Source organism: Clostridioides sp. GD02404, from assembly GCF_045898275.1.
Classification (GTDB): Bacteria; Bacillota; Clostridia; order Peptostreptococcales; family Peptostreptococcaceae; genus Clostridioides; species Clostridioides difficile_A.
Genome location: NZ_JBJOCA010000031.1, coordinates 1 through 48,379, shown reverse-complemented (window position 1 = coordinate 48,379; position 48,379 = coordinate 1). Strand labels below are relative to the sequence as shown.

Genomic DNA, 48,379 nt, shown 5'->3' with positions numbered 1-48,379 from the left:
TTTTTAATGTATTTATTCTAAGACCAGTAGTCTTATCTTCATCATAACTTTTTATAAAATCATCATATTCATCCTGTAGTATTTCTCTAATATCTTCTAAAAATTCTTCTGGTAAATTCGCCAAATTTATAATCCCCCTTCAATCTGCTTCGTTTGTTTGTCATTTATTTCTTTTAACTGTTTATGTCTTTTGCTTGAACTCTATTTTCTTTTCTTTTTCTTAAGATTACCGAAAAACACTTTTTTAGAGTGATTCATATATTTATCAAGTTTATCAAGATTTACCTTCCACAAAATTATCACATAAACTATAAGTAATATAATAGCCCATCTATATTCTATCATCAATATAAAATCAAAAACTCCATGTAATAAAATTGGAATCAATACAGCCATAAATAAGTACTCACGTCTCTTGTTTTTATTTCCTTCAAACTTATACTTAGAGATATAATATCCCATAGTAATAGCAAACATTACATGAGCTGGAATAGAGATAATCGCTCTATTAATACCAACTTGAAGGGCTAAATTACCACTTTCAGAAAAAATATAGACTATATTCTCAATTGTTGCAAATCCCAAAGATAAAAATACAGAGTAAATAATACCATCTAACTTTTCGGTAAAATGTTTTTCTTTAATTAGTGCAGGGATTAGTATTAGAGCTTTTACACCTTCTTCTACAAGCCCTGCAACTACAAATGATACATATATTAGTTCTGAATATCCTTCAAATACATTAAATTTCATCAGTAAATTTTCTAAAAGTATAATTATAATACTTAAAAAAGCACCTATTAAAAAAAATTTAATTAAATGAATTAAAGGCTCTCTACAATATTTATCTTTAGACCTTATCCAAAATAGCCCTATCAATATAGGAACTATTGCCAATAAAAATAAATCCAGCTTCATAGACTATTTTCCTTTCAAAATTTTTAATTCACTTCTGTTCAAAATTCTTAATTCATTTCTTCTTTATAGCATCTATTTATTTTTAGCTTATTTTGTTTTAAATACACTCTAAAATAGACATTAAATTATTCAAAGTCAAATATACTAAAATATTTTAAAAAATTTAAATTTATATCTATATTATTTAACAAATCTCAAGCTATATTCATATCTTGAAATATAAGGGAACTAAATTCATTTAAAGAAAGGGTGATTTGATGCAAGATGGTTTCTTAACAGTAAGTATAATCGATGCTACTAACAATAGACCTATTCAAAATGCAACAGTAAACATATATTCAATGTCTAATGGTAGCCAAAGCTCATCAACTTTATACCAAAACCTAACGAGTAATGAATCTGGTCAAGTGACTGGATTAGTATTACCAGCACCAGATGTAGATTACTCTCTACAACCATCTGATGTTAGACCTTACAGCCAGTATATAGTAGAAGCCATAGCAGATGGATATGAAACAGTTGTCATAGAAGGAACGCAATTATTAGCTACAATTGAAGCGAGACAGGGAGTTCCCATGTTTCCTAGAACAAGAAGTAAACGTTCTTTCTCAAGACAAAGTGAATTGATTTTTGATATAGGAGAACATACCCTATACGGTACTTATCCTCCTAAAATTCCAGAAAGTAACTCAAAGCCATTACCTCCTCCTACTGGTTTTGTTGTATTGGATAACCCTGTAGTACCTGAATTTATAGTAGTTCATGATGGTTTGCCAGAAGATTCATCAGCTCCAAACTATTGGATTCAATTTAAAGAGTACATTAAAAACATAGCCTCATCTGAAATATATTCAACTTGGCCTCAACAGACAATCTATGCAAATGTAATAGCTATAATATCATTTACTTTAAATAGGGTATTTACTGAGTGGTATCGAAATAAAGGATATAATTTTACAATAACTTCATCAACTGCATATGACCATAAATTTATAAACAACAGAAACTTATTTGAACCAATTAATGTAGTTGTAGATGCAATATTTAACACATTTATAAAAAGACCTCCTACTGCAAGGCAACCACTATTAGCACAATATTGCGATGGTCAAAAATCTCAATGTCCTAACCAAATGACTCAATGGGGAAGTAAAGATTTAGGTGACCAAGGATACGACTACGAAAGCATACTAAGATATTATTATGGAGATGAGATAGTATTTGAAAGAGCGCCTATAGTAAGTGGTGTCCCTGTATCATTCCCTGGGACTACATTACAAGTTGGTTCTACTGGACAATATGTTAGAACTATACAGAATCAGTTAAATGCCATATCCAACTCTTACCCAGCTATACCAAAGGTAATAGAAGATGGTATATATGGAACAGACACAGAAAATGCAGTTAGAATATTCCAAGGAATCTTTGGTTTACCTCAAAGTGGAGTGGTAGACTTTAAAACATGGTATGAAATATCTAGAGTTTACGTGGCTACAACTAGAATAGCTTCTTTAAACCCTTTAATTTAAAGTTTGATTTAGAATTTATTTTAGATTATCGATTCAAAATAAAAAATGGCTGTTATGAACTAATCTATACTATAAGTATTCTAACTTATAAGTATTATAGTCCTAACAGCCATTTTTGTAGTTATAACTTATTGTTTTAGAATCTTAAAACTTTAAATGGGGGATTTTAAGCTTCTTAAAAACAGTACTCGCAAATTTAGTTTTCTTTGAAATTGTATATTTATTTTTAATTTTAGTAAAATGTTGCTTCATAATGAAAATATTGCTTAGTTATTCTAAGTAATACTATTTTAAAGATTATTATTTTAAAAGATTATTCCTAGTTTAAATAATATTTTTGATTCATCAATAAACTTAATTTGTAACCTTAGATTTATTGGCTAAAGCTAATATTAGACCTAAAGCTATAGATGCAAATGCAGAGGCAATTACTCTATATTCAGCAGGGAATAAGAATACAATTGTATGGCATGGTATCCAGAAAAATGGTATAGTTTTTAAAACACTAAAACCAAGATAAGCATTCCAATCCACTACATTTACCACATCTTTAAGTGTTACCTTAATCCCTTTTTCAACTTCATATTTTTTGTCTATAAAACAATCCATAACCTTATGGAATAAAAACACAGTTGGTGACATTAGTATGTTCATAGTTGCACTCTTAAACAAAGCATTAGCAAAGGCTATTCCCTCAAAAGGAAGCATACCATCTACTTGTGCTTGACCTACACCTGCTGAGTAGATTGACATCGCATATGTTGTAACTATACCTATTATTCCCCAAACTATTGCTCTGTAAAAGACCCCTACTGGTATTTTCCAGTCTTTATGCAAGATTCTAGCACCAAGTAAATCTCCCATTGTAGCTAGTACAGCAAACTTGAAAAAACCTCCAATATATGGATGTGCACCTGTTGCTGCCATAAACACTTCTCTACTACTTGGTATCGCTAAGATAGCAATAATACAAATAAGAACTCCAATCCATATAAAATCGCCTTTTTTCATATTATAAATACTATTTAATATATAAATAGTTCTCCTTCCTGTCAAAGATTTATTTAATTTACAATTTATTTGTAATTATTTATTAACCATTGCTTATTAGATATTCATTTTCCATATTTAAATTTATAAAATCTTACTCTTAAATGATTGTATTTTAATCTTAATTTTTATTTATATTTTACCCTAACCCTTTATTTATCTACTTTACAACTAATCTTATTTACAATTACCCTATAATTTATTTTGTAATTGATTTCCACCCTAACCCTTTATCTAGTTTTCAACTAGTTTTATTTACAATCACCCTATAATCTATTTTACAATTGATTTCCACCCTAACCCTTTGTCTAGCTTTCAACTAGTTTTATTTACAATCACCATATAATTTGTTTTGTAATTGATTTCCACCCTAACCCTTTATCTAGTTTTCAACTAGTTTTATTTACATACTTATCATTTTATTTTTAGGCATTCATCCCTTCTTTTAAAGCTTTTATATTAATTTCTATAAACTTAGGTTTGACCTGTTGTGACACTACTTTTTCCCAATCTATATCATCCTCTATCTGTAGAGCCTTAATCAAAGCTCCTAAAAGGACCACATTCATAACTTTTTCATTTCCAAGACCTCTTGCAATATCAACTGCCTTTATCACTGTTACATCCACTTTTTCTTTAATATCATCTATTATATTTTCAGGATAATCCACTCTACCTGTTAAAATTGGTGCTGAAGGCATCTCATAATCATTCACTACTAATTTGCCATCAGGTTTTAGAAAATCAAGATATCTCAAAGCTTCCATAGTTTCAAATGAAACTAATACATCAACATCGCCCTTACCAAGTATAGGAGAGTGTACTTTTTCACCATATCTAACTTGAGTTGTTACACTTCCCCCTCTTTGAGCCATTCCATGAACTTCTGACATCTTAACATCATATCCAGCATCAATAAGACCAGCAGAAAGTATTTTACTTGCTAAAACAGTACCTTGACCTCCTACACCTGATAGCAATACATTTTTAACCTTTTTCATTATTCTTCACCAACCTTTTTTATAGCATTTACTGGACATACTTGTGCACACACTGTACAACCTACACATTGAGCTTGATTTATACTTGATTTCTTTTTAGATTTATCAAATCTCAAAGCAGGACATCCTGTTGTAAGACATTTCTTACATCCAATGCACTTTTCATCATCTACACTACAAACTGATGGTATAAGGTCAAATCTCTTTTTATCATCTTCAGTAAATTTTTTTAATGCACATGGCCATCTTGTAATTATTACTGATGGTTCCTCAATTGATAAAGCCCAATCCAATGCTCCTTTAGCTTCATCTAACTTATTAGGATTTACAACTTTTACATTCTTACATCCTAAAGCTTTTACTATAGTCTCAATATCCATCATTTCAGTAACATCACCTTGTAATGAAAATCCTGTCCCAGGATTCTCTTGATGCCCTGTCATACCAGTAATCCTGTTATCAAGAATACATGTTACAGTATTGCTTTTATTGTATATTATATCTATAAGTCCATTTATCCCTGTATGGAAGAATGTTGAATCTCCTATTGTACTTATAGTTCTCATATTAATATTATTTTTAGTAAATATTTTTTGTGCTCCATGAGCTACTCCTGGACCTCCTCCCATACATATACAAGTATCCTTAGCATTTAAAGGTTCTGCTCCTCCAAGTCCATAACATCCTATATCTCCACTTATAAGTACATTTTTAATTTTTCCTAACTCATAGAAAAATCCTCTGTGTGGACATCCTGCACATAATGTTGGTGGTCTACCTACTATCTTTTCTTTACTGTATTCTATTAGCTCCCTTTTTTCTCCCAAGATTGATTGTGCTATGATATCTGGGTTTAACTCCCCAATATTAGGTATCTTTTCCTTTCCAATACAAGGTATGTTATTCTCTTTTAAATGTTCTTCTATATAAGGTTCTAATTCTTCAATTACATAAACAGTCTCTACTTGTTCTGTGAACTCCCTAATTTTCTTAGTTGGAAGAGGATATGTAAATCCTAATTTTAAGTATGATACAGTATCTCCAAACACATCTTTAGCATACTCATAAGAAGCACCTGAAGTTATTACACCAATTTTTTTGTCATTCCATTCTATAAAGTTTAAATCTGTTTCATTAGAGAACTCCTCAAGTTTTTTTAATCTATCTTCAAGCTTAACTCTAAGTACTCTTGAAGTAGCTGGTATAGCATCAAATTTAGAAAGATTTCTTTCATATTTCTTTACAACTGTTTCTTCTTTTTCTCCTAACTCAACGAGACCTTTACTATGGCATACTCTTGTAACCATTCTAAATAAAACTGTAGTATCATATTTTTCACTTATTTCAACAGCTGCCTTTAACATATCTTTACATTCTTGGCTATTGCTCGGTTCTACCATAGCTATTTTTGCAAATTTAGCATAATGTCTATTATCTTGTTCATTTTGTGATGAATGCATTCCAGGGTCATCCCCTGACACAATAATCATTGCACCATTTACCCCCATATATGCATACGTAAATATTGGGTCTGCTGCGACATTTACTCCAACATGTTTCATAGCCGCAAGTGCTCTTCCTCCTGCAATAGATGCCCCTATTGCAGACTCTACTGCAACTTTTTCATTTGGTGCCCACTCTGCAATTATGTCATCTTTATACAGTGCTATATTTTCTAGTATTTCGGTACTTGGTGTTCCTGGATAAGCAGCTGCATAAGATATACCTGCTTCGTAAGCTCCACGTGCTACTGCCTCATTTCCTGTAAGCAATTGTTTCATGATTCTCCCCCCTTAGAAATAATACTCCTCTAATAGCTTAGTGTATTTGTTAGCGATACACTTTAAAAGCCATCAACATATACTTATTATCAATATGGTCTATATATTAATAAGTAAGTAATGATAAAATTAATCCACAAATTTATAATCATATTATTTAATTTATATATTAAGCAATTGCTATGCCAAGAAGTCTAAAAATTTTAAAACCCCTCTTAAAAATGCTAAATCGATTATTTTCTTTAACTTTTAATGAATCTAATAAATAACATTTAATTTTCGTTAGAATTTTCTAAATATTATAATTATTAATTTAGATAAAAAAAAATAATGTTAACATTTCTTAACATACATTAAAAAATGTTAACATTACAAATTGGGTTTAATACTTTTTACTTTGACTTGATTTACTTTTATTCTGTTTTTCCTCTAATTCTTACTTCTTTTTTCACTTAGACTTTAGCTCTTTTATTACTTATTTGAGTCTCATTTTACTCTCACTCAATATGTTCAATTGCACTTGTCTAAGTTTTTAATACTTTTTTACTTCACTTTAACAAACTTAAACTTCATTTGGGTAGTGTAGTTAATGAATATTTAAATAATCATCAACTACATGTTTATATCATCGCAGTAGCCTAATGTATTTAGTCATGCTTATTTAGGGTTTTAAGATATTCTTTGAGATTATATTTAACACTAATTAGTTGCTACATAATTTGAAGAAATAGCAAGTTGAGACCCATCTTCATTTTCTATAATGATAGGCTTCATAATTTTTAATCCTTCAGTTTTTATTTTCTCTAACTCTTGTTCCATTATCTTAATTGTTTTTTCAAGGTCTTCTTGACTTACATCTTTAACTTCATTAGGGTCTTTAGCATATGCTTTCATTTCTTCAATATGTTTAGCATATTCATCATAAGTATAATACTCTACTCCATACTTTTCTAACTCAGCAGGGTCAGTTATTCCTGATTTCATTAAAGATTCAAACTTAGGTAAAGTAATTTTAGATGAATCATTTCCATTTGCAAATACTGCTCCAGTTCCACCTAGTATCATAGCAGATACCATCATTGTGCTTATAATTGATTTTTTTATTTTCATAGCCAATCTTCCTTTCTTAGGGATTTATTTGGGTATTGTAGTTGACAGTGACTATTGCAATAGTTATTAACTACATCTTTAGACTATCATAATAGTCACTTTTGTGTCAAGTATTTTTATAAACTTTTTAATAAATGCTATTAACATTTCATTGTATGCATAAAAAATGTTAGCATTGTAAGCTTAGTACATTATCTACCACAGAAACTTATAAGCCCATTTCCATTGTCTATTCTGATAGGTTTCATAATCTTTAATCCTTCAGTTTTTATCTTCTCTAAATCTTGCTCCATTATTTTAATTGTTTTTTCAAGGTCTTCTTGACTTACATCTTTAACTTCATTAGGGTCTTTAGCATATGCTTTTAACTCTTCAATATTCTTAGCATACTCTTCATAAGTATAATACTCTACTCCATACTTTTCTAAGTCAGCAGGGTCAGTTATTCCTGCTTTTATTAGAGAATCAAACTTATCTAGTGTAATATTAGATACATCACTATTTTCATTTGCAAATATTGACCCTGTTCCTCCTAATACTATAGCAGCTGCCATCATTGTTCCTATAAGGGATTTTTTTATTTTCATAATCAATCTTCCTTTCTTAGAGATTTATTTAGGTATAATAGTTATCAGTGACTATTGCAATAGTTATTAACTATACCTTTAGACTATCACGATAGTCATCTTTGTGTCAAGTATCTTTATAATTTTTTTAATAAAAAATACTATCTCAAAATAATTAAACTTATTTCAAGATAGTATTTTAATTCTAAATCTCTTGTATTACTAGGATTTAAGGTTCCTTTACAGAAGTTCTATATTGAACTTTGCTGACTGACAACAAATTTCCTTGTCTTGATATAACTAAACCATTCTCATCATAACCATTTTTCTGAACTAAATAATTTGATGAATTAGTATAAGATATATCATTGTAATTACTTGATTTATTTACATACTTGTATTTACTACTATTAGATTTACTTTCTTTATTTACAGACTCATCTTCATTACTTTTAGATTTACTTTCTTTATTCATGGATTCATCTTCATTACTTTTAGGTTCATTTTCTTTATTCACAGATATTTTTGACACACTGACAGAAATATCAGAATCCTCATTTGAAGAATACAAATCAGTCGATTTATTGCTTAATGAAAATTCACTTCTATTACTTTGCTCACTTTTTGTTAAATCAAAAGATTCAACTTCATTAATTTCCTTATTTCCTGTTGCAAAAACAAGACTTGTCCCACAAACTAATACAGTAGAAACTAAAAAAGTAACATAAGTTGACTTTTTAAACTTCATAACATTAACTATTCTCTCTTCTATCTTTGTCTTTCCAAATCCATTGTAAATTGCCATCGAAAATGGATTATTCTCTTCTGCTAAACTTATCAGTGCAGTTGCATAATCAGCTCTATATTCTTCTCCAATCATATTCATTACTTTTTCATCGCAACTAAATTCTATGTCCTTATTTAGTAAAAAAAACATTATCCAAACTAAAGGATTAAACCAATGAATAACAAGAGCCAAAAGCATAAACAACTTCAACATATTGTCAAGTCTGTTAATATGGACCATCTCATGAGTCAAAACAAAGTTTAAAGTCTGATTATTACTATAATCCATTTGTTTTGGTAAAATAATACGTGGCTTTAAAATACCAGATGTAAGTGGTGTCTTAGTAAATTCAGATACACAAACCATAAATTTTCTAAAACACCTATTTTCATATATCCATTTTTTAATAAAATCATGATTTTTTATATGTATTGAAGTTTTAAAAAGATTAATTATTTTAATATACTTAGAGCATAAAAACATGCTCAGTATAATAGTAACCACAAAAGACAAAATACCTAACATCTCCAATATTGTAAGATTCTCAATATCAGATAGTACTTTATTGTTAGAAGTATTCTTACCTATAGAGTTACTAACTTCCTTAAGAGTGTAATCTTCAGCTGATGTAGCACCTAATTCAACATTAAAAGCGGATTCAATTATACTATAAATACTAAAACCAGAGTTTAAACTTACTGGTATAAGAAGTTTAAACAACACAATCAACCATAATAATACAAATACCTTCTTAGGTAATTTTTTAAATAAACATGCTCTTATGAAAATAACAATTAAAAGTAAAACTCCAGAAGTAAAACTCATTTCTAACAATTTAATGAACATAAATCTTACCTCACTTTAATTTTTCGACAATCTGCTTAAGTTTTGTAATATCATCACTTGAAAGATTTTCTTTATTAATAAAAGCTGAAAGAAATTTTTCTGAAGACCCTCCAAACATTTTATTAATTAGTGTTTCTGTTTCCTGTTTTTGCACTTCTTCTTTACTTATTAAAGCTTTACAAACAAAATTTGGCTCAATTCTCTCTATTGCACCTTTTGCTACTAATTTTTTTATAACTGTATACGTAGTATTTCTATTCCATCCTGTTTCTTCTTTTAGTATTTTTACTAGCTCCCCTGCCTTACTTTCTCCTATCTCCCATAGAACCTCCATTACTTTAAGTTCTGAATCAAATAATTTTATTTCCATATAAAATCGCTCCTCAAATATGGTTATCGCAATAGTCATTACTATAATTAAAAACTATCATAATAGTCTATACTGTGTCAACCATTTATTTTTTAATAACAAAAACTGCCTTTTAAGAAAAAAATTCTTATAAAAGACAGTTTTGTCATGCTATACTTTAATGTTCAAGTTAAAAATACATTTTATTTAACTGTAAAACTATCTTAATACATAGAATAAGATTTTTCTTTATCCAATAATATATCCTCTACATCTGGATTTTCTTTTAATAATTGTCTGTAAAAATTACAGTTAGTAACTCCTACATATGGAATCAACCATAATAAGCCTATTCCAAGAGTAACTATCGCCAGTATATACCATCCTATAAAGCTAAGGTTTAGTACAAATAATTTAAGTACATTTCCTTTCATCATATCTAAACTGGCACCCATCGCTTTAAATACACCTAAGTTATCTTTATCTTCACAAATTAAAAAAGCAGCTTGAGAAACATATAATAGCAATATATAAACTGGTAGCATAAGAACAAATATTATAAGAACTAAAGTTATTCCAGTAGAAATAATAGTTCCTATACCAACACTATCACTTGATAGGTATTCAATTGCTCCACTAGTAAGTAAAACACCGAATGATAAAAATGCGCCTATAATTGTGATTATAAAAGAATAAATATAAACAGCTATTGATTCTAATACATAAAGTCCAAAACTTCTTAAATAGATTCTTCCATTTACAAAAATATTTCCTATTCTTACTTTTTCATCTTTAGTAATCTTCAAGAACATGCATGTAAATCCTGCTGCAACGCAAAACCCTATTATAGCTACTACAATAGTAGTTAAAGGTTCAAAAGGCAATCCTACAATTGATATTAATACTATCACTGCAATATATACTGCCATAGCAATTGCACATGTACCCCAGTTTCCAGACAATTGAGCTTTTGACACTCTTTTTAATTCTTGCCTTGATACCATAAAAACACCCCTCTCATTTTATAAAAACTTTTTTGAAAATACATAAATAAACTTTTAACGTATAATATAATATTAATATATCATATTTTCGACTATATAACACACAATTATTCACCATGTTTTATCAAGATATATCATAATTGTATTGTTAGTTTTATATAGTCAAAATTAGCAAACATACCAAATAAATTTGATTGTACAATAAATATTGAAACAAATTATATTAAATGTACTTTATTTAGTAAAAAATTTATTTATTACTTGGCAAGATAAGTTATTTAACAAGATAAGTCATTTATAAAATATAATTTATAAAATAAGTAAATAACTTATAAAATATATTTTATATTTTTAGAATAAAATAAACTATCTCCCAAACATTTTATTATATGTTTAAAAGATAGTTTTTGTGTCTTTAAAATAAATTAAATTGTATATATTCCTTCACATAATTTTTGTATATTGCTTGGTGGTTGCCATTTACCATCTTTTTTAGTATATGTAATTAAAGTTGTAACATCCTTAGTTGGTTTTTTATTGTAAAGGTCTATAATCATTTTTGCCATATCATCTTGAACTTCTTTTTCTTTTTTGTTGTAATTCTTTTCATCAGTTACATATGATTTTACTAAAGTATTTGCTTCAGACATTACTTTACTAGTATCTAATGCTTTACTTACAACTTTTAAAGTTATCTTATCCTTACTAGAAGAATCTACTGTTACAGTCTTTTCAACACCTTGAATTAACTTAACAATTGTGTCATATATCTTTTCAGCATTTTCTTTACCATAAAGAGGAGTCAATTGAGCTAACATTGAAACCTTGTCCTTGCTATTATAAGTTTGAATTTGTTTATATTCAACTTCTGTTAATGCGTCAGAAATCCCCTTTTCGTCATATTTATACATTTCTAGTGCGGCTAAATTAGCTTCAAAATTTGACTTTACTTTTTCTTCTGCATTAGAACACCCTATAGTTAGAACTAAAACTAAAGCCATAATCGAAGATAATATTAACTTTTTTACCATTTTCATACAAATAGCCTCCCTCAACTAAGATAATAAAAAAATTTATTTATCAACATTATAACATAATTTTGTCTAATTATAGATTTATTTTGAAAATTTTACCACTTCCAGTCCATTCCAATACCGTTTTCTTTTGCTTTATCGTATATTCTTTTCGCTGTTACGACATCTTGTACACCTATTCCGACAGTTTTAAACACAATTATTTCATCATCACTTTCTCTTCCAGGAATAGTCCCATTTATAACATTACCTAAATCACCATTAAAATCATCTTTACTTATTTTACCTTCTTCTAATGGAATTAATATATCCCCTGATTCAGATAAAACTGCATCTGTTGATTCAAAAAATATCTTAGATGCTCTAGTTAAACAACTTGGGCACAACTCTTGCATATCTGGCATATATGAACCTACTGCACTTATTAAAGCTCCTTTTTTTACTAAGTTTCCGTTAAGTACAGGCTGTTTTGATGGAGTAGCTAGGACTATTACATCTGCATTGTCTATAGCTTCATCAGATGATTCAACTGCAATTATTTTAGTGTTATATTTACTTAATTTTAAATTCATTTCTTCTGCAAATTTTTCTCTACTTTCCTTATTTCTACTAAACACTCTTACTTCATCCAAATCTCTAGCTTCTATCATAGCTTCAAGTTGTGGTTCTCCTTGTCCTCCTAGACCAATCAAAGCCCCAATCTTAGAATCTTTTTTAGCCAATACATCTATAGCTGCTCCAGATGCTGCCCCAGTACGAATCTGAGTTACATAAGTTCCATCTAAAGCTGCACTCACTTCTCCAGTTTCACCATCTAATAGTAATACTGTTGCTGGAATTACTGGTTTACCTTTTTGAGCATTTTTAGGAAATACAGATACAATTTTTATTCCCCCACATCCCAGTTCTTCTACATATCCTGGCATAAATAACATACTAGCATCTTGGCTTGGAACTGGTATATTGGTTCTCAAAGGATTTACACTTTTTCCTTCACAATAAATTCTAAAAGCTTCCTTATCAGCCTCAATTGCATCTCTCATTGTAAATACTTTTTTTATGTCGTCTTTTTTTAAAAGTAGCATTTTTATACCCCCAATTTTAATAAATCTCTATGCTAGATATTATAGCATAACATTTAATTTAAATTTCTATTTCAAATTAAATAAATCTACATATTCTGGTTTTAACATATAGCTTATTAATTTTTTGTTTATTGAAAATTCTGGTATTCCTGCTGCATATGGAGTTATGTCATATAAATCAAAATACATAACTAAATTCTCATCCTGCAAATAAAAATTTTGATTCTCTTTTATACCTTTAAAATTGTATATTCCGATATTTTCTTTGTCTTTTTTTTCCATCTCAGTTATTTGTCTTTTAATTTCTTCATCTATAACTTCCTTGTATTTAGTGTTATCTTTAAATAAGTCCATTAGTTCTAAAAATTTTCCTGTTCTCATATCCACGTTGTATGCTATATCTTGATAAAATCCATGTGCACCGCCACTATAAGTATAATATCTTACTTTTATACTAAGAGCAGAGTCAGTATTCTTTTTAAGTTCAAAATCTACATTTGCAACAAACTTATTTTCTTCATCAGGATTATCCTTAAGATATTGCTTTGCTTCTGTGTATGATTTATTATAAAATTCAAAGATATCATTTTTTATTTTATCATTTGTAGACCTTTCAACAATCTTATTTGAATTTGTTATTATAGGCATATTTATAGTACTTTCTAGATATTCATCATTTTTCACTATTGTTTTACTTCCTATTGTACTTACTGATAAAGTTTGTTTGCTACTTGTAGTATCCTTTGGTAATGATTGATTATTCATAACACTTACTGCTTCTTTATTTCTGTCTAAATTAATCGAAGCATCTTTCCCTAAATTATTATATATATGGTCATGTTTAATTGCTAAAACAGCTATTATAGTCAAGGTTAAAACAAATACATATCTTAAAACTTTAGCTTTCATATCGCCTTTAAAAAATTTCATATTATCATTTTCCTCCTAAATATAAATCTCTCTTATTATATTTGGAGTTTCTAGGGTTTTTTATCCATATAATTTAATAAAAGATTAATTTTTTATTTACAAAAAATTAATCTTTTCGTTTTTAAATATTAAGATGTCTAATCAAACAGTTTGAAATTTCATCAAGTGGCAATTGTAATACAACAGAACCCCTATCAAAAGCCACCATTGGCATTCCATATACTATGCAAGAGTTTTCATCTTGTCCAATAGTAAATGAACCTTTTTCTCTCATTTTTAAAAGTCCATTTGCACCATCAGAACCCATGCCTGTAAGTATTATGCCTATTGAATTTTTACCTGCTACTTCTGCAACTGAATCAAATAAAACGTCTACTGATGGACAATGACCACTTACTTTCTCACCTTTTTCACAAGTTACATAATACCCATCTTTATTCACATGTAATTTCATCTGATAGCCCCCAGGTGCAATTAACACATTTCCTCGTTCTACTCTATCATTATTTTTAGCTTCTCTTACATTCATAACACACTGCTTGTCAAGCCGTTGTGCATACATATCAGTAAATATAGCCGGCATATGTTGAACTACAACAACTCCTGGTGTCGATTTTGGCAAGTCTTTTATAATTTCAAGTATCGCTTCTGTGCCGCCTACAGATGCACCTATAGCAATTACCATATTATTAAAATGTTCCACATTACCGCCTCCACAAAGTCATATATCAGAAATACTCTTTTATTTTTTATAGACAGCAGGTCTTACGTATTTATATTTGGTATTGCTTCTATTAATTATCTCTGCATGACCTACAAATAAAAAGCTATCTTTTTTAGTTACACTATAAAATTTATTTATGAGTTCTTCTCTAGTTTTTAAATCGAAATAAATCATAACATTTCTACAAAAAATCAAATCAAAATGTTGATATGAGAAATCGTTCATTAGATTAAAGGGCTTAAAAGTTACGCTTTTTCTAATCTTATCACAAATTTTAAATGTACCATCTTTATTATCTATAAAATACTTCTTCTTCCACAAATTAGGAACATTATTAACATTTAATTCTGTATATGTAGCCCTCTTAGCTTTTTCAAGTGAATTCATTGAAATATCAGTAGCTATAATCTTAATATTCCACAATTTTTTATTATGTCCAAAATAATCATCTAAAGTCATAGCTATTGAATATGCTTCTTCTCCACTAGAACAACCTGCACTCCATATATTTAAGTTTCTTAATTTATTGTTTTCTTCCCAAAAAGGAAGTATATTATCATGTATAAACTCAAAATGTTGAGGTTCTCTCATAAAAAATGTATGATTGGTACTCAATCTATTTATTAAGTTTATAGCCTCATTTCCTGTCTTATCTTTAAATAATATATTCATAAACTGACTAAAAGAACTAAATTTTTTCTCTATCATTGTATTATATAACCGACCTTCAATTAGTGCTCTTTTTTTGCTTAAATCAATACCATATTCTTTTTTTATATGGTTTACAAGAATTATAAATTCTTCATCTGTGAGCTTTATCATGCAAAAAATTCCTCCTGCTAATTTATCAAAACTGACTACATGTTGTTAATCAAAAACTTTCGAATATCTAAAATTAGTATAGAATTATCTCCAACTTTTGCAATTTCTTTTATATCTTTATTCGTATTTATGTTGTTAGAATCAGTTGTCTCTAATAGATTTATCTTTTCTATAGGGATAACATCGACAACTTTATCTACAATAATTCCAACTTGATACTCATCAACCTTTGTAATTATTATACATGTTCTCTCATTATAATCAGTCTCAGGAAGATTGTATTTTATATGCATATTAATAACAGGTATTATCCTTCCACGTAAATTAATAACTCCGATTATATACTCTGGAAGACATGGTACACATGTTATTGATTGAAATCTTATAGTCTCAATCACATTTTCTAATTCTATTCCATAAATAACATCATTAACATAAAATGTTAATACTTGTTTAATAATTTCATCTTTAGACATACTTTTAAATCCCCTAATATATTTCCATAATGTTATCTGCATCTATAATCAAGCTTATACTTCCATCTCCAAGTATTGTGCATCCTGATAATCCATTGCTTTTCATATTGAATCTATTAAAATAAACTGGAAATGGCTTTACGACAACCTGTTGATTTCCTATTATTTCATCAACGAAAATACATGCCGCTTTCTGCTCATTTTCAATAATTATCATATTCCCATGCATTAAGTTAGTTACATCTGTCTGAATATTATATACTTTATGCAACCTTATAATAGGAATACATGCTCCATATATCATAATTAGTTCTCTTGTATTACCTTCTGTAACTATTTGGTTTAAATCTGTAAGTTTAAATGTTCTCCTTATTGATGATATTGGTAAAGTAAACAGTGAATCTCCAACTTTAAACTCCATACCTTCTACTATAGAAAGAGTCAGTGGTATTTTCATAGTAAATGTTGTTCCTTCATCTTGTTTGCTTTTTACTTCAATTGAACCTCCAACCTTTTCAATACTTTTTCGGACAATATCCATGCCTACTCCCCTACCAGAAAACTCAGTTATGGATTCTTTTGTAGAAAATCCTGGAGTCATAATCAAAGAATTGACCTCATCATCAGTATATTCATTGCTTGAATGTTTGAGTATACCTTGCTCCTTGGCTTTTGCTAAAATCTTATCTTTCATAAGACCTCTACCATCATCTGCAATACTTATTATAGCTTCTCCACCTAAGTTTTCAGCAGATAGTACTATCTTTCCTACTTCTTCCTTGCCTTTAGCTATACGCTCTTCAATAGGTTCTATTGCATGGTCCATAGCATTTCTTATAAGGTGCATAAATGGTTCTGCTAAATTATCGATTACATTTTTATCTACTTCTGTTTCTGCACCTATGGTTATTAGCTCTACATTTTTATCTAATTTTTTATTCATATCTCGTACAATTCTATGCATCTTTTGAAATACACCAGAGATTTGAATCATACGCATCGACATTACTATATCCTGTAATTCATCCGTAAGTTTATGCAATTGTCTTGTTGCTTTATTGAAATTGTCTATATCAACACCTGTAGAATTTACACTATTTACAACCATTGATTCCATAATTACAATTTCTCCAACTATATTTTGAAGTAAATCTAATTTTTCTAAATTTACACTCATAATATTCTGTTTATTTATTGGCAAATGCTCATTTTCATCATTTAGATTATATTTTTCTGTATCTATCTTTTCTTTTAAAATACTTTCTTGTAGCTCATCTTCTGTTGTATAAGTATTCTGATATTCTATACCTATTTCCTGATTGTCTTTTAATTTATTTTCTACTTCACCATTATCTTGCGTTCTTTTTACTTCTACATCTTCTTCACTAATATTTATATATTCTTTTACATAGAGATTATCTTGTATAGTTCTATAAACTATACTCTTGTCATCTTTAGCAATAAACTGTATATAAAACCCATCCTTTTTAATATATTCTGCTGCTTCTGTATTTGTTTCCACATCTTTAGGATAAAATTTTATAAATTCACAGTAGTCTCTAAGTTCAAATATAAGCATAAAAGCTCTTACATTTTCCATCATACAATCTTGCTCAAAGATTATTTTTACTATATCAGAATTTTCTTTGTATGAAAAAACTGAATCTATTATTTCTTTATCATCTGTGCTTTCTAAGCTTGTGTTATTTTTTGATTCCATAGAAGTTGATAACTCCAAAGTACCTACATAATCTTTGATTATTTCTATAAAGTTAGAGTAATCAGAAGATATGCAATCTCCTGACTGCAACTTACCTATATCACATCTTATAAAATCCAAAGCTTGAAAAACCAAGTCAAATAAAAAGTCATTATCTAAAACTTCTATCTTTTCTTCACGTATGACATAAAATAAATCTTCTACACTATGTGCTAAAGCAGCTATGTTGTCTAATCCCATCATAGAAGCTGAACCCTTTATTGTATGCATTATTCTAAATGTTTCATTGATATTACTGTAACTAAACACTTTTTCTTTTTCTATTTGAATAATAATTTCATCTAACTGTTCAAGTAATAGACTTGTCTCAAATATAAACATATCTAACATTGGTCTCATACTCGGCTCAATATAATTCATATTTATCACCTACGGCCTACAAATAATTTTCTATTTTACGTTATAATTTTACACTATCTATAACATCTTATAATTTAAATCCATGATGATTCTTTTATCTCATTTTCCTTTAGATGAAATTTTTCTACTAATTCTTTTAAAATTTGTGCTTGAGCTGACATCTCTTCTGAGGCTGCTGCACTTTCCTCTGCTGTTGCTGAGTTCATTTGGACTACTATAGAAATTTGCTCTATTCCAGATAAAATCTGTGTAATTGCTATTTCTTGGCTATGTACAGATGAAGAAATTCCATTAATATAATCAGTAGTTTTTTCTACACCATTCACCACTAAATCCAAAGCCTTTGCAGTCTCTTTGGCAATTTTAACACCATTTTCTACCGTCTTAATGGCCTCTTCTATGAGAATTGCAGTATTTTGAGCTGCTTTTGCACTTTTACCAGCTAAAGACCTAACCTCATCTGCTACAACTGCGAATCCTCTACCATATTGACCTGCTCTTGCTGCTTCAACAGCTGCATTTAATGCAAGAATATTAGTTTGAAAAGCTATCTCATCTATTGTTTTGATTATTTTTGATATTTCACTGGATTTTTCACTTATTTCACCCATTGAAGTCATCATATCATCCATACATCTGCTTCCGAAACTAACTTGTTGTGCTGATTGGTCAGACACTTCACATGCAAGACTAGCACTATCTGCACACTTCTTAATTCCATCTGATATTTCATTAATTGTAGAAGCTAATTCTTCCACTGAACTGGCTTGTTCTGTAGCCCCTTGTGAAAGAGCTTGAGCACCTGCTGCTACTTGTTCTGATGCACTTGCAACTTGTTCTGCCGATAAATTTATTTCAGAAAAATCACTATTAAAAGAGTTTATTATACTTTCTAATGATGTTTTAATTGATTCAAAATCTCCTATAAATTCTTGGTCTATCTCTACTCTTAAATCTCCTTTTGCAATACTAGTTAGTGTACTATCTATAAGGTCTATATAATTTAAAAGCATACTTTGCATCTTTTTAACAGAACCAACCAACATCCCTATTTCAGATTTACTTTCTTCAACATCTATACTTGTTCTTAAGTCTCCAGATGCAATTCTTGAAAAGTGTTTTTCTACTTTATTAATAGGAATTACTATTTTTAATTTTATTACTGTATATTCTATTATTGTCAATATTATTAGTAGAGAAAGTATAAATATTGTTCTCAATATTAGGCTTTGTAATTCTTTTTTAACTTCTATAATTTCAGCATTTGAACGATTAGCTATATTCTCTTGAAATTCATTTATTAAAGAATCCATTCTTTCTTGAGAGTTTATATATTCACTGCCAAAAATTATACTCTGTGCCAAGCTCTTATCATTATTTTCAACTGCTTTTATAGCACTTTGTTCTCTTGGCACCAAAGAATCAGATATTTCTTTCGCTTCTAAGATTTTATTTGATTCACTTTTTGTAAGACCAATTCTTTCTAATTTATTTAAAGCTGACTCTCTTGTTTTTCCATACAACTCTTTTTCATAAGTATCTTTATCTTTTTTATCGCCTGTAAAGACATATCTTCTTAATACATCACTTACTTCTCTTGTCGTATCTTTTATATACTGGCTTTGAGTTCTCAAATTATTCATATCATTAATGCTTTTTTCCACTTTCTCAAATGCTTTATAAGATGAAATTGAAGAAAAAATCCCTGCTAGAACAGCCATTACTATAATAATCAGCAATACAATTGCTAATTTAGAAAGCTTTACTTCTCTTTTCATACCTCTACTCCTTTATAAAGTAAGTTTATTAAGATATTAATTTATATCCTTTTTAATCCTTTCATTGTACTTACTACGCTACAATCTTTTCCTAAGTTTTTGCCCTCATACATCGCTTTATCTGCTAAGGATATGTTTTCTTCTAATGATATATTTGAGTTTACCTCTACTACTCCTAATGTAATAGTGCATCTTATTTTGTTTTCTTTATAGTTAAATTCAAAGTCTTTTATTTCTTTGCGAATTCTTTCTGAAAGAATTTTAGCACCTTCCATTGAAGTATTTGTAAGCATTATCAAAAACTCTTCTCCACCCCATCTTGATACAGTATCAACCTGTCTACAATTCTTTTTTATTATACTTGATATTACTGTCAATACAAAATCACCTGCTTCGTGACCATAAGTATCATTAATAACTTTGAAATCATCAATATCGCCTAGAATAAGAGATATTGTAGCCTCATTATACTTATTAATTCTTCTTTGTTCCATAAGTTGATTAATTATATGTCTTCTATTATAAAGACCTGTAAGATAATCTCTTACAACGAGTCTATTCAATTTTTCAAGAGAAGACTCCAGCTCATTATTTATCTTTTTTAATTTATCTTGAGATTTCTTTACTTCAAGGTGAGCCATAATACGAGCTTTTAATTCTGTCATACTAAAAGGCTTCACCATATAATCTATTGCACCTACACCAAACCCCTTTACTATATCCGTATCTGCATTTTTTGAAGTTATAAATATTATAGGTATATCTGCTGTGCGAAAATTAGATTTTACTTCCTTACAAAAATCAAATCCAGAGTTGTCTGGTAAAATTATATCAAGTAAAATAATATCTGGTATACATTCTTCAATAAACTCTTTTGCTTCTATTGCATTAAATGCTTTTTTCACCTTAAAATTATCTTTTGTAAGTGTTTTATCTATTAAATCACACATTAGGACACTATCATCAACGACTAAAATTGTTCCTTGTTGCTTATTTTCCATATACGAACCTCTCTTAAACATAATATATTAAAATTCTAGTAATTTAAAATTCTTATACTTAATAATTATACCACTACATCCCCAAATGTTCCCATCACAATCTCTTTATAATAACATTCTAATTATATCCCTGTGCTACATGATAGTGCAATTATATTTATTAACTACTTCATCTATTAAAATTTCTTCTTTATCTGTCAAAAGTTTCTCTAAATCTAGTAAGGTAATTATTTTACTCTCTATTTCTCCAATACCACTTACAAAATAATCTGAATACTCAAAAGTAACTCTTGGTGGTGGAGAAATTTGACTTTCTTCTAAGCTTATTATCTCATCAACTTTATCAACTATAAATCCTACTGATAAATCCTTTACTTCGACTACTACTATATACATGCAGTTAGCAACTATTAAATCATTTTTTTTAAGTCTCAAACGCATATCTATTATTGGAATAATTTTACCTCTTAAATTTATTATACCTTTAGAATATGTTGGGAGTTCTGGAATAAATATAATTTCTTGATTTCCAACAATTTCTACGACCTTTTCAATCTCAACACCGAAGTCTTGTTCATCTACTTTAAATTTTAGATATTTAATTCCCTCATCAGCTAGCCTATAATCTAAATATGGGTCATCTGGAAATCTCATTTAATTCCTCCCCTCTAAAATCTACTCTCTATAAAATCTACATTATATTTTCTTTTTACCTTTATTTATTGAATCTACAATCAATTCGCCTGTTTCAGTGCAAAAACGTATTGTTCGTCCATAATTCATACCTGTGTCTTCTGCTACTATTGGAATATGTAATCCTAAGAGTGTTTTTTTTACTGCTTCAACATTTCTATGCCCTATGCTTGCAATCGATGAATTGCTGTTTCCTAAAAACATTTGAGCTCCACCAGCAATTTTTGCTTTTATATACATTCTGTTTGCACCTATATGTTCCATAGATTTAATAAGCTCATTTATTCCTGTGTCTGCAAATTTGTATTTATTTTCAATGTTAATAGCATCTTTACTATATGGCAACATAACATGTAACATTCCACCAATTCCTGCTATTTTATCTATCAGGCATACTCCTACACAAGAACCAAGTGCATATGTAACCAAAACATTTGGTTTACAGGCTATCTTCATATCTGCAATGTTTACTACTATCTCTCTATTCATACTTTTAATCCCAATCTCACCAATATTTCTTTAAGTGAACTCATTTCTGGAATCATCAATATGTGACTAGTAAAATAATTATCACTCATTTTGAACTTATTTTCTATAAATAAAATTTGGTCACCAACATCTGAAAACCTTATCATAGGTACATTTAGGACAGCTCCAACCATATCTATACACATATCTGGAACTGAAATACTTATGGTCATATCTAACATAGATGCCATAGCATTTACATATGAACTTGCCATAATATTTCCTATTTCTTTAATTGCTGAAATTTCAATACCTTCAATCTCATCCAAAACCGACTCTTCTTTATTAAAAAGAGAATTTAACATAAGTTGGGTGATTGATTCATCCAACAAAAACATAAACATTCCATTAATATCGCCTTTCATATCTAGTAAAATGCATACTACTTTATTTTCTGGACCACCAAGCAAATTTGTTGCTTCATTATATTCAAGTATATTTACCATTGGTATTAATACTTCTATATTACTATTTATCATGGATGCAAGTGCAGTGATTGCATTCCCAGAGCCTATATTACCAATTTCTCTAAGAGCATCTATATGAGCATCATCAAGTTCTAAATAATTTATAATATAAACCCCTCCCTTTAATTATTTCATTTATGTACCTTTCACTATATCAGTGTGTATTTACATTTTTACTTTAAAGCATTTTGCACAACTTTGATTAATGTATCTGTTTTAAAGGGCTTCACTATAAAGTCTAACGCTCCTAGTTTTATAGCTTCTACAATCATATTTTCTTGTCCTATTGCAGAACACATCACCACCTTAGCATTTGAATCTAACTTTTTTACTTCTTTCAACACCTCTAAACCATCTTTTTTTGGCATTGTAATGTCAAGTAACATCAAATCAGGCTTTTCATCTTTAAATATATTACAAGCTTCTTCTCCATCATTTGCTTCTACTAAATTTCCATAGCCACTTTTACTCAGAGCTTCTTTAATCATCATTCTCATAAAAATAGCATCATCTACTATCAAAATTTTATTTTCCATAAAACTAACTCCTCCATATGTACAACAATAAATGCTTTTATTTCAAATATTGTCTATACTATCTGACTATTTTTCGCTACATAATAAATACATTTCATTGATAAATAAAAGTAATTATTTATGCCATATTATATTCAATTATATTAACACAATTTGTCAATTAAAAAACTTATATATATATTGTAATATATGTTTGGCATTTTGACGAGTTAATAAAAATATAATTGTACAAAACATAAAAAGTTGTCAGAAGTAATCAAATAAAGATAGAATAACCTTATGTTTTTTATATTCATATAAAATTTTTTTTTCAGATTCATTAAAATTATTTTTGTAGATTTATTTTTATAATCTTCCAAAGTTGTAATCTATAAAAAACGAAAAACACTTCTCATGCTACTTAAAATATTAAATTACAGGTTTATTTGCTTCTTTACTATATAATTTCTAACTTGCTTAACATCCAAGAAATGGTTATTTAATTACTTAATTGTATTTCTATATATGTATTATCGATTAAATTGGGTTTAGCTTTATACATTATTTTTCTATAATTTTTTTAATTGTTTATTCATAAATTCAAAAATGTTATTATAGTCTGTACTTACAATTTTTTTCTTTTTCACGTTGAAAGTTACAATTTAAATCATGATATTTACAAGTGTTTATTTACAATTTTCCTAACATCATTAGCAACGATTCAAATCAATACTGATATTTTTAAGTACTAAAAAAGCAGTAAATCTTTTATAGACTTACTGCTTATAGTTATTAACAATAAAACTGACTGTAATAAACATATTGATTCTTCAACATATTTATTACAATCAGCAACTTTCAATAAAATATCATGCAAACATTCTAATTTACTCCATGTATCTTTATTCATATAAAGGCACTGATTATTAGAACATTTCATCTCCACTCTTAAAACCAAAAGCTGGATGGAAATCGAATTTCACTGCACCCACAGCAACGTTTGGTCCAACAACTTTTTTAATTCTGTAAATACCCTCGTTACCAAAGCCAGCACATAGTTCAATAGCTGTACATCCCTTTTCTACCATTTCTTTTGCTACAACTTCTGCTTCATCATAATTTTCCACACCAATAACATTCATATTTATTGTATCAGATGGAATAACTGCTCTTTGCTTCTCAGCATTAAGACCTTTAGCAACATAAATAAATGCACATTCAAACATAGGAAAATCCCCCTTTATAGTTCATGTATGAAAACTATAAAATTTTCAAACACTCTATTGTCTTGCCTCTAACATTTACCAATTTATAATACCCCTCCATCTGATATATGTCAATAAAAAATTACATATATTCAATATAATGCAAATCTAGTTTATTCCTATGTAAATATGAATTTCATGTTTATCAGAATCATAGGTATTACCTTGGTATTCTTCAAAATCACTTATATAATTTCTATCAAAATCCATTTGCCAAAATTCAGCCCAGAAATCTCCTATCGCTTTGTGAATATCTCCTACTACAATAAATTTTGCATACTTACCTGCTGGTATAACTTTACTTATAACAATTTCTTCCACAGTATTATTAGTATTTAATTCATCTAAATTGATATCTTTATCAGCATCACTATTTACTTCACAACACGCAACAAAGTTATATGGATTTGTAAAATCGCCTTGATAATCTGTATATAAGCCTATTGTCTTTTCATTCTTTTTACCTTTTATAGAATTATATATACCTTTTCCCATAAATCTCTTCCATGACTCACCTATATCTTTTACTGCTTGTCCATCTTGGTTTGTAGTTTCTTTTGATATTCCTACAACTATTTTCTCACTTATATTTACTATTTCATAATCCATACTTTATACCTCACTTTGTTTTTATTAATCTATTTTAATATTAAATTTATTTAATTAAATTATAACTTATAATATACGACACCTTTATGTCATATTTTTAATATAATTAGACTTAGTGAAATATTTTGCAATTAATAAATTTCAAATGATTCTTTTAATCAAAGTATTATAATGAGTAAATTTTAGATAACCCTTTCAATCTAATTATTACATTATCTCTAACCTCTTTAGGTTCAAGTATTTCAACACTATCTCCAAAAGATAAAATATAACCATAAATCCACTCACCAATAGGAAATTCAGCGGTTACATCATATGTATTATCTTTGTTTTTAGTTATTAAATCTTTATTAAAATCATCAAACACTCTAAAAAGCATCTTCTCTTTAAATCTCAATTTCAGGGTTACAGTATTTTCCTTAATCACCTTAGAATCATCAAAACATACATCTTCTATTATCTTTCTTGAAAACACTTCTTCTTTCACAACTAAGTTTTTTATTCTACTAATTCTAAATATCCTAAAATCGTCCTTTAATCTACAAAATCCATATAAATACCAAGTCTTACTCTTATACATAAGTTTCATAGGTTCGACAGTTCTATTTGTTTGACTTGACATGCTATTTACATAATTAAAATTTATGGCATTACGCCTTAAAATAGCTTCTTTTATTTTTGTAAATTTGTCATCTTCATTAAAATTACTTCCCCATTCAGTAAAATCTATTTCAATCCAATTTGCAAAGTTCTGCTCTCCAAATATTGAACCAATTTTATTTACTACTGAATTTATTTCTGGATACTTTGTTGCTTGTAAGGTTTTGAGCGCCACTATCAAACTCTCTTTATCTTCATTTGATAATATGGTCTTATCTATAGAGTATTCTTCTATTAAAGATATCCCGCCCCCCTTACCTTTTGTCATATATACTGGTACTCCTGACATAGATAGAGTTTCTATATCTCTATATATAGTTCTTGTAGAAACTTCAAACCTCTCTGCCAACTCTTTGGCAGTTACCAGTTTCTTATTTAAAAGTATTACTATTATTTCTGTTAATCTATTGATTTTCATTTACTACCACCTACTAGAATCATTATTATTTAATCTAAGTTAGTTGTACTAACTTTTAATAGTTAATTTAAGTCTTATATTTATTCAAATCTTAAAATACTTTTATTCATTTTAAAATTTCAATTTACTCTTTCTTAGTTTTATATTATTTATTTTAAAGCTTTTTATCTATTATTCCTACAATATTTAAATAATTTTTTAGGAATGAATAATATTACAATATATTGAAAAATATGTAATATTTTACATTTTTTTCGTTGACAATGTTAAATTTTTGTTTTATCCTTATTTAAGGACATGTTAATGACATTTCTGAAACTTATTTAAAATAGTATTTTTTATAATATACAGGAAAACGTATTATATCTAAGAAAACGTATTATATCTAAGAAAACGTATTTTTTATTTTAAATAAGTAAAATACTTATTCTTTTTGGGGAGGAAATCATGGAAAGTAATAAAAAACATTTTATTCAAGTATTTTTAACTTGCTTAATATTAGTAGTAATATGTGAATTTATAGGGCAAAGAACTATAGCTATTGGAAAAGCTTCTATAGTACTATTTCCTATGCTCTACGCAGTTATAATTGGACTTATAATAACACCAGATTTATTAGGGAAAAAAATTAAAGCACTTAAAAAAGTCATTGGAGAAAAAGAAATAAATATTGCTGGAGAAGTTGTTGGCATTGCACTAGTAATGCTTGGTATAAAGTATGGTACTACAGTTGGTCCAAACATTGATAAGATAATTCAAGCTGGACCAGCATTCATAGCTCAAGAATTTGGTCATATACTTGCACCAATCGTTGCATTACCTCTTGCATTAATGTTTGGTATGAAAAGAGAAGCTGTTGGAGCTACTGCAAGTATCAGCCGTGAACCTTCTTTAGGAGTTATATCTGAGAAATATGGCATAAATTCTCCAGAAGGTAGTGGTGTACTTGGCACATATTTAATGGGTACAGTTCTTGGTACTATATACTTTAGTGTACTAGGTTCGGTCTCTATTTATAGTGGTCTTCATCCATATGCTTTGGGAATGGCTTGTGGTGTTGGTAGTGGAAGTATGATGACTGCCGCTGCTGGTTCATTATCTACTATGGTTCCACCTGAAATGGCAGATACAATACTTGCCTATGCAGCAACAAGCAATATGATGTCTAGTATAACAGGAATTATATTCTTAGTTTTTGTATCCTTACCATTTACTAATTTCATGTATAAAGTTTTAGAACCTAAATTTTCTAGAAATAAAAAAACTAAAGAAATTGAAACAACAGAAGGAGAGTGCTAATAAATGTTTGCTAATTTAAATTTGAAGAAAAGTTCATTTCAATTATTGGTTATGTCTGTCATTGGAGTTATAATTCTTATAGGACAAAGAATTAGCGTGGGTACATCTATAGTTACAGCTCTTCCTGGAATGGTTATGTTAATATTAGCTGCTATGGCTGCTATGATTGTAAAGGATTTATTTCCTAAATCGATATTTCCAGCTTTTGGATTTGCAACTATAATAGGTCTTTTACTTAGTATGCCATATAGCCCAACATCTGAAGTATTCTTAACAAATACTAATAATATTAACTTTATGGCTATAACTACTCCACTACTAGCTTTTGCAGGAATTTCTGTTGGAAATAAAATAGAATCTTTAAAAGAGATGTCATGGAAAATAGTTATAATATCACTTATTGTTTTCACAACTATATTCTTTGCATGTGCGAGTATAGCTCATATAGTTTTAAGTATTCAAGGTAAAATATAGGAGGAATTTATTATGAATAAAGAACAATTAAAATCTCTAGTAATAAAAACTATAGATGAAAATAGAGAAAAAATATTAAAAATAGGTCAAGGAATATATAAAAATCCAGAGTATGGATATAAAGAATTTAAAACTACAGAAGCTGTTTCAAACTTCTTTGAACAAGAATTAAACTTATCTGTAGAAAAAAATATAGCCGTAACAGGATGTAAGGCAGATGCAAATACTAATAAAAAAGGCCCTCATATATCTATACTTGGAGAATTGGATGGCATATCATGTAAAGAACATAAAGATGCTAATGAAATAGGTGCTTCTCATACTTGTGGACACAATATTCAAATAGCTGGAATGTTAGGTGCAGCTGTTGGTCTAGTAAAAAGTGGTGTTTTAGAACATCTAGATGGTAAAGTATCTTTTATGGCTACTCCAGCTGAAGAATTTATTGAGTTAGAATATAGAGAACAATTAAAAAAAGAAGGAAAAATAACTTACTTTGGTGGAAAACAAGAGTTAATAAAAAGAGGTTATTTTGATGATATAGACATATCTATGATGTTTCACTCTTCTGACTTAGGGGAAGATAAAGCTTTAGTAGGTCCTGAGAGTAATGGATTTGTTGGAAAAAAAGTTAAATTTATAGGTAAAGAATCTCATGCTGGTTCTGCTCCACATGATGGTATAAATGCTTTAAATGCAGCAATGCTTGCTATAAACAACGTAAACGCACTTAGAGAGACGTTTAAAGAATCTGAAAGAGTTAGATTCCACCCTATCATCACAAAAGGTGGAGATATAGTAAATGTTGTTCCTGCTGATGTCCATATGGAATCATATGTAAGAGCTAGAACTATAAACGGTATGATTGATGCTAATTCAAGGATAAATAAAGCCTTAATGGCTGGTGGAATGGCAGTTGGAGCTGAGGTCGAAATAACTGAAATCCCTGGCTACTTACCAATATTACGATACAAAAATCTTGATAATTTATTTAAAAATAATCTTGAAGATTTAGGTCTAGAGGGAAAAGTTGTTGATGGTGGAGACTTTACAGGTTCTTTTGATTTTGGTGATGTATCTCATATAATGCCTACTCTTCATCCTATGATTGGCGGTGTAAAAGGTGCTCTTCATACAAGAGATTTTGAAATAGTTGATGAAGATTTGGCTTACATAATCCCTGCAAAAGCAATGGCACTTACAGTTGTAGACCTTCTTTTTGATAATGCTAAAGATGCTAAAAACATATTAGATGCCTTTACTCCAGTTATGACTAAAGAAGAATATCTAACATTTTTAGAAAAACACGATAAAACTTTATAAGTATATTTTTATAGTACAAAAGATGGTATATGCCTTAAAAGCTATACCATCTTTTCTTACATTTCTCTTTATTTTTAGAATACCTTATTACCAATCTTTTACTTTTCCAATAAAATACATAGCATAAATCACAACCAAAATAAAACATATTATTCTTAGTAAAATCCCTAATATTATTTAGAAAAAATATAACAAAGAGATTGACCCTCACGTATAGTGATAGTATACAGTAGTAGTTAGGGATAGAGTTAATAAGTAAATACTATTTCTTGCAAATATAATATTAGCTATGTCTCAATTACCAGAGTATGAAAGAAGGTGAATTAAAATGATGACAGTAAAACAGGTTTCTTCGATAACTGGTATTAGTATACGTACTCTACAGTTTTATGACGAAATTGATTTATTTAAACCCACAGAAATAACGAGCGCTGGATATAGATTATATGATGAAAAAGCATTAGAAGTTTTACAACAAATTCTATTTTTCAAAGAACTTGATTTTACATTAAAAGAAATTAAAGTAATCATGGAAAATCCTAAATTTGATATGATTACTACATTTGAGAATCAACGAGAACTAATTCAAATAAAAAGGGATAGATTAAATGCTCTATTAGAGTTACTTGATAAACTTATAAAAGGAGAAAAATGTATGGATTTTAAAGATTTTAATATGGATGAATATTTTCGTATATTAACTGAGTTCAAAGAAACTCATACTGATGGAATTATCAAGCAATTTGGAAGTGTTGAAAACTTTGATGAAATGATTTCAGAAATGAAGTCTAATGAAAACAAAATAGCTGATATGGCAACTAAACAGTATGGAAGTATCGAAAAATACACAAAAGCTATGGAAAGTAATCTTCAAAATTTTATATCTAATGGCTCTACTATTGACCAAGCAGAAGTATTTAACCTTATAAAAAAAAGCGATGATATTACAAAAAAACTTACAGAGAATCTAAGTAAAGATGTTACATCTTTGGATATTCAAGAATTAGTTGGAGAACTAATTTCCTTTACTAATAAAATTAATAATGGTATTGATATGGGAGATAACTATTGGTCTATTACGTCTGAAAATTATATATCAAATCCTACATTTATTGAAATTAATGATAAGAAATATGGAGATGGGGCATCAAAATTTATTGGGCTTGCCCTAAAAGCATATCTTGAAAAGTAACAACTTTACACTATAGTTATTATTTCATCTTATAAGTTGCTAATCCTATAAAGAATTAGTGCTAGCCCTACAAAGCTCACAAAAAGTAGCATCTGTAGATAATATAAATATTTACTGGTGCTACTCACTTTAAAACTTTTAAGACTCTGTTGAAGTATAAATATAAGTATGATATATTCTTTCTAACTATACAAATTTCTATTTTAATTTAAGGTGGTGAAAAAATGTTTGAAAAAATATTTAATGTAGGAAACCTAATTGTAAATAATTGGTTATACCCTATTCAAGACGGTTTTGTCTTGATTGATACTGGATATGAAAATGGTTTTAAACATTTCAAAAAACAAATATTCAAATCCAACATAAAAATCAAAGACATTAGATACATATTTCTAACTCATGCCCATGATGACCATGCAGGTTTTATAAATCAGATTTTAGAAGAATCTCCTAATACAAAAATTGTCATGCATGATAAAGCTTTAAAAGCTCTATATAAAGGGCAAAACTCTTTTATTGGTGGATGCACAAGTCGTACCGCTTTTCTCTTTTGTCAAATTATGAAACTGTTTGGAAAAGATGGACATTGTTTTCCTACACTAAAGCAAGAGTTTGAAAAAAGATGTATTCTTATCTCTGACAATAATCTAAAAGAAATTGAAAAAGAATTAAATGGAAAAATCATAGAAACACCAGGACATACTTCTGATTCAATTTCCCTACTACTTAATAATGGAACTTTATTTTGTGGAGATTCTGCAATGAATGGCTTCCCAAGTATTCATAAAATCACCATATTTGCAGAAAATAAAATGGAATTTGCTCAATCTTGGGAAACAATTATAAATACAAAACCCAAGATGATTTATCCTGGACATGGAAAACCATTTGAATGTAGCAAATTAGAACAGAATCTGCACTATATACATAAGATAACTTTATATCATCTACACAATTCAAATGATATCCATAGATTTTTATAAAAAGTACAAAACAAATTCCTTTAAAACTGATTTATTATTTTTTAAATATTCTCCACACTTTGAATAGAATATAGTAGAATCTAACTAATTTATACGATAGCATCCTTTTCCAGCTTCCTTTGCTGAATAAAGGGCTTCGTCTGCTTTACTATACAACTCTTCAAAATTGATAATATTTTCATCACAAATAGAGCATCCTAAACTGATATGAAATACATAGTTATCCCTTGATAAATCTTCCATATCATTTAATACTTCAAATAATTTTTCAAATCGTATCCTACACTTCTCTTCATCAGTTAATTCTACAGAATAGATAGCAAACTCATCACCACCTAATCTTAATGCAATACTATCATAAAACACATTTCTTATATTTTCAGCTACAGCTTTTAGATAATAATCTCCTACTATATGACCATAAGAATCATTAATATACTTAAAATCATCTATATCAATAAGAATAAAAGCACCATATTTTTGTTTAGACATGAGTTTTTCAATCATCTCGACTCCAGAACCTCGATTATATATACCTGTCAATAAATCAATTTCCGATTTTTCTCGATACTTAATATAGTTTTCTACACTTTCAATACGGTCATTTAAAATAAAGAAATTAACACCAACAGATAAAAAATAAAATGTAACTAAATCGACTAGGTCTGCCATAAACATATCTATATCCTTTGCTATAAAACAACAGATACCATAAACTATAGAAATTATTGTTATATAAAGAATGATTCTCCAAGGTTTATCTAATATGAATAGAGGAAGTACACATATGAATACCATGATTGTAATTGAAGGTTCTGTTTTATCTAAAAAAGTTCCCATTAAAATACCCATTATCATAACTGGCGTTAATACTCCATAAAAAATACATGTTATATATTTAGTGTGTTCTTTTAAATAAAATTTACAAAGGATATGAAGAATAAGAAAATATCCAAATATAAGAAAAAATTCTGTATTAAAAGTAACTACTTCTGATAAAGTCAATCCAAATATAAGAACCATAGTTGAAATAGTAAGCCCTACTAGTGATAGGCCATTCAAACTATGGTAATTTCTAATTCTAATTTCAGACTGATACAAATCCATCTTCTTTGCTCTAAAATTTCTTAATAGTGTCTCTAGCATCATATCCTCCTTATGCATCACCTATACTCGCTTATGAATCATTTAATACTTCTATAGTACAAATACAATACTCTTATAAATGAAATCTTCTATTTCTGATTAATTTAAAAAGTGATTTAACTACAGTATTTTTTATAGTTTAAAGGATTTTTCTAAGAATTTATAATTATAAATGGTTTATATTCCCATTAGACTTTCTATAAAAAGATGCTAATTTTAACATATATTTTAGATAAACCTACAAATATCTTAATTTTAATTTAATATTCCTTTACTTATTACTCGGATATATTATATCATTTCAATATATAAAAGTCATTAAAAAGCACCACTCTAGAAAGATATACATACATCTCTAGAAATTTATATTACTAATTTACATAAATTATCGGTATAGATAATTTTTATATTATATATATATTATAAAAAACTAATAATTGATTTTTTCTTTTCGATTTTGAATCAAATCTACACTCTAAGCATTCTAAAAGCTTAACATTTTATTAGATTATTACTTTAATAACTTAATCTTCCACTAGCTTTTTCTAAAATTTTATTTTAAAATTAAATTTAAAGTGTATATGTTATTCAAATACATTAGATATAATTCGTCATTAATTTACTTAAATCATATTTAATTAACACTACTCATACAGAAAATTCAGAAAATTACATTGACATAGTTAAAAGTTTATTTTATACTTTTTTTAGGACATATTGTGGACACGTCTTAAATCGACAATCATAATTTTAATTATAAATTTGACCACAATACTTATTTTTTAATTATTAGGGAGGGATATTATGAATGATAACGTAGTTAAGAAGAAAAATTTTTTTGACAGAACATTAAACAGGATAGAAACTGTTGGTAATAAACTACCAGACCCAGTTACAATATTTTTAGGACTATGTGTACTTTTACTTATACTATCTAGTATAGTTGGCTCTATGGGTATATCAGTAGTTCATCCTGGTACAGGAGAAACCATAAAAGCTGTAAATCTATTGACTGTAGAACAGCTTCAAATTCTTCTAGGAAATATAGTTAGTAATTTTCAAGGATTTGCTCCTTTAGGACTAGTTTTAGTAACTATGATAGGTGCTGGTGTATGTGATAAAACTGGACTTATGACAGCAACAATCAAAGCATCAGTAAGCAAGATTCCTGAAACAAAAGTAACTCTTGTTGTAATGACTATAGGTATGCTTGCCAATATTGCATCAGATGCAGGTACAATACTATTTCCACCACTAGCTGCACTTGTATACCTTGGTGTTGGTAGACATCCTCTTATAGGTTTATTTTCTGGGTATGCCGCAGTCTGTCTAGGATTTGCTGCAAATATTATGATAAGTGTCAATGATATACTTGCTGCAAGCTTTACAGTTCCAGCAGCCCAAATGATTGACTCTGGATTTCAAGCTAATGCAACAATGAACTTATTCTTTATGATAGCATCAACTTTTGTTTTAATACTGTTAGCAACATGGGTAACGGAAAAGATTGTAGCGCCTAGATTTGGTAAGTATGAAGGAAATGCAGAATTAGATGTTGATGGTAGTCTTAATGATGTAGAAAAAAAAGGTCTTAAAAGGGCTGGTATAAGTATATTAATATATGCAGCAATCATAATAGCTCTTAGTGTAATTGGTAAAAAACCATTCTTAGCTGACCCAGAAACAGGAGACTTACTATCAAACAATGCTCCTCTTATGAAAGGTATGGTACCTATAATAGCATTAGCATTTTTTATACCTGGTGTTGTATATGGAAAAACTATAGGTAAGATAAAAAAGGACAAGGATGTTGTCTCTATAATGGCTGGTGCAATGAGTGATATGGGTGGATATATAATACTAGCATTTGCAGCTTCACAATTTTTACAGTTGTTTACAAATAGTAATTTAGGTTTAATACTAGCTGTAAAAGGTGGAGAATTTTTAAAATCAGCAGGAATAAATGGACCTTTATTATTGATAGGATTTATTATCTTATCTTGTTTTATAAATTTATTTATAGGTAGTGCATCTGCAAAATGGGCTATCCTTGCACCTATATTTGTACCAATGTTTATGATGGTTGGATACAATCCAGCGCTTACTCAAATGGCTTATCGTATAGGTGATTGTATAACAAATCCACTTAGTCCATTATTCCCATACTTCCCTATTATATTAGCATTTACGAGAAAATATGATAAAGATGCTGGTATGGGTACTGTAATAGCTAACATGTTACCATACTCAATCTCATTCTTAATAGTATGGACTATATTATTGATATTATTTATGGTATTTAATATTCCATTAGGACCTGGAATACTACCTTCATATAGTATGTAATTTAATTAAATCTTTCTAAAAGGAGAAAAATTTATGTTAGATAAAAATAGACTTATAAATAATTTTATGGATATGGTTAAAATTGATAGTCCATCTAATCAAGAATTAGAAATGTCTAAATGGCTTGTAAACTACTTAAAAGAAAGAAATATAGATGCCATTATAGATGATGCTGGTGAAAAATATGGTGGTAATACAGGAAATGTTATTGCCTATATAAAAGGTGAAGAAGGAAGTAGACCTCTTTGTTTATGTGCACATATGGACCAAGTTCAACCTTGTTTAGGTGTAAAGCCTGTACTAGATGGTAACATAGTTAGAAGTGATGGTACTACTACACTTGGTGCAGATGATAAGGCTGGAATAGCTGCTATACTTGAAACATTAGAACATGTTATTACAGAAAAAATCCCACATAGAGATATTTATCTTTGTTTTACAATCTGTGAGGAAGCTGGTATGCATGGTGTTAAAAACTTTAATCCTGACAACTTACCTTGTAAAGATATGGTGATTTTAGATTCTGGTGGAGCTATTGGTTCGATAGCATATAAAGCTCCTGCTCAGCAATCTATAAAAATCTCTTTTTATGGTAAGAAAGCACATGCTGGTATAGAGCCTGAAAAAGGCATAAATGCTATATTGGTAGCTTCTCATGCAATAAGTAATATGCATATAGGCAGAATAGATTCATTAACTACTTCAAACATAGGTAAGATAGAAGGTGGTGGAGCTACAAATATAGTAACTGACAAGGTTACATTGACTGCTGAAATTAGGTCTCATATACCTGAAACTTTAGAGTATGAACTTAATCATATGGAGAAGTGTTGCAAAGATGCTGCATCTAAATTTAATACTACTTATACTTTTGAGCATAATATGTCTTATCCTAGTTTTGAACTTAGTAGAGATAGTCATATATTCAAATTGAGTGAAGAAGCAATAAGACAAGTTGGTGTTGTTCCAAATCCAATGGTAATTGGTGGTGGAAGTGATGCAAATATATTAGCTAATCTTGGATATAACTGTGCTATATTGAGTCTAGGTATGTATGATGTTCACACAGTTAATGAATACGTAAATATAGATGAATTGTATGATACTGCTAAAATAGTTTATCATATGATTAAATTATAAATATTACAACAGATGTCTTAAAATTATAAAACTAAAAACCTATGTATTTTCAACTTTATAAGTTATATCTTAAAAGTTTGTTTTACATAGGTTTTAGTATTTTATATAATAATTTATTGCAGTAGTTGATGCAGTTTTTTAAAATAATATTTCAGTAATATTTTTAGGTCTTCCTCCACCAATGCTAGTTTCTTTTGCACATATCCTACCTAGGTCTGCACTCACTATTTTATTTAATATACGCCTTGCACTTCTTTCACTTACATTTAGATATTCTGCTAATTCTTTTGAATCATAAATCTTACTTTGCCTATTCTCACTTATAGCAATAATTTTTGCAACTGATTCACAACTCATTCCAGTCTTTTTAGATATATCTATTACTTTTTCATCAGACAACATTAAAGAATAATTTAATTCATTTTCTGAGGCTAAAGGACCTCTTATATTTTCATCTTCATCTACTAAATATATGCCAATTTCTTTTGAATCTATAGAGCGTCTTAATGCTTTATGTGCATTATTCTCAGCTTGATATGCAGTTACTCCAGTACCAATTCCTATACTAAGAGAAAATCCCATATCTTTTATATCTCTCTTCAGTTTAAATAACTTATCGTAGTTATACTCATTATCAGCTACCCCTTTATGGACAAATACGACATAATCATTTCTTCCAAATAAAAATAGGGAGCCTTGAATACTTCTCACATAGTTTACTACAAGCTTATCCATATCTGATTTTTTTATCATATCAGAATAATAGTTGTCTATCTTCTCTTTATAATCTATTATACTCAATATTTCAACAGCAATTTGAGAAAATCTAGCCTTACTTAGAGCATATTCACTCTTTACTTTCTCATAACTTTCTTTGATTAATTGTATAGTAGCTTGTAGACGAAATACTGGATAACCTCTTTCTTTTAATTCATTATATACTGCTCCAAAACCAGTTAACATTATCTCTGTCTTATTTTCTTCAAATAATTTTATATGCCATTCTACAAGCTCAGATTCTCCTACTTCCAAAGAAAACGGATTACAAAACACACTTGTAGCTTTTATATCAAATTCTTTAAGTGCATCTTCTACAACATATCTATCTACTACATCTATACTGAATTTATCTAACTTTATATCCTCACTTTTTATTGCCCAAAATGCCTTCATTATGCTTGTACCACTTCTTGGTACAAATGAATGTGGTTTGCTTATCTCATACTTAGATTTTATAAACTCATAAACTGCACATCCTGTAAATATAATAGCATCACATTCATCTTCACATTTAGAAATAACTTCTATTGTATCTACCACTTTTTCTCTTACATATATTTTAGTTTCTAAATCACTGTCTATCTGTTTTAAATCATCCTTTATCTTAAACCCAGAGTCTGAAGGGCCTATAATACCCACTATCATAAACTTCGCTCCTAATCCATCAATTTTATACTTTCTAAAAATTATATCCTCATTACTTTCTATTTTTATTTAATTTATTATCTCACATTCTATATTTATGGTAAAGAACTTCTATACAAACATCTATAGTATTATATAGATAATTTTTCTACAAAAGGTAATGTCTATAGGAAATTAATCCTCAATTTAAAACATATATTATTTCATGAAAAAGTATATCTTAAAATACAAAAATAACTATGTAGATTTAAGATTAGATAAATTGATTTTATATCTATTCATTATAAAATATACATAGCTATTTCTATTCTGTTTAAAATATTCATATTTATTAGAATAGCAGATAATTTTTATCTAATTAATATTATCTTAATTTCATAACTATTCATCTGCCATACGATAGCCTACTCCAACTTCAGTCAAAATATACTCTGGTTGAGCAGGGTTTTTTTCGATTTTTCTCCTTATACTTGCCATAAATACTCTAAGGGACTGGTTTTCACTTTCATAGTAATTTCCCCAGACCTTATCTATTATAAATTTATGAGTTAAAACTCTTCCTGAATACTTAGACATTAATTCAATAATCTTATATTCAATTGGAGTTAAATGTATTTCTTTATCATTAATTAAAACAGTATGATTTTCATAATCTATCTTTAGATTTTTAACTTCAAAAACCTTTGGAGTATCATTGTTTATATTGCCTTGTTGAGCCTTATTTCTAAGAGCTACACGCACTCTAGCTAAAAGCTCTGTTACACTAAAAGGTTTGGTCAAATAATCGTCAGCTCCTCCATCCAAAGCCTCAACTTTATCTCTTTCATGTTCTCTTGCTGAAACAACGATTATTTTGTTATTTTTAGCACATGCTCTAACTCGTCCTATTACCTCAATTCCATCAATATCTGGTAGACCTAAATCTAAAATTATTAAGTCTGGGTCAAGAGAATGTATAAGTGATATGGCGGTTCCTCCATTATCAGTCTCTACACACCTATAACTTTGAGTTTCAAGAGACACCTTTATAAATTTACAAATTGGCTTGTCATCTTCTACAATTAGAACTAATGGCTTTATTTCCACTCGCCTTTCGCCTCCTCTTCACATATAGGTATACTAAATCTAAATGTAGCTCCTCCAGAAGAATTATTAAAAGCTATAATTTCTCCTCCATGAGCTTCTACTATAGACTTACATATCTCTAATCCAAGACCAATCCCTCTTCTTTCAAGATTTCTAGATTTATTCTTAGTATAAAATCTATTAAATATATTATCAATATCTTCATTTGGTATTCCTTTTCCATTATCTGAAACTGCAAATAGAACTTGATTTGACTCTTTATTTACAGTTAATTCTATTTTGGAATCTTTAGGTGTATGTCTTATAGCATTATCGATTAAGTTTACTAAAACTTGTTCTATTAACAATACATCTACATGAACTACTATTATTTCTTCTGGAATATTAGTTTGTATATCTCTATTATTGGCAAACTTTTTCACTCTTAGTATGGATTCTGCTATTATTTCATCAACAACCTCTGGTCGTTTTTCAATATCCAATTTGCCTTCATCTATTCTAGTCATACTAAGTATGTTCTCAACAGAATGAGTCAGCCAACTTGTATCTTCATATATATTTTTTACTAATTCTACTCTAGTTTCTTTGTCTATCATATCATCATTTTCAAGTATTGTTGAAGATGAACCTAATATGCTTGTAAGTGGAGTTCTTAAATCATGAGAGATTGATCTAAGTAAATTGCCTCTTAATCTCTCTCTTTCTGCCTCAAGATTAGCTTTTTTATTCTTTTCAAATAAATTTTCTCTATCGATTGCCAATGCAACCTGTGTCGAAACAGCTTCTAACAATATCTTTTCATTTTCTGTAATAATATCTATTTTAAAACATGCAATACCTATAACACCAAGTACATTCGATTCTTGACCTTTTATAGGAAAATAGTATGCACTACTCTTTTTACAATATTTTGTTCCGATTCCAACTGGTTCGCCTGTCCTAAAAGCTTCTTTTATAGCTTCCTTTTCTAATACTGAATGGAATATGTTCTCACTCCCATCATTGTTACAAATATAGATACTTGGCTTACCTAAATTATTATCGCCATCTGAAATGGTTACTATAACAGTTCTATTTAACATGTTTACTAAATTAGTCCCACAAAACTCAATAATTTGATTCTTATTTTTTGCTTTAAGTAATGTTTTATTGTTCTCATAAAGCAATCTTATCATTTTTTCTCTTTTATGAGAAAGTCTCACTTCTCTTTTTATTCTAGAAGTTAGAGTACTTGTTATAATGGCTGCCATCAGCATAATACAAAATGTCATAGGATAATCTTTCCTATAAGCTAAAAAAGTATATAATGGGTGTGTAAAGAAAAAGTTAAATGATAGCACTCCTATTACTGAAGAAAGTATTCCAAAAAAATACCCATAGGTTATACTTGTAGCAAATAGCACACCTAATATGTATACCAATATAATATTAGATTCATTAAAACCTACCTTTTCAAAAACTACTGATATTCCAGTAGCAATCATCATAACCAATATAGTTTTTATGAAGTCCTTAATAATCACCTTTCTACTGAGATAATCATCTTCATCATAGTCATACTCTTTTAAGTCTTCATGATGTAGTCGTTCCTTTTTCATCTACTACAATTCCTCCTTATTGTTACTGTTTAAATTGGCTCTATTGTATATAATACAATTTTATCATAATAAATTCAATCAATACATTTAATTAGTTTATTTAAATTACTAAAAGGTGCTGTCTTAAAATGAAAGTAAATCTCTATTTCAAAACAGCACCTCTATATATTTAAATTACTAATTTAATTTTATACTTAAATCATTAGTTTATTTAGCTTTATAAATTATAATATCTTAATATTTGATTTCTAGAACATTTTTATCCAACGAGCATAAATATAAAGTGGGCACATATACCTGCACATAAACCACCTATTGTATGTGAAAGTATTGCTTTACCAGCTAATGGTCTTGCTTCTAAAGCATCCATCATACCTATGTGTGTACTTAGGTATCCACTCCAACACATACCCATAGCTGTAAATACTGCTATATCATTAGGAGTTATAGCACCTGATTTTATAAATTCTGGTACTAAAGATATAGCTGCTCCAACAGCTCCTAATGCAGTTACAGGGAATGCGATTGCTTCTGGTGATGTGAATCCAAATAATGGCTCTATTATGAAGCTAATTTTATCACCAATAGCAGGTAATAATTTTATACCTTCATATGCAGCTCCTGTGTAAACAGCCTGACCTGTAGCAGGGTCTGTAGATGGTCCAAAAGTTAATAACATAACTAATGTACAAACTACTAAAACTCCTGGTATTATAGCCATACCCATTTCAACACCTAGCTTACCACCTTCAAGTATAGCATCCAATGTTCTTTGGAATACATTACCATCTCTTATTTCTCTAAACTCTTCAATTTTTGTACCTTTTTCATTTACTTGTTTTTCAGTATCGCTTTTAGGGTCATAATTATAATACTTTTTAGTAAAAGTCAACATAATTCTAACACTAATAATACTACCTATTATTGCCCCAACATTACCTATTATAGCTGGTAGTACATATTCTTTACCTTGAGCTATCATGAAAGTTGTTACAATAAGCCCCATACCAAAGGCTGTTCCTAAGTTACATAAAGCAGGTATCTGATACTTCTTAAAATATTGTGTAAATGTTTTGTCTTTAGCAAATGGTATAATAGCTGGATTATCAGATAAATATGTTGCAACTACTCCTGCTATACTAGCACCAGGTAAGCCCCATATAGGTCTCATAAGACCCTTAAATATCTTATTAACTAAAGATATTACTCCGAATTCTGAAAGCAATGCACTAAGTGCACCTGCAAGAACTGCCATCGCCATTATTAAAAATACTGTATCTAATAAAAGCGCATGTGCTGTACTCATTATTACTTTAAACATCATACCTGCACCCATGATGCTTCCTACATATCCAAATCCTACCGCCAATAGTACAATAAATACGAAGGTTTCCATACTTACTGCCTTGACTCTTCTCTTATCCGACAGCTTTTCCATCTTGAAATCTTCCCCCTTTTCAATTTAAATTAAGGTTTCTAGCATTGGTACAAATTTTTTAGTACAAACTGAACACTAAAACTTACATCTGTAATGCAAGTTGTCAGTTTTTTGAAATAAAAAAAAACTATTTCTATAGAATAAGAACATCTTTTCTAATTTAGATATTCTTATTCTATTTTATGTTATTATATTATCATCCTTTTACCTAAAAGTCAATTTTTTCTATTTTTGTGGCTTAATTTTATTTATACCCTTCTTATATTTTTCATTTTCTTTTATTTTGGTAAACATTCCATATAAGTTTACTTTTCTAAATACTGTAGTTATAAATACCAGTCCCAACGCAATTGAACTTGCACAGGATAATGTACTTACACCATACTCTACTGCTTTGATATAATTATTTGTCAAAACAGAATACATAGTATTATATATTCCATAACCTGGTACTAATATTATTAGACAACATACACTTAATGTGGTTGCTGGAGTCATATAAATTCTAGCACATAACTCACAATATATTGCAAAACATACTGTAGCTATAAAGAAACATAAGTTTTCTGTCACACCCATATTCAAACAAAATTTATATGAAAACCAAGCGATACTTCCACCTATACCAGATAGTATCAAATTCTTTCCTTTCATATTAAATAGCACTCCAAAGCTTAAGGCTGTAAAAAAAGCTGCTATTACCTCTATAAACAAATGCATTTATATCCCCCCTAACTTGAAGTACAATCCAAGTACCAAAAACATTCCTACTGCTATAGATACACCTATAAAAAATACTTCTGCTAACTTTGCAAGACCAGAAATCAATTGTCCATCTAATAAATCTCTTAAAGCATTCGTCAGTGCCAGACCAGGTACTAATAACATTATCGCTCCTGCTATCAAATGGTCTATTGTCTTTATAAACCCAAGCTTCAAGATTATAATAGAACAAAGAGCTATAATAACTGCTCCGATTGCATTTACAAAGAAGTCATTTAATGATGATTTATTTAAGTACATAGTAACAAACTTAGTCAAAATTCCCACAGTAAATGCGGCTATAAACTCTTCTATATTTCCTCCAAAGAGTATCGAAAATGTCGCTGCTGCAATGCCTGCAAAAAATATTGTTATTAAATCTGAATAGTAGTTATCTTCACTTATCTCATCTAAAATTTTTTCACATAATTCAATATCTAAATTATTTATACTTATTGCCCTTGATAATGAGTTAACCTCATGAACCAAGTTTAGGTCTACCCTTCTTGAGCTTATTCTTTTAATTGCTGAATGTAATTTTCCATCTACAAACACAGACGCCATTACAGCTGTTGGGGTCGCAAATACATCTACATGGTCTATTCCAAAAGATTGACATATTCTAGCTATCGTTTCTTCAACTCTATAAGTTTCTCCTCCACTTTGCAACATAGCTTTACCTGCGTTCGAGGAAAAGTTTAAAATTCTATCTATATCCACAAAACATATCTCCCATTCTTTTATAGTATTATTCATATTTTATTACAAGATATTGTTTATTTAAACTATTTTAAATAAACAATATCCAATATTTACATTTTATGAAAAAACTTGTTTTTTATGCTTGTCAAAACTAGATTTTAAAGTTGTTTACAGCATAAAATGGCTGAATTAATATATAACAAACACTTTCAACCATTGATATAATCTTTTAAATTGTATAGTATTCTCTTCAATAAAGCTATGTACTTTCTAATTTTTTGTTTTTTAACTTTCATGAGTTTTACTTTAATTTGATAGTTATATATTGAAATGTATTTAAAACTTATATTTATTTATATAACAACATAATATCCTAACTAAATCCATAAAAATCTATATCTAGTATAATGCAACTCTTATTTTAACATCATCCATTACACAAAACAACATATTAAAAAGTAAAATACAAAATATCCACTATAAACCTTATTTTAATACTGAATATATATTATAATATATTTAATATAACTTAAGTATAACTTAAATATAAAGAAAGGAGGCAATATATGCTAAGAAAAGATAAGGTTCTATTATCACTACATAAATTATGTGAAAATATAACTTTAAAAGACCTTCAATCAGAGAAAGCAGGATTTACTACAATAGAAGTTGCTAATAATTCATCTCTTGATAGAAGTAATACCAGTAAAGAATTAAATAACCTATTTAATGAAAAGAAAGTTATAAAGATACCTGGCAAACCCATTTTGTTTTTACATGCTGGTATTATTGAAAATTTAATTGGTCATACTTTAGACAACTCTGAGTTTTCCATAAGTAATTGTAATGAACTACTTAAATCAAGTAAAAATGATTCAGAAGATATTTTTTCAACATTACTTGGACATGATTCTAGTCTTAAACTAGCTATAGAAAAAGCTAAATCTGCTATACTCTACCCTCCAAAAGGTCTTAACACATTACTCATAGGACCTACTGGTGTTGGAAAAAGCACATTTGCTGAAACAATGTATAAATATGCTGTAGAAAGTAAAGTCTTTTCTTCTGAAAGTAAATTTGTTGTATTTAACTGTGCTGAATATGCAGAGAATGCTAACTTACTCTTAAGTAATTTATTTGGTTATGTTAAAGGCTCTTTTACTGGTGCTAATAAGGATAAATTCGGGATAGTCGCACAGGCTGATGGAGGTATATTATTCTTAGATGAAATACATAGATTACCCCCAGAAGGTCAAGAGATGCTTTTTCTTTTGATGGACAAAGGCATATACAGACGATTAGGAGAATCCGACATCGTACATAAAGCTACTGTTTTTATTGTGTGTGCCACAACAGAAGATATACATTCTTCACTACTTGGGACTTTTTTAAGAAGAATCCCAGTTACAATTAACCTACCTGCTTTACAGGATAGGTCCTTAAAAGAAAGATTATCTCTTATTAAATACTTCTTTATTATAGAATCCAAATATACCAATGCAACTATAAGAGTTCACAAAGATGTCATTAAATCTTTACTTCTTTATGATTGTTTTGGTAATATAGGTCAACTTAAATCTGATATACAACTTATGAGTGCAAGAGCCTTTTTAAATTATAAGACTGGTCTAAAAGAAAATATAGAAATAGATTTGTCTCTTGTTCCTGATTATATATACACTGGTCTTTTAAAATTGAATGAAAATCGCAGTAATCTAAATAAATTATCAGAACTTGATTACATGCTTTTTTATGAATTTAATGGTAACAATTTGGAGGTTGAATATACAAAAGAACTCTCTAAATACAATATAGATACACAAAACAATGGGTTTAAATATTCTACAGAGATTCCTTATCTAGAAAATGACATAAGGAGTATGTTTATAAATTACATGGAAAAATACTCTACAAAGTTACTTTCAATATCTTCAGTAACTCATTCTGATTATACAAGTAATGAAATTTTCAAGGTAATTAATCCAAAGATTTACTATGCTGTTGAACACTCTTTAAAAGAAGCTGAAAAAATATCGAGAAACAAATATACAAAACAAACTTATATTGCTCTTTCAATGCATATAAGTGCACTTATAGAAAATATAAATCAAGACACATATAACCCTAAATACAATCTATATAATGATAAAATTTTTTCAGATAAAGATTTAAATATAGCTAAAATAGTTTTAAGTATAATCGAAAATGATTTACAAACATCACTACCTAAAGATGAAGTAAAATTTATATCTATGTTTCTAAATAGCACATACCTTGAACCAAATAATCAATCTGAAAGTATAGGTGTTATAATACTTGCTCATGGAAATTCAACAGCAAGTAGTATGTGTGATGTAGCAAATTCATTACTTGGTACAAACCACTGTAATGCAATTGACATGCCTCTTGATGTAAAGGTAAGTACTATACTTGATAAAGCTATAGAATTGGTAAAAGAATGCGATGAAGGTAAGGGAGTACTTCTTTTAACAGATATGGGTTCTCTCATAGCTTTTGGAGAACTTATTTCAGAAAAAACAAAAATTAAAACACGCTCTATTGAGATGGTATCTACTCCAATAGTTTTAGAGGCAGTAAGAAAAAGCACACTACCAGAAATGACTTTGGATGAATTGGCTAATTCTTTAAGCTCTTTAAATCCATATATTGGACGAGCTGCAATTGATTCAACAGAAATAAATTATCCTGAGAAGTCAAGAGAGTATGCCATAATAACGACTTGTATAACGGGTTATGGTTCAGCTATGAAGATAGCAGATTTTATAAACTCTTCACTAAAAAGTATTAATAAATACAGTATTAATTTAGTTCCTCATAATATAGAGAGTTTTAAAATGTATAGGAATAAATTTAGTAACACTAAAATTTTGGCAGTTGTTGGCAGTGTAGATTTTAATGTGGCTAATACCCCATTTATTCATATAGAAGAACTCCTAAATGGGTATGGTCTAGATATGTTGAACAAAATAATAGAAGGTACATTTAATGCCAATAGCATTACTAATATAAAAGAAACAAATTTATCATATAACAGCCTAATAATAAACTTTATGTCTCAAAACTTAGAGCTTTTAGACTCTGTTAAATTATTCAATTACGTCAATTCATCATTATTTTCAATAATAGAATTGATAGATGAAGGTCTAAAAAGCAAGTTTAAGTTAGGATATATACTTCATTGTTCTTTTATGATAGAAAGATGTTTTAAAAATACAACTTTTCCATATAATAACATCACTGAGTTAATCAGTGAAAATTATGAACTGTATAATTTAATACATGAGGCCTTTAAGCCAACAGAAGCTTACTTTAATATCTTGATACCAGATGAAGAAATTGCTTATATAATAGATATGATTAATGAGTATCTAAATAAATAAAACTTACAGCACCTACTTTGTGCATGTTAATTAATATATGAAATGGAGGATGAGATTTTGAAAGAAAAAATAAAACAGTTAACAATACTTGCATTAATTTGTATATTTATAACTCCTGGATTTGCATCTGCAGATGCTCCACCAGTACCAAACTCTTCAAGAGCTGCACTACTTATAGACCAGAAAACTAAAAGAATATTATTTGAAAAAAATAGCGATGAAAAAATGCCTCTAGCGAGTTTAAGTAAAATGATGACCTTTTTACTTGCAATAGAAGCAGTCAATAAGAATCAGGTAAAGGAAACTGATATGGTAAAGATAGACAAGTCTACAGCTTCAGTAGGTGGTTCTACTTGTAAACTTAAAGATGGTGATGAAATATCTTTAGGAGAGCTTATGCAAGGTCTTATGCTTGTATCAGGAAATGATGCTGCTATGGCTATAGCTAAACATGTTGGTAAAACTGAGAAGAATTTTGTAAATATGATGAATAAGAAAGCTGAAGAAATAGGAATGCTTGACACATATTATTTTAATCCAAACGGACTTCCTATATATACTGACCCAGAGCATAAGGAGCCACCTATTGAAAATATATCAACAGCTCACGATATAGTTGCACTTGGAAAGTATATGTATGACCATTATGAAAGTCAAGTTACTAGAATAACTACTATGCAAGTATATAATGATACTAAGAAAGATTTTACACACTATAACACAAATCCCCTATTAGTTTCAGTGCCTGGTGTTGATGGAATAAAGACAGGCTATACAGATAATGCTGGTTATTGCCTTGCATTTTCTATGATGGTACCTAAGGACGATAAAAATGAAAGAAATCATAGATTAATAGGAGTTGTTCTTGGTGATGGTAATAAGAAGAATAGAATTTCTTCTTCTGCTACTTTATTAAAGTATGGTAAAGACAATTTCCATTCTAAGAAGATAGCTCATAAGGGGGACATTATAGAGACTCCTTGTGTTGATGGTGTTGATGATTTTAAGATAACTGTTAAAGTTGATAAAGATTTGTATGGGGTTGTTTCAGATAATGAGAATATACACCCTAAGATAGTGTTTAAAAATATGAGTTATCCTATTCATAAGGGAGATATTGTTGGTGTTGCAAAGTATTACAATGATTCTGGCAAGTTTGTTGGAAGTGTTGATGTTAAAAGTGAAAGTAATATAGGATGTATTCCTTTGAAGGATAAGATTAAGATTAAGGTTGCTAAGATAAATAGAAAGCTTGAGGTTAAAAATTCTGTTTGTTTTAAGGCTTAGGTTAGATGAGATTTGTGAAAGACTCCACTTTATGGTGGGGTTTTTTATTTTGTACAAAAAATTAAAATAGTGGCAACAATTGAGGATGTGAGGGAGAGTTGCCACTATTTATATAGGGTATTATATTATGTTTTTAAGCTAGTTTTACTATCTTCTATGTTTATATAATAACTCTTGTGTGTGAATTTAATAGATAATTCATATGAAAATTATGTGAAGTTTTGTAATAAAAATTAAAAGTGCCTAACTTATTTAAAGTATATATTTAAGCAACAAAAGAATATTTGAAAGCATACTAAGCTATATGTAAAGTTTCTAAAATTTATATATTATATTTTAAATATACTAGATACATTAAATGTTAGTATTCATTTTTCATTACACTCTTATTCTTGGCTATAAATAGATTTGTATAAAAACAAATTTACCTACAGTATTTTTTGTATATAAAATTGGTAAATTAAGACGAATATTCATATAAAAAACCTCTTAATTAATATATTTCTAAATTTATACCAATCAAGAGGTTTATACATAATTTAAATTTTAATCTGATATTAGATTAATTAAAAATATAAGTATCAATGTTTATTCATTCTTACTCATTTATTTTTAATAGGTTAATTACAGATCTTGCTACATCTGTAAGACTTGTTTTTAATGTTCTTGCAGAAATACTCTTTGCATCTAT

The 48,379-nt window shown here is 28.7% G+C and carries 44 protein-coding genes and 1 pseudogene; 10 read left to right on the top strand and 35 right to left on the bottom strand.

From position 1 onward, the window contains the following. From Q3287_RS16215 to Q3287_RS16205, 3 genes and pseudogenes are all read right to left on the bottom strand, one after another. The coding region (locus tag Q3287_RS16215; protein WP_407815454.1) for a hypothetical protein at nucleotides 1-124 on the bottom strand (124 nt) is incomplete at its 3' end. A gap of 2 nt (nucleotides 125-126) precedes the next feature. After that, nucleotides 127-174: pseudogene (locus Q3287_RS16210) on the bottom strand (bacteriocin); the annotation flags it as partial. Between the two features lie 27 nt (nucleotides 175-201). Further along, nucleotides 202-918: a PrsW family intramembrane metalloprotease gene (locus tag Q3287_RS16205; protein ID WP_054269079.1), complete on the bottom strand. Its 717-nt coding sequence runs from the start codon at nucleotides 916-918 to the stop codon at nucleotides 202-204. A gap of 257 nt (nucleotides 919-1,175) precedes the next feature. On the opposite strand from Q3287_RS16205, the gene sleC reads away from it, so the two are divergent. Continuing rightward, nucleotides 1,176-2,447 (top strand): spore cortex-lytic germination protein SleC, encoded by a 1,272-nt coding sequence (gene sleC / locus Q3287_RS16200; protein ID WP_054269078.1) that lies wholly within the window; start codon nucleotides 1,176-1,178, stop codon nucleotides 2,445-2,447. Between the two features lie 354 nt (nucleotides 2,448-2,801). On the opposite strand, the gene Q3287_RS16195 is transcribed toward sleC, so the two are convergent. From Q3287_RS16195 to Q3287_RS16075, 25 genes are all read right to left on the bottom strand, one after another. Continuing rightward, nucleotides 2,802-3,458 (bottom strand): hypothetical protein, encoded by a 657-nt coding sequence (locus Q3287_RS16195; RefSeq protein ID WP_054269077.1) that lies wholly within the window; start codon nucleotides 3,456-3,458, stop codon nucleotides 2,802-2,804. A 464-nt stretch (nucleotides 3,459-3,922) separates the two neighbouring features. After that, nucleotides 3,923-4,498 carry an indolepyruvate oxidoreductase subunit beta gene (locus Q3287_RS16190; protein ID WP_054275834.1) on the bottom strand — a complete coding sequence of 192 codons (576 nt, stop codon included), beginning with the start codon at nucleotides 4,496-4,498 and terminating at the stop codon, nucleotides 3,923-3,925. Further along, nucleotides 4,498-6,279, bottom strand: coding sequence for an indolepyruvate ferredoxin oxidoreductase subunit alpha (gene iorA / locus Q3287_RS16185; RefSeq protein WP_407964415.1), 1,782 nt, complete (start codon nucleotides 6,277-6,279; stop codon nucleotides 4,498-4,500). The genes Q3287_RS16190 and iorA overlap by 1 nt, the downstream gene beginning before the upstream one ends. Nucleotides 6,280-6,978: 699 nt before the next feature. After that, entirely contained in the window at nucleotides 6,979-7,389 is a 411-nt protein-coding gene (locus Q3287_RS16180; protein ID WP_054269074.1) for a hypothetical protein, read from the bottom strand. A 191-nt stretch (nucleotides 7,390-7,580) separates the two neighbouring features. Next, nucleotides 7,581-7,976, bottom strand: coding sequence for a hypothetical protein (locus tag Q3287_RS16175; RefSeq protein ID WP_054269073.1), 396 nt, complete (start codon nucleotides 7,974-7,976; stop codon nucleotides 7,581-7,583). A 208-nt stretch (nucleotides 7,977-8,184) separates the two neighbouring features. Next, on the bottom strand, nucleotides 8,185-9,588 hold the full coding sequence (locus Q3287_RS16170) for a M56 family metallopeptidase (RefSeq protein WP_407964414.1): 1,404 nt from the start codon (nucleotides 9,586-9,588) through the stop codon (nucleotides 8,185-8,187). A gap of 10 nt (nucleotides 9,589-9,598) precedes the next feature. Continuing rightward, a complete protein-coding gene (locus tag Q3287_RS16165; protein WP_054269071.1) occupies nucleotides 9,599-9,958 on the bottom strand; it encodes a BlaI/MecI/CopY family transcriptional regulator in 360 nt (119 codons plus the stop codon). Nucleotides 9,959-10,161: 203 nt separating this feature from the next. Then, entirely contained in the window at nucleotides 10,162-10,941 is a 780-nt protein-coding gene (locus Q3287_RS16160) for a DUF975 family protein (protein WP_054275831.1), read from the bottom strand. A gap of 425 nt (nucleotides 10,942-11,366) precedes the next feature. Further along, nucleotides 11,367-11,978 carry a hypothetical protein gene (locus Q3287_RS16155; protein ID WP_054269069.1) on the bottom strand — a complete coding sequence of 204 codons (612 nt, stop codon included), beginning with the start codon at nucleotides 11,976-11,978 and terminating at the stop codon, nucleotides 11,367-11,369. Between the two features lie 92 nt (nucleotides 11,979-12,070). Then, nucleotides 12,071-13,060 (bottom strand): ornithine cyclodeaminase family protein, encoded by a 990-nt coding sequence (locus Q3287_RS16150; protein ID WP_074179061.1) that lies wholly within the window; start codon nucleotides 13,058-13,060, stop codon nucleotides 12,071-12,073. A gap of 66 nt (nucleotides 13,061-13,126) precedes the next feature. Next, nucleotides 13,127-13,990, bottom strand: a complete 864-nt coding sequence (locus Q3287_RS16145) for a DUF3298 and DUF4163 domain-containing protein (RefSeq protein WP_407964413.1) — start codon at nucleotides 13,988-13,990, stop codon at nucleotides 13,127-13,129. Between the two features lie 121 nt (nucleotides 13,991-14,111). After that, the gene (locus Q3287_RS16140; RefSeq protein ID WP_407964412.1) at nucleotides 14,112-14,693 is read right to left on the bottom strand and encodes a CheB methylesterase domain-containing protein; all 582 of its coding nucleotides are present in this window, start codon (nucleotides 14,691-14,693) and stop codon (nucleotides 14,112-14,114) included. 39 nt (nucleotides 14,694-14,732) lie between these two features. Beyond that, nucleotides 14,733-15,536 carry a CheR family methyltransferase gene (locus Q3287_RS16135; RefSeq protein WP_407964411.1) on the bottom strand — a complete coding sequence of 268 codons (804 nt, stop codon included), beginning with the start codon at nucleotides 15,534-15,536 and terminating at the stop codon, nucleotides 14,733-14,735. 35 nt (nucleotides 15,537-15,571) lie between these two features. Next, on the bottom strand, nucleotides 15,572-16,012 hold the full coding sequence (locus Q3287_RS16130) for a chemotaxis protein CheW (protein ID WP_054275828.1): 441 nt from the start codon (nucleotides 16,010-16,012) through the stop codon (nucleotides 15,572-15,574). 13 nt (nucleotides 16,013-16,025) lie between these two features. Beyond that, on the bottom strand, nucleotides 16,026-18,131 hold the full coding sequence (locus Q3287_RS16125) for a chemotaxis protein CheW (protein ID WP_407964410.1): 2,106 nt from the start codon (nucleotides 18,129-18,131) through the stop codon (nucleotides 16,026-16,028). A gap of 95 nt (nucleotides 18,132-18,226) precedes the next feature. Next, entirely contained in the window at nucleotides 18,227-19,930 is a 1,704-nt protein-coding gene (locus Q3287_RS16120) for a methyl-accepting chemotaxis protein (protein ID WP_054269060.1), read from the bottom strand. Between the two features lie 41 nt (nucleotides 19,931-19,971). Continuing rightward, entirely contained in the window at nucleotides 19,972-20,931 is a 960-nt protein-coding gene (locus Q3287_RS16115; protein WP_054275826.1) for a diguanylate cyclase, read from the bottom strand. A 135-nt stretch (nucleotides 20,932-21,066) separates the two neighbouring features. Next, on the bottom strand, nucleotides 21,067-21,585 hold the full coding sequence (locus tag Q3287_RS16110) for a chemotaxis protein CheW (RefSeq protein WP_054275825.1): 519 nt from the start codon (nucleotides 21,583-21,585) through the stop codon (nucleotides 21,067-21,069). Nucleotides 21,586-21,627: 42 nt separating this feature from the next. After that, the gene (locus tag Q3287_RS16105) at nucleotides 21,628-22,113 is read right to left on the bottom strand and encodes a chemotaxis protein CheD (RefSeq protein WP_054269057.1); all 486 of its coding nucleotides are present in this window, start codon (nucleotides 22,111-22,113) and stop codon (nucleotides 21,628-21,630) included. Continuing rightward, nucleotides 22,110-22,694, bottom strand: a complete 585-nt coding sequence (locus tag Q3287_RS16100) for a chemotaxis protein CheC (protein ID WP_227832620.1) — start codon at nucleotides 22,692-22,694, stop codon at nucleotides 22,110-22,112. Before Q3287_RS16100 ends, Q3287_RS16105 begins: the two co-directional genes overlap by 4 nt. A 98-nt stretch (nucleotides 22,695-22,792) precedes the next feature. Further along, a complete protein-coding gene (locus Q3287_RS16095; protein ID WP_054269055.1) occupies nucleotides 22,793-23,155 on the bottom strand; it encodes a response regulator in 363 nt (120 codons plus the stop codon). 727 nt (nucleotides 23,156-23,882) lie between these two features. Beyond that, on the bottom strand, nucleotides 23,883-24,044 hold the full coding sequence (locus tag Q3287_RS16090) for a hypothetical protein (protein WP_153885234.1): 162 nt from the start codon (nucleotides 24,042-24,044) through the stop codon (nucleotides 23,883-23,885). A gap of 16 nt (nucleotides 24,045-24,060) precedes the next feature. Then, nucleotides 24,061-24,360, bottom strand: coding sequence for a DUF6506 family protein (locus Q3287_RS16085; protein WP_054269053.1), 300 nt, complete (start codon nucleotides 24,358-24,360; stop codon nucleotides 24,061-24,063). Between the two features lie 147 nt (nucleotides 24,361-24,507). Then, complete coding sequence (locus Q3287_RS16080; RefSeq protein ID WP_054269052.1) at nucleotides 24,508-25,008, bottom strand: GyrI-like domain-containing protein; 501 nt, start codon at nucleotides 25,006-25,008, stop codon at nucleotides 24,508-24,510. A gap of 166 nt (nucleotides 25,009-25,174) precedes the next feature. After that, nucleotides 25,175-26,086 carry a YafY family protein gene (locus Q3287_RS16075; protein ID WP_054269051.1) on the bottom strand — a complete coding sequence of 304 codons (912 nt, stop codon included), beginning with the start codon at nucleotides 26,084-26,086 and terminating at the stop codon, nucleotides 25,175-25,177. 447 nt (nucleotides 26,087-26,533) lie between these two features. Here Q3287_RS16075 and Q3287_RS16070 point away from each other — a divergent pair, with 447 nt between their 5' ends. The 5 genes from Q3287_RS16070 (at nucleotide 26,534) to Q3287_RS16050 (ending at nucleotide 31,357) form a co-directional block, all read left to right on the top strand. After that, nucleotides 26,534-27,385: a DUF3100 domain-containing protein gene (locus Q3287_RS16070; RefSeq protein WP_054269050.1), complete on the top strand. Its 852-nt coding sequence runs from the start codon at nucleotides 26,534-26,536 to the stop codon at nucleotides 27,383-27,385. A 3-nt stretch (nucleotides 27,386-27,388) separates the two neighbouring features. Beyond that, a complete protein-coding gene (locus tag Q3287_RS16065) occupies nucleotides 27,389-27,859 on the top strand; it encodes a hypothetical protein (protein WP_074180019.1) in 471 nt (156 codons plus the stop codon). Nucleotides 27,860-27,871: 12 nt separating this feature from the next. Then, complete coding sequence (locus tag Q3287_RS16060) at nucleotides 27,872-29,182, top strand: amidohydrolase (RefSeq protein ID WP_054269049.1); 1,311 nt, start codon at nucleotides 27,872-27,874, stop codon at nucleotides 29,180-29,182. Between the two features lie 328 nt (nucleotides 29,183-29,510). Next, nucleotides 29,511-30,374, top strand: coding sequence for a MerR family transcriptional regulator (locus Q3287_RS16055; RefSeq protein ID WP_054269048.1), 864 nt, complete (start codon nucleotides 29,511-29,513; stop codon nucleotides 30,372-30,374). A 224-nt stretch (nucleotides 30,375-30,598) separates the two neighbouring features. Next, nucleotides 30,599-31,357 carry an MBL fold metallo-hydrolase gene (locus tag Q3287_RS16050; protein WP_065388355.1) on the top strand — a complete coding sequence of 253 codons (759 nt, stop codon included), beginning with the start codon at nucleotides 30,599-30,601 and terminating at the stop codon, nucleotides 31,355-31,357. 84 nt (nucleotides 31,358-31,441) lie between these two features. On the opposite strand, the gene Q3287_RS16045 is transcribed toward Q3287_RS16050, so the two are convergent. Continuing rightward, the gene (locus Q3287_RS16045; protein ID WP_054269047.1) at nucleotides 31,442-32,503 is read right to left on the bottom strand and encodes a GGDEF domain-containing protein; all 1,062 of its coding nucleotides are present in this window, start codon (nucleotides 32,501-32,503) and stop codon (nucleotides 31,442-31,444) included. An 804-nt stretch (nucleotides 32,504-33,307) separates the two neighbouring features. Between Q3287_RS16045 and Q3287_RS16040 the strand changes: the two genes are divergently transcribed. Both Q3287_RS16040 and Q3287_RS16035 read left to right on the top strand, forming a co-directional pair. After that, on the top strand, nucleotides 33,308-34,849 hold the full coding sequence (locus Q3287_RS16040) for an AbgT family transporter (RefSeq protein ID WP_407964409.1): 1,542 nt from the start codon (nucleotides 33,308-33,310) through the stop codon (nucleotides 34,847-34,849). A 33-nt stretch (nucleotides 34,850-34,882) separates the two neighbouring features. Next, complete coding sequence (locus tag Q3287_RS16035) at nucleotides 34,883-35,989, top strand: M20/M25/M40 family metallo-hydrolase (protein ID WP_407964408.1); 1,107 nt, start codon at nucleotides 34,883-34,885, stop codon at nucleotides 35,987-35,989. A gap of 138 nt (nucleotides 35,990-36,127) precedes the next feature. On the opposite strand, the gene Q3287_RS16030 is transcribed toward Q3287_RS16035, so the two are convergent. The 6 genes from Q3287_RS16030 to Q3287_RS16005 all read right to left on the bottom strand — a co-directional run bounded on the left by Q3287_RS16030 (nucleotide 36,128) and on the right by Q3287_RS16005 (nucleotide 43,018). After that, nucleotides 36,128-37,414, bottom strand: coding sequence for a transcriptional regulator (locus tag Q3287_RS16030; RefSeq protein WP_407964407.1), 1,287 nt, complete (start codon nucleotides 37,412-37,414; stop codon nucleotides 36,128-36,130). Between the two features lie 381 nt (nucleotides 37,415-37,795). Continuing rightward, nucleotides 37,796-38,500: a response regulator gene (locus tag Q3287_RS16025; RefSeq protein WP_054269043.1), complete on the bottom strand. Its 705-nt coding sequence runs from the start codon at nucleotides 38,498-38,500 to the stop codon at nucleotides 37,796-37,798. Further along, nucleotides 38,491-40,098 carry a DUF4118 domain-containing protein gene (locus tag Q3287_RS16020; RefSeq protein ID WP_054275815.1) on the bottom strand — a complete coding sequence of 536 codons (1,608 nt, stop codon included), beginning with the start codon at nucleotides 40,096-40,098 and terminating at the stop codon, nucleotides 38,491-38,493. The genes Q3287_RS16025 and Q3287_RS16020 overlap by 10 nt, the downstream gene beginning before the upstream one ends. A gap of 259 nt (nucleotides 40,099-40,357) precedes the next feature. Next, complete coding sequence (locus Q3287_RS16015) at nucleotides 40,358-41,536, bottom strand: hypothetical protein (RefSeq protein ID WP_054275814.1); 1,179 nt, start codon at nucleotides 41,534-41,536, stop codon at nucleotides 40,358-40,360. Between the two features lie 225 nt (nucleotides 41,537-41,761). Then, the gene (locus Q3287_RS16010; RefSeq protein ID WP_054269041.1) at nucleotides 41,762-42,256 is read right to left on the bottom strand and encodes a threonine/serine exporter family protein; all 495 of its coding nucleotides are present in this window, start codon (nucleotides 42,254-42,256) and stop codon (nucleotides 41,762-41,764) included. Continuing rightward, nucleotides 42,257-43,018: a threonine/serine exporter family protein gene (locus Q3287_RS16005; RefSeq protein ID WP_065388354.1), complete on the bottom strand. Its 762-nt coding sequence runs from the start codon at nucleotides 43,016-43,018 to the stop codon at nucleotides 42,257-42,259. Between the two features lie 548 nt (nucleotides 43,019-43,566). Between Q3287_RS16005 and Q3287_RS16000 the strand changes: the two genes are divergently transcribed. Together Q3287_RS16000 and Q3287_RS15995 are read left to right on the top strand one after the other, a co-directional pair. Then, nucleotides 43,567-46,401, top strand: coding sequence for a sigma 54-interacting transcriptional regulator (locus tag Q3287_RS16000; RefSeq protein ID WP_054275813.1), 2,835 nt, complete (start codon nucleotides 43,567-43,569; stop codon nucleotides 46,399-46,401). A gap of 42 nt (nucleotides 46,402-46,443) precedes the next feature. Next, complete coding sequence (locus Q3287_RS15995; protein WP_176702552.1) at nucleotides 46,444-47,688, top strand: D-alanyl-D-alanine carboxypeptidase family protein; 1,245 nt, start codon at nucleotides 46,444-46,446, stop codon at nucleotides 47,686-47,688. The last annotated feature ends 691 nt before the right edge of the window (nucleotides 47,689-48,379 follow it).

Bases quoted from the DNA above. Each gene is read 5' to 3' on its own strand.
- Q3287_RS16035 (WP_407964408.1), top strand. From the start codon at position 34,883: ATGTTAGATAAAAATAGACTTATAAATAATTTTATGGATATGGTTAAA.
- Q3287_RS16010 (WP_054269041.1), bottom strand. From the start codon at position 42,256: ATGCATTTGTTTATAGAGGTAATAGCAGCTTTTTTTACAGCCTTAAGC.
- Q3287_RS16090 (WP_153885234.1), bottom strand. From the start codon at position 24,044: ATGAATAAAGATACATGGAGTAAATTAGAATGTTTGCATGATATTTTA.
- Q3287_RS16020 (WP_054275815.1), bottom strand. From the start codon at position 40,098: ATGAAAAAGGAACGACTACATCATGAAGACTTAAAAGAGTATGACTAT.
- Q3287_RS16145 (WP_407964413.1), bottom strand. From the start codon at position 13,990: ATGAAATTTTTTAAAGGCGATATGAAAGCTAAAGTTTTAAGATATGTA.
- Q3287_RS16030 (WP_407964407.1), bottom strand. From the start codon at position 37,414: ATGATAGTGGGTATTATAGGCCCTTCAGACTCTGGGTTTAAGATAAAG.
- Q3287_RS16135 (WP_407964411.1), bottom strand. From the start codon at position 15,536: ATGATAAAGCTCACAGATGAAGAATTTATAATTCTTGTAAACCATATA.
- Q3287_RS16195 (WP_054269077.1), bottom strand. From the start codon at position 3,458: ATGAAAAAAGGCGATTTTATATGGATTGGAGTTCTTATTTGTATTATT.
- Q3287_RS16155 (WP_054269069.1), bottom strand. From the start codon at position 11,978: ATGAAAATGGTAAAAAAGTTAATATTATCTTCGATTATGGCTTTAGTT.
- Q3287_RS16180 (WP_054269074.1), bottom strand. From the start codon at position 7,389: ATGAAAATAAAAAAATCAATTATAAGCACAATGATGGTATCTGCTATG.
- Q3287_RS16130 (WP_054275828.1), bottom strand. From the start codon at position 16,012: ATGTCTAAAGATGAAATTATTAAACAAGTATTAACATTTTATGTTAAT.
- Q3287_RS15995 (WP_176702552.1), top strand. From the start codon at position 46,444: ATGGAGGATGAGATTTTGAAAGAAAAAATAAAACAGTTAACAATACTT.
- Q3287_RS16105 (WP_054269057.1), bottom strand. From the start codon at position 22,113: ATGAATAGAGAGATAGTAGTAAACATTGCAGATATGAAGATAGCCTGT.
- Q3287_RS16000 (WP_054275813.1), top strand. From the start codon at position 43,567: ATGCTAAGAAAAGATAAGGTTCTATTATCACTACATAAATTATGTGAA.
- Q3287_RS16045 (WP_054269047.1), bottom strand. From the start codon at position 32,503: ATGCTAGAGACACTATTAAGAAATTTTAGAGCAAAGAAGATGGATTTG.
- Q3287_RS16175 (WP_054269073.1), bottom strand. From the start codon at position 7,976: ATGAAAATAAAAAAATCCCTTATAGGAACAATGATGGCAGCTGCTATA.
- Q3287_RS16050 (WP_065388355.1), top strand. From the start codon at position 30,599: ATGTTTGAAAAAATATTTAATGTAGGAAACCTAATTGTAAATAATTGG.
- Q3287_RS16160 (WP_054275831.1), bottom strand. From the start codon at position 10,941: ATGGTATCAAGGCAAGAATTAAAAAGAGTGTCAAAAGCTCAATTGTCT.
- Q3287_RS16095 (WP_054269055.1), bottom strand. From the start codon at position 23,155: ATGGAAAATAAAATTTTGATAGTAGATGATGCTATTTTTATGAGAATG.
- Q3287_RS16065 (WP_074180019.1), top strand. From the start codon at position 27,389: ATGTTTGCTAATTTAAATTTGAAGAAAAGTTCATTTCAATTATTGGTT.
- Q3287_RS16055 (WP_054269048.1), top strand. From the start codon at position 29,511: ATGATGACAGTAAAACAGGTTTCTTCGATAACTGGTATTAGTATACGT.
- Q3287_RS16190 (WP_054275834.1), bottom strand. From the start codon at position 4,498: ATGAAAAAGGTTAAAAATGTATTGCTATCAGGTGTAGGAGGTCAAGGT.
- Q3287_RS16070 (WP_054269050.1), top strand. From the start codon at position 26,534: ATGGAAAGTAATAAAAAACATTTTATTCAAGTATTTTTAACTTGCTTA.
- sleC (WP_054269078.1), top strand. From the start codon at position 1,176: ATGCAAGATGGTTTCTTAACAGTAAGTATAATCGATGCTACTAACAAT.
- Q3287_RS16165 (WP_054269071.1), bottom strand. From the start codon at position 9,958: ATGGAAATAAAATTATTTGATTCAGAACTTAAAGTAATGGAGGTTCTA.
- Q3287_RS16125 (WP_407964410.1), bottom strand. From the start codon at position 18,131: ATGAGACCAATGTTAGATATGTTTATATTTGAGACAAGTCTATTACTT.
- Q3287_RS16115 (WP_054275826.1), bottom strand. From the start codon at position 20,931: ATGGAAAATAAGCAACAAGGAACAATTTTAGTCGTTGATGATAGTGTC.
- Q3287_RS16120 (WP_054269060.1), bottom strand. From the start codon at position 19,930: ATGAAAAGAGAAGTAAAGCTTTCTAAATTAGCAATTGTATTGCTGATT.
- Q3287_RS16170 (WP_407964414.1), bottom strand. From the start codon at position 9,588: ATGTTCATTAAATTGTTAGAAATGAGTTTTACTTCTGGAGTTTTACTT.
- Q3287_RS16015 (WP_054275814.1), bottom strand. From the start codon at position 41,536: ATGGAAAAGCTGTCGGATAAGAGAAGAGTCAAGGCAGTAAGTATGGAA.
- Q3287_RS16150 (WP_074179061.1), bottom strand. From the start codon at position 13,060: ATGCTACTTTTAAAAAAAGACGACATAAAAAAAGTATTTACAATGAGA.
- Q3287_RS16205 (WP_054269079.1), bottom strand. From the start codon at position 918: ATGAAGCTGGATTTATTTTTATTGGCAATAGTTCCTATATTGATAGGG.
- Q3287_RS16040 (WP_407964409.1), top strand. From the start codon at position 33,308: ATGAATGATAACGTAGTTAAGAAGAAAAATTTTTTTGACAGAACATTA.
- Q3287_RS16060 (WP_054269049.1), top strand. From the start codon at position 27,872: ATGAATAAAGAACAATTAAAATCTCTAGTAATAAAAACTATAGATGAA.
- Q3287_RS16075 (WP_054269051.1), bottom strand. From the start codon at position 26,086: ATGAAAATCAATAGATTAACAGAAATAATAGTAATACTTTTAAATAAG.
- Q3287_RS16080 (WP_054269052.1), bottom strand. From the start codon at position 25,008: ATGGATTATGAAATAGTAAATATAAGTGAGAAAATAGTTGTAGGAATA.
- Q3287_RS16110 (WP_054275825.1), bottom strand. From the start codon at position 21,585: ATGAGATTTCCAGATGACCCATATTTAGATTATAGGCTAGCTGATGAG.
- Q3287_RS16085 (WP_054269053.1), bottom strand. From the start codon at position 24,360: ATGTTTGAATGTGCATTTATTTATGTTGCTAAAGGTCTTAATGCTGAG.
- iorA (WP_407964415.1), bottom strand. From the start codon at position 6,279: ATGAAACAATTGCTTACAGGAAATGAGGCAGTAGCACGTGGAGCTTAC.